We start from the raw sequence: 57,671 nt of genomic DNA, 5'->3' as shown, positions 1-57,671 counted from the left end.
CATGCCTTATTTGTTTTAATAAACTCAATATTTGTTTCTCCATAATAATAATTTCCGATGATAGAGCTATATGCAAATAATAAAATCGCAACCGCTAAAAAGACTTCAGCCCAATTCCCAAGATGCATGCCAAGGGCTGCTTGCGTAATTTGAATACCTTCTAGTTTTCCATCTGGCGTCACATCGTACAATAGAACAATAAACGCCGTTGCACTACAAATGACAATTGTATCAAAGAAGACTCCTAAGGTTTGAATAAATCCTTGTTTAGCGGGATGTGAGACATTTGCTGTAGCGGCTGCGTTAGGCGCACTACCCATACCCGCTTCATTGGAAAACAATCCACGTTTTATACCGTTTAATAAAGCAGCACCAAGTCCACCACCGACTACCTGTTCAATACCGAACGCACTTTTAATAATGATGGTAAAAACGGCTGGGATTTCCGTTATATTAACGATACAAATGTATAGCGCAATGAAAATATAAATAATTGCCATCACTGGAACGAGAATTTGTGTTACTTTAGCAATACGTCTTAACCCTCCAAAAATGATGACGGCTGTAAAAATAGCAAGAATGATTCCGATAACACTTTTGTCAATATTAAATGTACCCTCAAAAGCTGAGGAAATGGTATTCGCTTGAACAGCATTAAAAATAAGACCGAAACAAAGGGTTATTAAAACCGCAAATAATACACCCATCCAGCGTTGCCCTAGCGCTTTTTCCATATAATAAGCCGGTCCGCCACGGAATTGATCACCGTCTTGTACTTTATACACTTGTGCTAAAGTACTTTCCACAAAACTTGACGCCATACCAACGAGGGCAATAACCCACATCCAAAATATAGCACCTGGCCCCCCTACAGCAATCGCCAAAGCGACCCCTGCTAAGTTACCCGTACCAACACGTGACGCTGTACTTACAAAAAATGCCTGTAGGGATGAGATACCTTTTGCATCTTTTTTAGATCGTTTATTACGGTCACTAATTAACCGGAACATTTCACCAAAATAACGGAACTGAACAAATCTTGTCCGAATCGTAAAATAAAGCCCAAGTCCAATCAGCATATAAATTAACAGATACGACCATAACAAATGATTACCTATATCAATAAAATCTTTAAACAAATTCATATCCATTCCTCCTTACATTCGACCAGTCATGCATTTAGCGGTTATATCCACTCAGGCCATTTCATATCGTTTGTAAATTGCTATCATTTTTAATTAATATTAAAACTTTAACACTCTAATGTGTTTATTGTCAATTTCACCTTAAAAACAATAAAAACGCATTGTTTAAAAGGCACAAAGATTTTCCTTTACGAAATTTAAATAGCTCCCAAACCTTTAAGACAAGTTTTTTGCTTTATCATGATATATAATATGAATACTAGAATTTTATATGTGTTACGAGCCTATCCAACAATCCGTTTATCTGATTAATCATAGGCTAGTAACGGACGAGATTCATTAAACGTGTTAAAAATATATCATTAAGGTGGTGGACATAATGTTAGAAAAAGCAACATTTGCAGGAGGCTGTTTTTGGTGTATGGTTAAACCGTTTGATCAGTGGAATGGCGTACATAAAGTCCTGTCTGGTTACACAGGGGGAAAGCTTCCAAATCCGACATATCAAGATGTCAAAAGTGGGACAAGCGGTCATGTAGAGGCTGTCCAAATCACATTTAATCCTGAAATGATTAGCTATGATAAACTTTTACATGTTTTTTGGCGTCAAATCGATCCGACTGATGCTGGTGGACAATTCCATGACCGAGGTTCGTCATATCAGACAGCTATCTTTTATCATAATGAACGACAAAAACAATTAGCTGAACGATCAAAACAGCAATTAGCAAAGAGTGGTGTGTTTTCAAAACCTATCGTCACACCTATTCTTCCAGCTCAGATATTTTATCCAGCGGAAGAAGAGCATCAAAACTTCTATATAAAAAACAAAACAGTTTATGAAAAAGATCGTAAACAATCTGGGCGAGATGAATTTTTACAACAAATATGGGAAAATCATCGTATAGATGAATAAACAGAGAGGGAGAACAGATTGACAGAAAAACATTCACTAGCACCACTTAAAACATTATTATTTAGCTTTCATGCGGCTAACACCATTATCCTTAGCTTTCTCCCCCTTTATCTCCAATTTAAAGGATTAAATGGAACAGAAATTGGTTGGGTCCTTGCTACCGGACCACTTGTATCCATTTTTTCACAACCATTTTGGGGATATATGAGCGATAAATATAAAACCGTTCAGCGCATGTTATTACTATGTGTCATTGGCTTATTAATCACCAGTGTTATCTTCTTTCAAATGAATGGTCTCATCGCCTTACTCATTGTGGCGACTCTGTTTTACTTCTTTTCATATCCTATTAGTAGTTTTGGCGATAGTTTGGCCCAGCGTCGTGCTGATGAGTTAAGGATTTCTTTCGGAACAATTCGCACGTGGGGTTCCATCGGTTTTGCGACTTCTGCTCTATTAATTGGTGAATTATTAAATCGAATCGGCATTCAATATATGATGTGGCCGTTTTTATTTTTCGCTTTACTGACGTTGGTTATCGTTATTCGATTAGAGGATGTTACGGTTGATTCAGAACCGATTCAACTCCGTGATGTAACACGATTATTAAAAAATAAACCATTTATGTTTTTCTTACTGTTTATGATGTTGATTACGATTGGACATCGAGCAAATGACAGTTTCATTGGGCTTTATATACATCAACTAGGTGGGAGTGAAGGATTAGTTGGTTTAGCATGGTTTATCGGCGTCGCAAGTGAAGCTGTCGTATTCGCTTTAGCTGGTTACTGGTTTAGAAAATATCATCCACTTATCTTTGTAATCATAGGTTCATTTCTATATAGTATTCGGTGGTTTTTATACGCACTTATCGATACACCAATGATGGTCATTAGCCTTCAGTTTTTACACGGATTAACATTCGGTGTCTTCTACACTGCAGCTATGAGTTATGTAACACGACTCATCCCAAGTATTCTTCAATCTACTGGACACCTCATCTTTTATGCAGCATTTTTCGGTGTATCTGGTGTCATTGGTTCACTCCTTGGTGGAAGATGGATGGAGCTCTTTGGCGGAAGTTATTTATACACGGTCTTGGGGGTATTATCAATCACAGGAACGATACTCCTATTGATTTACTACACGATTATTAAAAGGAAAACAATAAATGCAAATTAAAATCAAACCTGCCACTCAATTCGAGTAGCAGGTTTTTCTAGTTTTTATGAAAGAAAAATAAAGTACAGAATAAATACAACAAACATACCGTACATGATTGGATGAACTTCTTTGGCACGGCCTTTTAAAATCATTGTGATCGGATAGAAAATAAAGCCAATTCCAATACCTGTAGCAATACTGTATGTGAGCGGCATTGAAATAATAACGAGAAACGCGGGAACAGCAATTTCAAATTGATTCCAATCGATTTTCTTCAATGATGCCGACATTAAGACACCAACAATAATTAAAGCAGGTGCTGTTACCTCAGCTGTAACAACGCCTAATAGAGGTGAGAAAAATAGAGCAAGTAAGAAAAAGCCTGCTGTCACAACAGAAGCAAAACCAGTACGTCCTCCTGCTCCTACCCCTGCAGTTGATTCAACATATGATGTTGTTGTTGATGTACCGAGTATAGAACCTGCCACAGTGGCTGTAGAGTCAGCAAGTAAAGCTCGTCCTGCACGTGGCAATTTATTACCTTTCATCAGACCAGCTTGTGTTGCAACTGCTACTAATGTACCAGCTGTATCAAAGAAATCAACAAATAAAAACGTTAAAATAACGACGAGCATTTTTAATGTAAAGATATCACCAAAATGGGCAAATGCTTGTCCAAAAGTTGGTGCAAGGCTTGGTGCAGAACTAACCACATCTCCTAATTTAGTAGGTGCATCAATAAGTCCAACAATCATCCCAGCAATTGAGGTCAATATCATGCCGTAGAAAATGCCACCTTTGACACCCAAAGCAAGTAAAATAACGGAAATGGTAAGGCCAAAAATTGCTAACAATGTTGTCGGTTGTGTTAAATCCCCCAATGTGACAAGGGTTGCCTCGTGGCCGACAATAATTCCAGCATTTTGGAAACCAATAAAAGCGATGAAGAAGCCAATCCCGGCACCAACAGCTAATTTCAAGTTAGCAGGGATCGCATTAATGATTTTTTCACGTAAACCCGATAATGATAAAACAATAAAAATAAGTCCTGAAACCATGACACCAGCCAGAGCGGTTTGCCAAGGAATACCAAATGTTAAAACAACTGTGTAAGCGAAGAAGGCATTCAAACCCATCCCTGGAGCTAAAGCGATTGGATAGCGCGCGACAACTCCCATTAATAATGTACCTATTGCGGCAGCAAGTGCAGTGGCTGTAAAGACCGCTCCCTTATCCATACCTGTCACACCGTCTGGTAAATCGAAACCTTCTAAAGCCAATGTCGATGGATTAACGAATAAAATATAAGCCATCGCTAAAAACGTCGTTAAACCTGCGATAAATTCTGTACGGTAGTTTGTACCTAATTCATCAAAACGAAAATATTTCTTCAACACCATTTCCTCCTTTTTATTGGAAAAACAAAAAGTACTTTTAGCCTTTTCAAAAGACCAAAAGTACCCAAAAAGTTTATGCAGAAAAAGTTATTGACATGTTTTCATGATGAACTAAGACCATCATAAAAATCACTGTTATGAAAACTTCTCTGCGTAGTCAGACTGTTTACGGCAGTCTGGTAGAAACTTTTGGGCCGTATTCCCTAAAATTATACGCACTCATTATATACACGATATCGTATGGTCCTATCTTACTACCGTATGAAAGAGATGTCAACAAAAAACGAACAATAAATATTTTTACACTGTTATTGTTCGCCTTAATTAAAATTCATTAAAATCATTACTTTGACTTAAGACATATATTTAAAGTGAATAACACTTATATCCACAACTATTCATTAGACTTGATCTTCGTGTACAACTTCAGTGTATCCGCTATTTGCGCTTTATCTGGATGACTAATATCTTCTAAAGGAGCCCCCATGACGATATTAATATATTCTCGGTCTTCTACCAATCCAAGTGTTGCCCAGCATTGCCCAGCATCATACGTTGTACCAGACTTTCCACCAATAATTTCAAAGCCATTTTGCTCGTCTTTATTAAGGGACGTAAGAACAGTTGATTTTAACAAAATTCCATCAGGATGATCTGCAGTTGAGGTTGTCTGAAATATCTCTTTTGTAAAGATTGCTTTAAAATGACCATTATCTAATGCATAATCTAAAAGTTTGGCCATGTCAGAAGCTGTCGTATATTGTTTTTTATCATGGAGACCTTCTGGATTAGTAAAGTGTGTGTCATTCAAACCAAGTTCAGTAGCCTTGTCATTCATCATTTGTACAAAAGCCTCAACACTTCCCGCCACATGAATAGCTAAAGAGTTAGCTGCTTCACCACCCGAACTTAAGATTGTTCCATATAAAAGATCACGATATGTTACTTCTTCCCTACCAAAAAAACCTGCCATCGAAGCATTGTTTACAACCATTTTCTGATACGTATCTATATCTATCGGGGCAATTGCAGATAAATCATTTATATTTTCAAGTGCTAAAATCGTTGTCATGATCTTTGTAAGAGAGGCGGGATACGCCTTAGACTTAGCATTTTTTTCATAAACTACACTTTCAGTTTCTCTATCAAACATATAAATGTATTGACTGGCATAATCGTCGGTACTAAAGAAAGGAAAGGACTCTTTCACACCTATGTATACTTTATCTCCTGCTTTAAATAATACAAACATAACGATAATCGTCATCACCAAAATCTTTACAAACGTCGAAATTTTTTTCATAATGCCTCTACCTTCCGCTAACATATTCGCCTGATTATCTAGTAACTCAACTTTCGCACCAATAAAATTGGTTAAAACAGTTATCTGGTTAATGCTAAAATGTTTACTTCTAACAATCTCCTGGCAACCTTGTAAGGCTGCTTTCTAAAGAATTGGGACTACGGTTACGCATGTCCCATTGAAAAGAATTGATGCTTTTTACACAAAAGATATAAACTGCGACACAACTTTAGCACCAATTTCCCCCATTATTGAAGGTGAGTGCTAATTTAGCGCTACGGAAAAACACTACGCTTTCCGTGGGTGGCTGATGAGCCTCCTCGTGCTTACGCACTGTGGGGTCTCATCTAGGCCTCAGCTCCCACAGGAGTCTCCGTGTTTTTCCTTCGCTGGTTGAGTGGTTATTTAGTTCTTATCATGCCTATACTCGATACAGTTGTTGTTTGGAGCGTAGGACCGTTGACTCCTGCGGGAACAGCACGTGTCTGAAGACCCCGCAGAGTGGGTTTCTCAAGGAGGCTGAAGCCGTGCCCACGGAAAGCAACGGTCCGCAGTGGAAAACAACCAGCACATACCTCGCAGCTTATATCAAGTGTGATGATGAAATACAACAAAATTAACAAAAAGAGCCTTGGATCCTAGATGTATCTGGTCTGCTTAGAGCTATTAAATCAAAAGTCAACTTGAGCGAGCAGGTTATATCTATCCTAACTTGTTCTCTACCAAGGATTATCTGTCTATTTCACTCTTCTAAAGTTGAGTAGTAATAAAGGAGCAGTTTTTTTATTGAAACGTTCTACAAAAATAAAAATCCCCACTTATTTATTGTTCAGTCCTCCTATTCTTCTTATCTTGGTTTAAAGTATAGGTGAAACTGTTTAAAAAATAAGTAGGGTAAACATTAAATTTTTCTTAAATCATTCATTGTTCTTTATCATATTTTTTATTCCTTCTTTGGTAAACGTACTTCAAAAGTAGTCTGTATTACGTTGCTTTCAGCAGTGATTGATCCATTATGTTGCTCCACAATATTCTTCGCAATGAACAAGCCTAGACCTGTGCTATTTTCTTTATGCGTTCGTGACTTATCTCCGATATAGAACATATCAAAGAGATGCGGAAGTTCATCTGAAGGAATGCTCCCTCCAAAATTTACTACTTGAACGACCACATCGCTTTCATCAATAAATCCGTTAATATCGATATACTGACCATCATACCCATAACGAATTGCATTAGTCATAAGATTTTCAAATACACGGGCTAGTAAATCTCCATCACCCATAATGAGTAATTGAGAATCACAATTCATCCGAGCAATCAAACGATTCTTTTCAAATAAAGGATACAATTCTTCTTTTAATTGATGAAGGAGGTCAGTTAAATTTATTCTCTTTTTTTCAACGGTAAGCATTCCATAATTCATTCTAGTAACCTCAAATAATTCATCAATTAGTCTTTCCAAACGTTCGGATTTAGTATAGGCAATCGTTAAGAAATGTCTGACTTGTTCTTTAGTTAAGTTCTCATCCTCGAGGATTAAATCCAAATACCCTAGAACAGAGGTAAGTGGAGTCCGCAAATCATGAGCTAAATTTACAACTAATTGATCCTTACTACTTTCTGAAAAATCCCCTCGTTGAATCGCTTCTTGCAATTTTTCACTTGCCAAATTAATGTCTAGCGCAATATCCTTAAACTCATCATTTGACTGGATATGTACTTTATGGTTAAAGTCACCACGAGCGAGGTAACGAATTCCGTTTGAAATTTCATTAAAATAGACAGAATAGGGTTTAGTAAGGAAAAAGAAGAAAAGGAAAGATAGTAAAATAAAAAAGATAAAGAAGATAGTAAAGTCCCCGATTTTTCCCATTAACATACGCAATTGAGCCGCTAGTTCCCCATATTGAACGTTCGTATGATAATAGAACTGAAACCCTTTAAAAATTAAATATGTAATGATACCTGATAAAAGCATACTTTTCCCAAATAAAAGCACCATTTTCGCACGAAAACGACGCATTATTTTTGAATGAAATTTACGAATTATTTTAACCATTGAATGCATACCCTACTCCCCAAACTGTCTTAATCCATTTGTCTTTCCGTTTATCTTCTTCAAGCTTTTTCCGTAGCGTACGTATATGAACCATAACGGTGTTACCACCTTCAAAGTATGCTTCCCCCCACACCTGCCTGAAAATATTTTCCACACTAAAAACTTTCTTTGGATGACTCGCTAATAAATATAAAATATCAAACTCTTTCGGTGTAAGCTTGATGTTTTCTCCATATAGAGTCACGATTCGTTGCTCTAGGGAAATAACTAATCCGCCATATTCTAAGCGGGTTTTATTATCTATAACTGTATGATACTGATTTAACTTCATGAAACGACGGAGCTGAGCATTAACACGAGCAATCAATTCTATCGGAGTGAAAGGTTTAGTCATATAATCATCTGCTCCAATTACAAGTCCGTGAACTTTGTCAAAATCGGATGTTCTAGCACTCAAAAAAATGATAGGCATATTATACTTTTCGCGAATACGTCGGGTTACCTCATACCCATCCATTTTCGGCATCATGATATCCAAAATTAGTAAATCAATCGATTGAGTCTCCACAACATGAATCGCTTCTTGTCCATCTGATGCTTTAATAACACGGTAGCCTTCTTTTTCTAAATGAATGGCAATCAGGTCGGCGATTTCCTTCTCATCATCAGCAATTAATATCGAAATTTTCCGCATGTTTCTACTCCCAAATAAAGTTATTTTTCACTTCACGATAAGGAATCCATATTTTTCTCTCCACAATTTTCCCACAGAGATGAAATATCTTTATCACGGTGATTACGTGAAAGTTTCTTGTTGTATGTCTTTCCTTCTATTTTTTCGTGATAAAGTTTGTACAGTTCCCATTTCAAATGTTAGAAAGGTTTGTTTGAAAAAGCATTCCATTTATTTTTATAGATTTTTTATATTCTTCTTCCTCTTACTTAAATATCTGCCAACTACACATACTTAGTTATAAAGGTTCTTAATTAACCTTTATTCTAACAAAATAAGCCTCCAAATTACATTTAGAGGCTTATCCTACAGCTTGTAGGCAGAAAGGGAAACTTCACCATTCAATTGAGAAACTGCTTTAATTAATTCTTGTTCGGTGTCGCTATCTACATTAGAAGTATATTCATCTAATAAGATAAATGAACTTTTCCTTAAAAAGGCTCTAGCAATTGCTATTCTTTGCTTCTGTCCACCTGATAAATAGTTACATAGTCTCCAATATCCGAATCATAGCCATCCTCTAAATTCATTATAAAATCATAAGCACTTGCTTGTTTAGCAGCAAAAATAACTTCTTTGTCAGTGGCAGATTTTACTTTTTCCCTTTAGTTAACATCTTTTTTTGTGTTGGGAGGAATACACATGAATGAAGTACCTTGGTATCAACAGTTAAAAGAAAGACGATTGGCATATGGCGTATCGCAATACAAATTAGCCGTACACGTAGAAATTTCGAGACAATATATTTTTACTTGATGGTAATAACATTTATGTTATAATTTCCTAAAGGTGATATTTCTTGCCGCGACACTTGTATACGTTGCCTAACATCACCGTCTTCATTAGTCAGATTGATAAATAGAAAGATTCACGGCAAATTATGTAAGCGCATTCAAAAGTAAATGCATAGAATATTAGAATTAATTATTGAAGAGAGTTCTGGTTCATTCAGAATCATATGGGAGATGAAAGCAAACTAATACAGAAACAAGAAAGGTTTTTTATTCCTCTGGATAATGTATAGACACATGGCTTCAGGCATGAAATTCTTAGAAAAGAAAAGGTGGGATTTATTTTGGAACCGAAAATCAGAAAATCATTAAAAAAGCGGTCTTTCAAGTGAAGGATTCCAGTTTGAAGAAAATTTACTAGAAATAAAAGACGAGAACATTGTTAAAAATGGTATAGCGAAATTAAAAAAACATAGTCGTGAAATTGTAAATAAGACTGGGGATCACATCTTCTTAACACAAATTTATCCCGTATAAGAAAACTTTGATCCTATGTTGGATAAATTTATTTCTATCATTGGATATGGGATGTTAAGGGATGGTAACCGTCCAGCACATACAGTTGTTCAATCGATTGATGAAAACTTGTACGCTTTCTATAGTCATCGTGGCCTCGAATCCGATTTACACCATTCGTATGACTACTTATACGGTAGATGGTTAATTGAAAATGGCTATGATTCATTAGGGTATGACCTAGAAGTGTGGGATGAGTGCTATCAACCGGATGAACCTACAAATGAAATCGACATGTATATAGCAATAAGAAAACGATGAAACGAGGGTGTAAAAAAGGTGAAGATTATACAATTGGATTTGCAGTGCATAGGGATTAAACATACAGCTAAATTTGATTTGTATCCCAGTATTATTCCGGAAAAGGTACTGCAAACAAAACAACGTATGAAAGAGCTTGGAATCGATAAAAAGCAACAATACATCATTTATGAACCGAAGAAACATGACAATCATGAAGTAGGTTACTTTTTTACAGGAATAGCCCTAGACACTAAAGATAAACAAGAAATACCTAAGGATATGGAGAAAGTACTTTTGAATGGAACATATGCAGTATTCGAAACCATATTTGATGCAGGTCGCATGGGGGAATTTTACACACAACTTGATCAATGGATTTACCAAAGTGAATATTGTCATTCTCAGGAACACCTAATTGTAGAATTATATAAAGAGCTTCCTGATGGCAATCAAGAACTCACCATTTTTATGCCTGTAGTTGCTGCAGAAGGAAAATAAGATGGATCCAAATAAGCGTAAGTGAGATTCCAAGGATATTTTCTTACCCTGGTATAAACAGAAAATAAAGATACTTCACCTAAGAATCAATTCACTGCTCGTTACCTACGTAAAGGTTTAAAAACAAATAACGCAATAACAATGCAATGAAAATAGAGTAAAGAGCCGAAACCCTTGTAAGCAAAGGTTTTCAGCTCTCCTTCTCCCTTACTCCCACTCAATCGTCGCAGGCGGCTTGCTCGTTACATCGTAGACGACACGATTTACGTGTTCCACTTCATGGACAATTCGAGATGAGATTTTATCTAATACATCCCATGGAATTCTCGCCCAGTCAGATGTCATCCCGTCAACTGAATTAACCGCACGGATTCCTATCGTATGATCGTATGTCCGTTGATCACCACTTACTCCGACACTGCGAATGTTCGGAAGTACCGTAAAGTATTGCCAAATTTCCCGTTCTAGACCTGCGTTTCTAATTTCCTCACGTAGAATAGCATCCGATTCACGAACGATTTCTAGTTTTTCCTCTGTGACTTCACCGAGAACACGGATTGCTAAACCAGGACCTGGGAACGGTTGGCGCCAAACGATATGATCTGGAATACCTAATTGAGTACCAAGCTCACGAACTTCATCTTTAAATAATGTATTTAGTGGTTCAATTAACTCAAACTCCATATCTTCTGGTAAGCCACCGACATTATGATGTGATTTAATTGTTTGAGCTGTTTCTGTTCCACTTTCAATAATGTCTGTGTAAAGTGTCCCTTGAGCGAGGAAATCCATATTTTCTAATTTAGCTGCTTCATCATCAAATACGTAAATGAATTCGTTTCCGATAATTTTGCGTTTCTTTTCTGGATCGCTTACCCCTGCTAATTTAGAGAGAAAACGTTCTTTTGCATCAATTTGAATCACATTCATATGGAATTCTTTAGTGAAGACTTCCATCACTTCTTTTGCTTCATTTTTTCTAAGTAATCCGTGGTCGACAAAAATACATGTCAGTTGATCGCCAATTGCCTTATGGATTAGAACAGCCACAACTGAAGAATCGACACCACCACTTAGTGCACATAGTACATTTCGGTCACCAACTTGTTCACGTATCTTTTTAACTTGAATGTCAATATAATTCTTCATTGTCCATTCTTTGCGGCAACCACAAATATGATATAAAAAGTTTTTCAAAATATCTGTTCCGTGTGTTGTATGTTTTACTTCTGGATGGAACTGAACACCGTATAATTTCTTATCAGGATGACTCATTGCCAGAACGACGTTTTCACTCGTCGCATGTACTTTAAACCCTTCTGGTACATCAGTAACTTGATCACCTTGATCTAACCAAACTGTTTGCGTCTCACTTGTGTTTTTTAAAAGCTCACCTGCATCTGTAACGGTCATTGTTCCTTTTTCGTAAGCTACTTTGTTAGCAGCTTCTATTTTACCACCAAAATGGTCAGCTATTAATTGCATGCCGTAGCCGATGCCAAAGATTGGAATACCTAGGTCAAAAATGCCTTCAGCTGAATGTGTCGCTTTTTCGTCAAGTACACTATGAGGACCACTTGATAAAATGATACCCGCTGGATTCAATTCCTTAATCTTATCAAGTGATAAACGGTAGGAATACATCTCACTATAAACCCCTAATTCCCTTACTCGTCTTGTAATAACTTGACTAAACTGGCTACCAAAATCTATGACTAAAATCATCTCACGGTTACTCATCGTTTCTCTCCAATCTGATAAATTTTAAAAACCCGAATGTTGTTCTTGCATTTGATTCCTGACGAATCAGCACAAAAGGCAAAATTCAGGTTACGACATAACCGACATGGATAACGAGTTAAGATTAATTCCTTTTTCCTTAACAAGTATATCCATGTCATGACATATTATTTATTATTATATTTTACTAACTGTAAAAAGCTTGGTCAACCCATTATCCGTTTGATTAAATCTTTCCATAATTGCGTGATTTCTTCAGCAGTATCAACCTTTTTAACTCCTCGATAAAGAACATGTTCATACAGTCCAGTTAATTTCCTCATTGCGTTTGTATCATACCTTAAATCCACTTGACTGGCATATTCACGTAATGTATAATATGAAACTTTTTCCTTGTCATATTGTTGTAAAATTTTCAGGAGGTGATGATAGAGATTTTGAAATGCTTGAGCATCTTGTTTTCTTTCCCACCTTTTTTCAACCCACAAGGTTTCAAGATACAATCGTTTGCGGTAAATCATAATGCCGCCAACGATAAGTATAATGATTAGAGACCCTATGAGGATTCGCATTGGCCATTTCGTATCTGTTTCTCCATCTACCTCAGATGGTGCAGAAGTATCTTCTGTTTGTTCTTCTGGCATGTCTTGCTCATCAGTCTCTTCATCTAATTCTGGAGTCTCCGGTTCAGCTTCCAAAATATCTTCATCGACTGCATCTGTTTCTGTATGAAAGTTAGCTAAGTTAGAAAAGCCTTGTGTCGGTTCAAATGGAACCCAACCTACATCAGGGAAAAAGACTTCGACCCAAGAGTGAGCATTCATATTCGTCACTTCATAAACATGGTATGTCGTATCAGCTTTCGTCACTGTGTCGACTTCTTCGCCCCCAGTGAATCCCTTTACCCAACGAGCTGGGATATCTAAAGTTCGTAGCATAACAACCATGGACGTTGAATAGTTATCACAATATCCCGCTTTCGTATCGAATAAAAACTGATCAACATAATCATCTTCTTCTCCAGGGACCGGTATATTACTGGTCTGGTAAACAAAACCATTTTGATTAAAGTATTGTTCAATCGCTTTTACTTGATCATAATACGTATCATAAGGTTCCGTGATTTCTAATGCTAACTCGCGAACTCTCATCGGTAACTCCTCAGGTAATTGAGTATACTCTTCTAAATCAAATATCGGTGAATTCGCGTTAGGCTTTTCGGATTGCTTTAAATCATCAAGCGGATACGAAGGCTGAATATAAGTTAACTCATATTGACTGATTTTACCTTTTTCAACACGAATCGCTTGCGAATCATCCACCAAGAAGGTTGTATCCCCATCGTCCGCTTTCACCTCAACGATATCGTATGGATAAACAAGCTTCGGAATCTCCATTCGCGGTTTAAATTCAATCATCGCTTCCATACGTTCAGATTCTATAATAGGGTTAAATGTTGAAAATGGGACAACATCTTCCATTACTGATGTTGCAGATGATGACTTTTTCCAACCCTTTCCGGTATACAGATCTTTCGTTTCCACTCGCCAATACTGTTTGCTCTGTACGGTTGCTTGAAAAACGGGGGTATCATCTTCAACAAAATCCCCACCTAAACGCGAGTCATCCTCACCATAGCCGACCTTTTTAATGGATTTTCCATTTATACCAGTTACACCTTTAAGATACGGAACCGGGTCATCCCACTTAGCATCCCATTTTGGTGCTGCATAGCCGATAAATGTAGAGAACATAACAATCACAACAATCGGGATCATCCATTTTAATTGTTTTTTTATAGAAAGGGATAACCGTAATCCCTCTCGTTCAATCTCTTTTATTAAATGCGCCATACCTAAAGCGATAAATGAGAAGATAAAGATACGAACAATCGCCCATTTTGCATCATATGCCGTAAATGTGTCCAAGACAGCAATATAACTAAAGGTTAGTAAAATAAACGCAGTCATTCTCTTTGAATAGACAAACCAATAATGGATCAAATAACTCATTAACCAGATTAACACAAGGAATAACAAACTCCTAAACATCGGCGAAAACATGGACCATTCCCGATGATAAATTAAACTCATGTGTTGAAATACATCCTCTATAACTTCCCAAATCCACACAAACTGAAAAATTGAATCATCAAAGAATAGATGATGAAGGACAAATAAAAATCCAACACTCTTTAATAAAAATTTAAGAAGCTTGTTGATCTGTATGAGTGTCATCACAAAGCAAAACGCAGCAAATCCTAAAAACACATGCATGTCCACGGTATCTGTTACCTGTTGTAAAGGATATAACCACTCGAGAAACAAAAAGAATCCAAGGAAATATAAAATCGACGAATACCACATCGATACGGTAGGTTGTTTCACTAGTTTTGTCATACCCTCACCTCCAACGGCTCCTTGACAAGTTGTGTTTCAGTGAGCACTGTCAAGCGAATTTGATGTCCGGTTAACATATCAATGGCATCTTGTAACTCGAAAGATTGTTGTTTAGAAAGTAAAAGAATAACATGGAGTCTTTTTTTATGCTTCATATATAATTTTTTCATCGATTCAATAAACCTGATGTCGACTGAACAAGAAAACACAAATACTAAGGATTGAGTTGGCAATGCTGTCGTTTGTCTTTGTAACTGCTCGGTAAACGTGTCTTTATGATCCGGTTTAATCATGGCTAAATGTTTCATCACTTTCTCACGGGAACCGACATCAAAATGGAATGGAAAATAGGACGTTTCCTTCCCGATAGAAAGAAGACCGACTTTCGAATCACTTGTCTTGTGGATCATATCCATCATGCCATACATGACTTCTATCAACCCTTCAAACGCAATCCACTGACTAGAAGACGAAGCATCTAATATGAAAAAAGCTTCCATACTTTTCTCTTGTTCAAATTCCTTCGTCATTATATCTTGCTTTTTAGCTGATTGCTTCCAATCAATCCAAGAAAATTTATCACCTGGTAAATATTCACGTACACCAACGACCACATTTGTTTGGCGAAAATCATTACTCTGAACAATCGCTTGCCCTTGTTCCAAACTGTATAATGTATTTGTAAAACGGATACGTCGTTTATTTGGAAAAACGAGTAATGTATCATTTGCAGGAAAATGGTGCTCTTTTTTTATAAAACCAAAGATATCTCCTGTTCGAATACGAATCTGGGTCAATTGATGCTCTCCTCGTGGTAGTTGGCTTATCGTATATGACGCTTTAATTTTGCGACGGAAAAACGGAAATAATAACTGCTTTGTTTGCCGTTTCACTTCATAGATATCTGGGTCATCAATGTGCACATATTTATCAAATCCAGTATCTACTCGTTGCAATGAATCAGGTAACACCTCTTCCACAATACAATAAAAAAGCGGGAATGGTATTTTACGCTTAATCGTGATATCAACCGTAATGCTTTGTCCAGCATAACCAATGGAATGGGACAATGTTCTTGTCACATCTAGTTGCCGAAATGGATAGAAAAGGAGTCCCATTTGATATATAACGAGCGGTAGAAAACTAAAGAACAAAAACCAACTAATAAATCCCCCTTGGAACATGGCAAATGAAAAAAGGACAATGAGTATTGTCAGGACAAAAAATGGTCCAAGGAAGCGCCATGATTTCATGATCAAAGTTCCTTTCGTATCGGAATATACGTATCTTCTATTAATGCCTCAATAACTTGTAATTGAGTTAAGCCCTCATAAGTTGCCTCCGAATGCAAAATAATCCGATGTGCCATCACAAATGGAGCCAAATATTTCACATCATCTGGTAAAACAAAATCACGCCCTTTAATATACGCATAAGCCTTAGCAGCCTTCATTAAAGCTATTGAACCACGCGGACTAACACCAAGGTATATACTCGGATGTTTTCGTGATTCTCTAATTAAATTCACGATATATTGTTGCACTGTTTCATCTATATAAACTGCCTTTACTTCTTCTTGCGTACGAAGCAATTCGTCTATTGTCATCACAGAATCTAGCGTGTCGATTGGATGATTTTGTGACGTGCGTGCTAACATTTCTAACTCTTCTTCCATTGTCGGATAGCCCATATTTATTTTTAATAAAAATCGGTCTAGTTGTGCCTCAGGAAGTGGATATGTTCCTTCATATTCTATCGGATTCTGAGTTGCCATAACGAAGAATGGGCGTTTAAGTGCGGTTGTTTTTCCATCTGTGGTAATACTTTTTTCTTCCATTCCTTCCAATAATGCGGATTGGGTTTTTGGGGACGTCCGATTAATTTCATCTGCTAAAACGACATTGCCAAAAATAGGTCCCTGTCGAAATTCAAATGCCATCTCTTTAGGATTATATATCGAAACACCTGTTACATCAGAAGGCAAAAGATCTGGTGTAAATTGAATGCGTGTAAAATCACAATCAAGCGATTTTGCTAATGAACGAACGAGCATCGTTTTTCCTACACCTGGTACATCTTCTATTAAAACATGTCCTTCTGCTAGTAATGCCGTTAAACTTAGTACAATGACATTTTCTTTACCAATCATAACCTTTTTAATATTATCGATAACTTGAGATATTCTATTATTCAATGATACAATCTCTTGCATATCCGAATCATCTCCTTCAAATAAATACTCCTTCTCTTAACTATACTAAAAGTTGACTGCTAGTTAAAGAGAGTTTTTATCTAGTATTTACTGGAAAGTAGATTACTATACTCAATTCCCTTAATCACTTACGATGGAACTTTCAATACGACCTCTCAAGACAAAAGTTCATTGCGAGACAACGTATTGAGACTTCAATGCAGCCTCTCGTGTGATGAATACATAACGAGACAGCGCATTGAAGCTTTAATACAGCCTCTCGTACGATTAATACATAACGAGACAACGCGTTGAAGCTCCAATGCAGCCTCTCGTGCGATGAATACATAACGAGGCAACGCGTTGGAGATTCAATACAGCCTCTCGTGCGATAAATACACAACGAGACAACGCGTTGAGACTTCAATACAGCCTCTCGTACGATAAAAACATAACGAGACAACGCGTTCAAGCTTCAATGCAGCCTCTCATACGATGAATACATAACGAGACATCGCGTTGGAGCTTCAATGCAGCCTCTCGTGCGATGGATACATAACGAGACAACGCATTGAGACTTCAATACAGCCTCTCGTGTGATGAATACATAACGAGACAGCGCGTTGGAGCTTCAATGCAGCCTCTCGTACGATGAAAACATAACGAGACAACCCATTAAAGCTTCAATACAGCCTCTCAAGTGGAATAAACACTATGAAGCCTAAGCACAAGCGAATCATATAAAAACAAGCGGGGATAAACTAAGTTATCCCTGCTTGTCTTATTGATAAAACTTATTTAAAATAAGGATTGCCTTTCATCCCTTGCCAAATACTAGATTGTTCAATTTGGTAAGCTAATTGTAATAGAACATGTTCTTGACCTTTACTTGCTATCACTTGGGCACCAATTGGTAGACCTTTATCTGTTAAATGTACTGGTAGACTCATAGCAGGTTGGCCTGTTAAGTTAGCTAGTTGCGTAAACGGCGTATATGTTAAACTTGGTAGAAACATATCCCAAATGACTGCTTGCTTTCCTTTAGCATCGGCTCGTTTAATCTTCTCACGCAACATCTCCTGTGACTCACTTGAATGAGTTAATTCACCTATTTTCGGTGCTGAATATGCAGTAGCAGGTGTGATATATAAGTCATATGTTTCATGCAGTTGAGCCATTTCTGCTGCTGCTACATCCCATGCTGCTAAGCTTCTCGAAAACGCTGAAGCAGATACGGTTTTTCCTGCTTCGTTTAATAACCATGTCTCAATTTCTACATCGTCTGCCGTGATCTCCCGGCCGACCATTTGTTCTAATTGATAAACAAGTGATGAAATCTCACCACTATTCATTAAATAATAATTTTTCATGAGTAAAATGCCATCGACTGGACTATCTACTTCTTCAATATGATGCCCTTGTTCCTCTAGCCATTTAACTGTTTTATGTACCGCTTGTTTAGCCACTTCTGACACTGGTGTATCAACAGGTGATTTCGTTGTAAAACCAATTCGTAGCGGACGTTTAATTGATTTTAAAATTTCATCGCGGTAGTTACCAGGAAATAATGGTGTTTGAAAAGCTGCTTCTGGCTGGACAGTCTGTAACACATCTAACATCGCCGCACTATCGCGGACTGTACGACTAAGAACAAAATCAATTGATGCTCCGTGCCATTGTCTGCCTGCACCTGGTCCTACTGGTGTACGCCCGCGTGTTGGCTTTAATCCAAATAAACCTGAAAAAGATGCCGGAATACGAATCGATCCTCCACCATCACTGGCACCTGCAACAGGAACAACACCAGAGGCAATTGCAGCCGCTGCACCCCCACTTGAGCCACCAGGTGAATAATCAGTGTTCCATGGATTCCTTGTCGGTCCAAATAATTCAGGCTCTGTAATATTTTTCAGACCAAATTCTGGTGTATTCGTATGTCCAGTAAATAAAAAGCCCGCCTGACGAATCCGCTTAACGAAATTTGAATCCACTTCAGCAATATAAGAATCAAATAATTTTGAACCTGATGTTAAACGTTCCCCTTCAACAGCTTGGGAAATATCCTTCATTAAAATCGGAACACCACTAAAAAGCTGCCCTTGATCTGGTTTATGTTTTTCTGCTTCTTTTAAAACGCTTTCTTTTCGATCGTGAACAACTGCATTTAACTCAGGATTTACTTTCTCAAGCTGTTTAAAACTTAATTCAACCATTTCTTTTGCTGATACTTCTTTATTACGAATGAGTGATGCAATTTCTGTTGCATCCCATGATAAATATCTTTTCTCCATTCTCATCTCCCCTTCATCCTGTTTACTCATATCCTAACACAAAAGTATAACTTTCAGCTATTTTCCATCGTATAATAACCTCACTAAATACAAATAACTATCACTTACGAACAGATTTAACATATCCCAAACTCTTTTATTGACAATTATTATGTATCGCCTTATGATACATATAGGGGTATAGAGAACGATGCATTACTAACATAAAAACATGCTTTCTAAATACCATGAAATTATTTAAGGAGGAACATGATAATGAACAACGTAACTGTTTACACAACAAATACTTGCCCATACTGTACAATGATTAAAAATTTCTTAGATGGAAAAAACATTCCTTATAAAGAAGTGAATGTCGAACAATCTCCTGAAATGATGATGGAATTGATGCAAAAAACAGGTCAAATGGGAGTACCACAAACAGAAATTAACGGTCAATGGGTTGTTGGTTACGATCCAAATAGTATTATGGCTGCGTTACGCTAAATCTTCCTACTACCATAAAAACGACCGCCATATACTAAAAGCAGTGTTCACATCATGTGGAACACTGCTTTTTTATTTTGCTTAGCCAAGTTTCTGACCACAATTTGGACAGAAGTTAGCTCCACTATTCTTTTCACCACAATTTGGACAGAAATTAGGTTTTTTATCTGAAGATGAAGCAGGTGCACTTGCTTGTTGCCCCGATTGACCGGCTTGATTCACATTTTTCATCATTTCATTCGCGATATTCATCCCCATCATCATGCCAGCCATATCTGATGCAGTGCCACCACCTTTCACCTTTCCAGAAGCCATGCCATCTGTCATTTCGACTTGTTGATAACGCCCAAGATCACCAATCATGCCGTGGGAAGCGGTTTTCGTTATTCTATCTTGAATTTCTTTAGGATAATTAAAACTCATAATTTGAAAACCAGTTATCGTCATTCCTAAGTCAATAATTTGCATATCGAGGTCTTCTTGGATTCCTTTAGCAATCTCGAAGCTATTTGCTTGTAGGTTAAACATATCTTTTCCTTCTCTAGTAATCCATTTCATCAAAAGCTGATCTAGGATAGACGTAATTCGTATCTTCACATCTTCAACCAGATACTGATCTTTCACGCCGGCTACTTTATCAATCAATGCTAAATAATCATTGACCTTAAACTGAAACGTTCCATTGGCGCGAATTGGCATCCCACCTGGTAGCTGTGGAGTCGGAATATTAATCGCATTACGCGTTCCCCATTTTACAGTAAATTCTTTCGTATTAACAAATAATACTTCGACACGCATCCCGGAATTAAAGCCAAATTTAAATCCTTTTAACGTTGAAAGAAATGGGATGATTTCCGAATCAATATTATATTCACCTTCATCTTCAAATACGCCTTCAATGCGACCATGATTATAAAATATCGCATCCTGTCCTGCGCGAATAATAAGCTTACTACCTTTTTTAATTTCTTTATTTCCCCACTTCCAAAATATCATATCATCACGAAACTCTTCCCACTCTACAACATCGGAAAATTGATTTCTAAAAAACACCATCATATCAGCCCTTTCATTTTATGCTATTAGAAGCTACGTGATCCGCCACTATGAGAATGACCGCCACTTGTCACGCCGCCTCCACCTCTAGTAGAGCCACCACCTCCACTATTGTTTTTCGGTTTGCGGCGTTTTGTGACTGTTTTTCTTAAGTAAACATCTCTTTTATTTAAAATACGGGAACGATGTCCGTCCATATATGTTCGTGCGGTCGTCGTTACTTTTCCACCAGAATTATAAAGCATCAAACCGACAATGGCCCCAGCTAGACCTAAGGCAATAACGACTTGAGCCTCAAGCTTAAAGAGGATAAAATCTGGGTCAATACCCGGTTTAATACCTAAATATTTATGTGCTGTGCTTAGAAATGAATCCATGGCACCATAATGGTCTCCGTCCGATAATTTAGGCTGAACTTTATCGAGAATCAAATCGATACGATCAAAATCTAAATAATCTTCCCCTTTATAAAATCCTGCAATATAAACCTCACGATCACCCATATCAATCGTTAAAATGGCTGCATTTGGACCATCGAGATGCTCATCATAGAAGTCCTGTGTATATTTCTTAAAGCCTTTACCATCTGAATCATTCGTCGTTAAAATAATTAAATTCGTATCACGTTTTTCACCGTATTCATTTGCTATTGACTCAAGTTCCGCAATTTCTTCTGCTGACAAAAGTTTAGCATCATCATAAATTTTCTGCTTTTCCTCAATAAAGCCTTTATTTTCAGCAAAAACGTTCGTAAGAGGTAGAATGAGAAAAAATAGTAGAATAAAAATACTAGTAGACTTTGGTGAATATTTTATCATAGGCCACCACCTACAATCCATTGAATAATTTTTAAGGATAGAAAGGTAGTTCCTGCTATACCACTAAACCAAGCAGCCACTTTTCCATAACTAATCGGCGGTTTTCCGACGACTTTTCCTGTTTGCCCATTCATCGCAAAAGTATGCTCTTGTTTATCATAATCATAATAAACCATCCATACTGGGAGAAGGACATAATAACTATTACTTTTTTTCGTATCAATTCGTTTATCCCGATAACTAACAGATGTATAGCCAACAATTGTTGAATCGATATAAGAATCAATAAATTTTCTTACCTTTTGTCTAACTCGTGGGAAAAGTTCCTTGTCATCATAATTATATTTTTCTGCAATATACCCCGCTAAATAAGGTGTTTTAAATGTCTTTAAATCTTTATAGTAAAAGGGTTCTAATTTATCCATTAATTCATCATTCATTTTTTTAGAGGCATCCACTGGAACTTTCTTATAATATAAATCAATATCGCGATAAACATCGTAGTATTTCGTTTCCGTATAGATGTAATCACCACGTGAATATGTTCGAACTTTTCTTCCCTCTGCATGTACCTCCGCTTCAGAGTTTAAATCGTATAACCAAAATGGGACATATAATCCAGTTATTTTCTTAATCCGATTTGCACTCATAAACCCTTTCGGTGTTAATAATCCGTTTTTACACCATTTTTTGAAAGCTTGCCGTGCTTGCTCTTTCGAAATGGTAAACGGAATCACCTTGACAGGAGCTAAAACACCAGATAGTCGATCTGCGATAACGACACCAGCACCACAAAAGCTACACGATGTTGCAGCTGTATCGGCATCCGTTATAATGACAGCACCACAATTCTCACAATGATACTCCTTTGCATCGTCATCTGATAGTGTTCTTGTTATGAATTCATCAGAAAATGTTTCAATATCATCCTGTCTGCCACAACTATGACAAGATAGCATACCCGAATTAGCGTCAAAAGCCATATCACTTCCGCAGCTAGGGCATTTATAATGGATAACCATACTCTCTCATCCCCCTCTCATTCTGCTTCTCTAAAAAAGCTGTAGCTTGAGCTACAGCTTTTTTAGAGATGAATCAATTATTCTTGATTACTATTTAACTGCGCTTTTAAAGCAGCTAACTCATCATCTACATTGACACTGCTAGAGTATTTAGCTGTTAAATCATCAATTTCATCTGTTGGCCCTTTGTTTAACTCTGCCATCGCTCTTGCTTCATCTAATTGTTTATTAATCTTATCTTCCATCCGATCAAATGCTGAAATTGATTTATTAGCACCTGAAACAGAAGCACCTAACTTATTCATCCGTTGTTGCGTTTTCGCTACAGCAGCTTTTCCTTTTAGCATGGAACGGCGTGACTCAAGTTCATTAATATCACTAACTAATTTATCATGCATTTGACGCATTTGTGTTGCATTTGAAGCAGCTAGTTCATGGGCTTGACGTAACTCATTCTCTTTCGCTGTGTATGTCGCTTTTCTCTCTAAAAACTTCCTTGCATCATCTTCATTACCAGCCTCTAATGCTTTTAGAGCGTACTTTTGCATTTTATCAACGTCTTGTAAACATTCATCTAAAGCACGTTTGGAACGTTGTTCTTCAGCCATGACAGAAGCTGTTTCTGCTTTTACTTTTCCTAGATCTTTATTCAAATTACGAAGATATTGATCAATCATCTTCTCCGGATCTTCAGCTTTGTCTAATAATGCATGAATATTACTTGCCATAATGTCTTTAAATCTTCTTAACATACTCATTTTAAACATCCTCTCCTTTTTTATTTGTAATCCCCCATAACAGCACAGATAAAATTCTGATATTTCATAAGTAACATATTTTGCAAATATCTGCAACTATTAAAATGGAGTTTTACCTACTTTTAATAAATCCTTTAATCTATATACGGTTAAAAGGGAAAGAAGGTTTCAAAAATTTCTAACTGACAGCAAAAAAATGTAGAGCAAACATTTTTTATGCTTGCTCTACGTCCCTTTCTATAGAGTAACGACGACGATAAAAGATTCAAATCCAGCTTTTTTTAATTGTGTCACACGTTCTTCAGCATATTGTCGCTCCATAAATGATCCACAAATCACGCGATAGTAAGTTGTACCAGCTTGTTTATATATATCTATAAAACTTGAAAATCCTTTTTGTGTTAATTCATTCACACGCTGTTCGGCATAGGTCCGCGATACAAATGAACCTGCCACAACACGATAATAAGTTGTTGTTCCAGAATCACTTTTCTTTTTTAAGTTAAATGCTTTTGCTATACCGACAGCATGCCCGCGTGCTATTTTATTTAAAAAGGCATCTTGTTTTAATAAATTGGCGTCTGCTACCGTGTCGATAAAACCATTTTCCGTGAGAACAGCTGGCATCCTTGATTCACGTACCATATGGAAGTTTGCTTCTTTTTTCCCACGATTATAAAAGCCCGTCTGTCTAATAATCTCGTCATGAACGATACCTCGTAAGCGATTCGTTTCAGCTTTTCCTGCATAACTACCATTATAAGTGTAAGATTCGAAACCAGTTCCGCCACCTGCATTAATATGAATCGATACTAAATAATTCGCTCCCCAGTTATTTGCCATATTTGTTCGTTCTGTCAATGAAACAGTCTTATCTGTCGTACGTGACATCATGATTGAGTGACCTGTATATTCTTGTTCAAGAATGTTTCGAAGCTTTAAGGCAATGTTTAATGTGAGATTTTTTTCTTGTAACCCGTTTCCTTGTGCTCCCGGATCTGTTCCTCCATGTCCAGGATCAATGAATAATTTCATCTGAATCATCTCCTTGTTTTTTAATCATATTTTTACTACCCGAGTGTAACCCTGTTGCTGAGAGTCCTAACACAATGCCAATCATGATGCCACTTTTCAAATCTGTCGGGCAAACATAAAATACACCACCCGCCATTCCCAATAACAGAGCTAATAAAGGAGAAAAGCGCTTCGGTAGTCCCATTTGCTTAAAGGCTTGCACAACCCCCGTTATAATTGGAATCAAAGCAACATCGTATATGATAAAAGTCATTTTTTTCACCCCCATTACTAACAATTTATGTTGCGCTTGTCCTCCCAGGAAAGGCGAACTTCCCTTCACAATTAAAATCGAATGAATGCACGAAATAGGGGCTACCTATTTCAATTATTCCTGTGCTTTTTTATATTGGGGTGATATGGCATATAAAAAACCTTTTAATAGAAGATTGGCTGTGCCCACTCCGCATTTAAGAGAACCTTATTTTATTTCGCACATAAAATAAATACAACTGGAGGAGTTCTCATGAAAAGGAATAATGATCATTTAAATAAAGTAAATATGTACTCCATTCATGACTTATTCAAAGATAAAAAATTGGAGATTGTAGCGGCAGCACTTTTACTAACTGGTAAACTGAAAGTAGATTCAGTAGAAATATTTCGCGATTCACCTGTCGTTAATGTCACTTTAATTGGTCAGTATAAAACAATGAATAATAATAATAAAATGGTTGATTTTATTGATGAAAACGGAGATATGACGCTAAATGAGATTGTTGAGGCATTTAATATCATTTCGCAAAGGAAAGGGTGATATAATTGAAACAAAATTCAAATCAAAGCAATCATATAAATGAGACTGAATCATTTGATGGCTCTAAACTAATCAACGCTCTTTTAATTGTCCTTTTGATTAGTTTACTCCTCTTCGGCAGTAAAGATTTAAAAGATCTTACAAATGCTCCTTAATAAAACCTCGAGGATACTGAATTGTGGATGCATGATTTAAGTTTAAGTTAGGTGCATGCATTTATATTCTCTTTGTTTTTGATTAAAGCAAAACAATTGTTTATATTGTTGTGGGCAGATATTATATATATATATATCTAAATATATCGATATATAGATTATTAGCTTCTACATTATACCTTTTACAGATAAAGTAAAAAATCTACTAAATGAGGAGATGTTGTTATGGAGTCCTTAGAAATGTTTGCCTATTCACGTACATGTGTTTTAATTGCCCTACAAAATATTCATGAAAATAAATGGGACAACCAACCGAATGATTTTCCAAATACGATTCGCTGGAATGCGGGGCATATGTATATGACAACAGAAGTATTTTTAAACAAAGCTGATCCTAACTATACAATCATGTATCCGCAATGGAAAAAATTATTTATTAATGGAACACGATCATCTGAATGGATAGACGAACCGCCATCTAAGGAAAAAATTATTAGTGCTTTAGATGAACAAAAAAAGCGCATATTGACGACATACTCGCCAGACGATTTAAAAAAAGAAGCAGCAGAAATTCAAGTATTCCATGCGCTATCATTACATACAGTCGAAGCAACCTTGCAGTTTATTACATGGCATGATGGATTACATCTTGGTATTTTTAAATTAATGGACAAGGTATGTTAAATATGTTGAAAAGCTAGCTCTATCAAACTGAGCTAGCTTAAATAAACCTCATTCATTCTTCACTTTTTGCCTTTGCTTTAACATCGTATCTTTTAATGAACGGCGTAATATCTTGCCTGTCGTATTTTTCGGTAACTCGTCTGTAAAGTTAATATCCGTTGGTACTTTATATTTTACGAGATGTTGTGAACAGAAATCGATAATACCTTGTATGTCTAGATCACTGTCCTTTTTCAAAACAATATGAGCACTGACTGCCTCTCCTAATTCAACATCCGGTATGCCTATAATAGCACACTCAATGATATCTGGATGTTTATACAACACTTCCTCTACTTCTCGAGGGTACACATTATATCCGCCCACTATAATCATATCTTTTTTCCGGTCAACAATGTAGAAATACCCGTTCTCATCTTCTCTTGCCATATCACCGGTATATAGCCAGCCATCTTTTAGGACAGCATTTGTTTCTTCAGGCATTTTATAGTAACCTTTCATCACATTCGGACCTCTAACAATCAGCTCACCAATATCACCTTTTGGTACTTCATTTCCTTCTGTATCAACAACTTTATTTTCGACGTTCACGATTGACATACCAATTGATCCTGGTACACGCTCACGATCAATCGGGTTAAAACAGGTGACAGGTGAAGCTTCAGATAGACCATACCCTTCAGAAATACGTGTATTAAATTTTTCTTCAAAATTGTGTAATAATGAAACTGGAAGTGATGACCCGCCTGAAATAGATAAGCGAATGGATTCATAATCTTCTCTTTTCCCTTCCTCAAACTGATAGAGAAAATTATACATTGTCGGTACCCCTGCAAAGACAGTTGCTTTTCGCTCGCGAATAACTTCAAATACTTCCTTCGGGCTGAATCGTGGTAAAAGTAATACAGTTGCACCTCTAAATAATGGTGCATTTACAACGACTGTCAAGGCAAAAACATGAAAGATTGGTAATGTTGCCACGACACGGTCATCCGAAGACATTTCCAAGTATGTCCCGACATCACGTGCATTTGAATAAACATTTTCATGGGTTAGCATAGCGCCCTTAGGCTGGCCCATTGTCCCTGATGTATATAGAATGATAGCGTTATCATTTTTGTCAAAATTTGTTAACTGAGTGACTGGTTCACCCAATTTCATAAAAGGCCGGAAAAAAAATAGTTCTTCAAGTTGCATACATTGCCCCATTGCTTCTTCATCTGTCTCACAAACAATCATTATTTCGATGTTTGGAAATAATATCTCGCGCTTATCAAACATAGGCCATAATCGATCTAGAGCGACTATTATCTTGGCATCGCTATTTTGAACGATATATGAAATTTCATTAGCCGTATAGATTGGGTTTATCGGTACGACAACTGCCCCTAAACGCCAACTTGCATACAATGTAACTAAAAAATGTGGTGTATTCCCTACCAATAATGCAATATGATCCCCTTTTTTGACCCCATGTTCCTTTAAAGCACCTGCAAATTGCGCAACAGATTGTTCAAATTGTGCATATGTATATTGTTCATTCATAAACTCATATGCTATCTGTTCAGGTTGCTTCATTGCCCTTTCATACACTGATTGTGGTAGATTCATAGTTTAACATCCTTCCCCCTTAAAATGAATGAACGTTCATTCTTTTTATTGTTATTATATATGAAACTGAGCTATTATACAATTATTTCAGACTTTAATATGGTTTTATTTTTAAATAAACGGAGATATACAAAATTATGCAAGTCAAAGGGGGATGGAAATGTTGTATTTATAAACAAAACAAGACATATGAAAGGAATAAGTAATTTTATTTGAATATCCCTTAAAATACTTTAATTTGCTTTTACTATAATTGGTTGGAAGAATGAGCTAACCATTAAATATGTTTGGTAGATTTTCATTCCAAAAAACCACTAAACTTTAATTTGATGACTGGCTGACTGGTGGTTGGTGTTGTAAGTACTATTACTTATAAACTTGACAAAATCATAGATGATCTTCACAAAACACAAGGGTTGAATTTTGTCGAAATTTCACAATTTGCAGGTAATTGTTATTGTGATAGTCTTAAATAAAGGCTGATAACATATTGAAAATGTGTTACAAGTTATGATGTCACTTAAAAATTGGGATGACCTAACAGGTTTAGTAAGTAGAAGAAATTCATGTTAGCAAACTGTTTGTTTTACTTTTACCTATTTTTATAAAGGAGGTCTAACATAGTTATGAGTGTGCATACATTAAAGACAATTCCGGTAACGATTGCCTTTATTGTGATTTGTGCGGTTATTGTCCTTTTGCATTACATCATCTTTCAACAAACGGATTATAGTCATGAAAGTGTGATCTTGTTTGGAGCTTTAGATCAACAACTAATCAGCAAGGGGCAAATATGGCGATTGCTTACATATGCGTTCGGTCATATGAGTATGATTCATTTTTTTATCAATTTACCAATTTTGTTTATTTTATCTCGTTCCCTTGAGAGATTTTTTGGTAGTTTTAAATTTTTCCTATTTCTGATTCTCACATCAATTAGTGGTGGTATTTTATTTTACTTTTTTTACGAAGGCCCGATGCCTATCTCAGGATCTTCAGGACCGGTTTTTGGCTTTATCGGGATCCTTACGTTTTTAACGGTTCGATATTTCGATCGAATCTCCGCTAATGATAAACGGTTTACGGTCATGATGTTGCTCATCGGATTTGTCAGTACCTTTTTGATTCCGAATGTAGCAATCTCTGTACATCTTGGTGGCTTTTTCGGTGGAATTTTAGTTGCCTTTATTGATTCATTATTTAAGCAAGAAAAGGTACAAACTACTGAATAAAGTAATCCTTCTATTCCAAACCCGTAGTTGACATACGCTCACCCTAGATTACGGGGCAGATCCTAGCTCAAAAGATGTTGCACGGGTACTTCGTGTCCCAAATTCATTACATACAGGGGTCAATAGACCTGTACAAGTGAATTATTTCAATTCAATTCCGAAGCAATCTACACTATGTCTATGTTCCAGAAATTTGTCGATCCTTTTGAGATTTATAGAAATAAAGATTACAAAAAGGCTAGGAACAAGCCCATAAGTAGGTCTAAACTGAGAAGGAATATAAAACATCTTTTTAATGTATATACACTGTTTAATGCACGTGCGAATAATTTAGAGCTCGGAAGATAATTGATAAATTTTATAGTGATATAGAAAGTTTTTAAGCGTTTACACACCACGTGTTAGAGCGTTTCACAAAAATGATTATGGCGTAATTGTGAATGAAAAAAGAACCGTTTTTATTTGTTTTTTATCATAAATAAAAGCAGATTTACCTTGTAAAGATAGATTTGCTTTTCTATACTCGATATAATTGTGAGGTGGAAATGATAAAACATGTACTTATTATTGGTGGTACGGGTATGCTACGGGAAATGTCATCATGGATGATTAAACAAGCGGATAAAACAATGTTAATCGGAAGAAATAAAGAAAAGTTGGAGCAAACTGTCCCTGGCGATAATGAACACAAAGTCCATTACCAATTCATTGATTACCGAGACACCTTGAAATTGCAAGAAGGAATACAGCATGCTCTTGAAGTTCATGGTGCATTTGATTATGTGATTGCATGGATACATAGCTCTGCACCAAAAGCACTTCCAGTGATCTTTAATGAACTGAATCATCTTGAAGAGAAGTGGCGACTCTTCCATATTAAAGGGAGTAGTACGAATGTCAATGCCATTAAACAAAAAATAGAGATTCCAAAAAATTGCTTGTACCGCGACGTTCAGCTTGGATTTAAAATAGAAGAAAATCGTTCAAGATGGCTAACACATCATGAAATAAGTCGTGGTGTCATTGAAGCTATTAATCTTGACCGGGAAAAAACGATTGTTGGTGTATTGGAACCATGGGAACGACGCCCTTAAGCAGCGTAAAACAAAAAATGTAACTATACTTACAGCTACATTTTTTTATATCAACTATTTTATTTATCCCACTTACTTCAGTGGGTTTCTCTTTGAGCAAATCTTTCATCTTAATCTACAATATACCGCGATTAGACAACCGGATATGGTTTAATGACTCGGCAAATTATTTTCCATTTGTTTTTGATGGAAAAATTGTATATGACCATGACCAAATGAAATCAATGATAAAAATCAAACCCCACAACATGCCGATAGAATAAATGGTCTCATTAGGGTAAGGAGAATCTTCAAAGCGACCTGTCTCAATCCATGATAAATCTCGTATATAACTGAACATTTCCTCTATATCTTTCGTTCCGTACATCCAAAAAATGCTCTGTACAACTAGAAATACGACTAAATGTACTGTCGATGACCAGCGGTATTTTTTCGCTATATATTTTGGATTTTTATTTCTGGCTATCACGTCATAGTCTTTTTCTGTTAAGAGTTCTACACCACGCCATGTACCTATCTTTCTTCTCATCCAACGATCTAGCTTTAAAAAATCAAAAATACCAAATGTACACGCGTACAGTACAAAGACCGCTATGACAATTTGAAAAGTCGAGATCTCCCCTGTCATACGATAAAGCACCAAAGCTAATAAAGCCTCTAACATTAATAGCACCAGAAAAGCAATAATAAATAACATACTTAGTCTTTTCTTACTAAGAAAATATCTAACAAAACCAAATAGTAGTAGAGATACCAATAATAGAATCTCTATCGTAATGAATATTTCCCATTGAAAATCGAGAATAAAAGCCATTAATGATCAACCTTCTTTCTCCCCATCAAATTGTTCATTTTGATACACTTCCCAAGCCTGCTCAAAGAAATCCAATAGTTCCTGTTCGATAGGATAGAGACCAATTTCTTTAGATTTTTCTGGTGATTTTCTTATCGCCCAAAACTTTTCAAAAAATGCATCGTTATAACCAAATGTTTCGATCGACTTTTCATCTATTCGTTTAACAACGCGTTGAACTTCAGGTGCCTTAATGCCTTGACCCATATGTTTCTTCAATTGTGCGATTAAAGAAATCCACTCTAATGAATCCGGGTCATCACGATTCATATTTGGCAGAAGATGAAGTAATTCCCTTTCTTGTGAATCAAAATAACGATGCCGATAGATTTCTCTTTTCTCAGCGTTTTGTTGGTATAACTGGATTAACTGATTGATATAAAGCAAGTCAATCGACCCGTCAATTGTTAAGCTATTCATTAAACCTTTTAATGTTTGTTCAATCTTTATCATTCTTTCCTTTTCTTGTTGAATGTACTTTAATTGATTTTCTAACCCCTTTGCCCAATTCCAATTACCATCATCTGATAAGATGTCCTTTATTTCTTTTAATTGAAAGCCTAACGTTTTCAAAAATAGGATTTGTTGGAGTTTTTTTAATTCTGTTTCACCATAAAGTCGATGTCCACCATCCGTTTTCCCAGCAGGAGATAATAAATCTATTTCGTCATAGTAACGTAGTGTCCTCACTGATACACCTGTTTGTTTCGAAACATCTTTTATAGATATCACGATTTACACCACCGTTTTATAATGATTAATTCAATTCAAGTATACAAAATAACGTTACGTCACTTTCAAGGTATTATTTATTCTTTTAGAAAAGTAACGCTCAATATTGAGTTAGAGCTTAAAGCGTAGTAATTTATTGGGTTAAAAAAACGCTATTCCTGACATAAACAGAAATAGCGATTATTTAACATATTAACGCTGGCGAGAGGATTTGAACCTCCGTCCCCTTTTATTACAAGTGAAGTACACTATGCCAGTTGTGCTGCGCCAGCTTGCTTGTGGAAGGTATTCATCTATTGAAATTAAATTTACTTGAATTTCTCTATATATGCTTCCGATACCATTTCATATATTGTCGCTGACTCTTATTCATGCGTATGTTCATAGTTTCATTTATATTAAAAAAACCTTTGTATCTTCCCCTAAACTATCTGAAATTATTATTATTTCATCATCATTAAAACTAAAACTAATAAAACCTTGTCAAACAAAGAATCTTGATTGGGATAAAGTAACAAGCAATTATTAACATCTAACCACATTGATTGACTCCACGACTTAATTTAATTCTGTCGGTACACCAAAATGAGGCTTTTTGCTAACTTCATAATAAATTGCATCATATCTATTGTAAAAACAATAATTTTGAATAGATTCCATATCGTTTAGCTCCTGTATGCTTAATAAACTTGGTTGTCGTATAATAGTCACAGGAAGTTTTCCTCCAAACTTTAGGTTAGTTTCGAACAACTACATTTTAATCAATTCCACTTTATTAAACCCTAAGTTTATTATCCTTGTATTTATGCACTAACAAGAAAGGGTGCTAATACTTCCTTCCTGATTGCACCCGTTAGCTTAAAATTATTTTTTGCATATCTAATAATATGTTTCCATCCAGATCTTTGAAATTAAAATAATGATTATGTTCAATAAAATTTGCGATTGCTTACTATTTCATTTTTCGTGACCTATATTAAAGTCAGATTGCGAAAACGGAATAATCAGATTATACCCTAACAATAATTTCGTTTTCCTCTATCGGTTAACATGTACTTTTCTTCTAATCTCAACTTCTCCATCGTATTTTAAAGGCACGAAATACCATATATTTAATATAGGTGTCTCCAGTGGTTTACACTCGTATTGGATGAACATGTCTTCCTACCTTCCTCTAACATTTATTATTATTTAAGCATTCGGTTAACAATCTTATTTTTTGATCCCATTAATAAAAACCGCCTGGTGATGTAACACCAAACGGTTAGTGCAAGAGCCTTAAAGGGGGTAACTCACAACTTAAAAGAGCAAAAATAATAATTAATTATCTTTAACCATTAATCGGAGCGTTTATTTATCCGATACTTAGAATTCTTCTGCTTCAGGACAATTCCTTCCAGGTCTCTCTCCTCCACCAAGTAGAAATAAGGTACCTCAACCTCTTCGATCCATTGAACGTTTACAATCCGCTCCGATTTGAAATCCAACTGATTCATTATTTCCTTACGTTCGATGAGTGGTAAGGACGCAATCTTTTCACCAGCACAATAAATAAATATCGTATACACACAATTGAATTTGACGTTGACTCTTTCTGCTTTTGAATCGTCCCTTAAACTACATGGTACACACAGATAACCGGCAAAATCACCTTCGAATTTTGCCGGTTATCTTGAAAGTATTATTACTTTACTTTTTTCTCTTTTCTTTATTGCTCCCTTCTGTTTTTGTTAAAGCCCGCTTAGACATACCAAATAGAACCGTTTTAGATGGGGAACTTATTGTACCTGGAGTAAACGGAGCGCCTGGCTTTGAAGCAATGATACTTACAATATATCTTCCTAAAGTAAATATCATTTCCTTGCCAAGGGAAAACTGATAACAACTTTAAACATATCCCCATCTATATCGACTTTAAATATACCTCCACTCACATGTGTAAAGCTTTCTGCGATAGATAACCCTAGACCACTTCCATCTGCCGTTCTTGCTTTATCTCCTCTGTTAAATCTCTGAAGTATCTCGTCTACTGTAAAATCTATTTCATACGAAGAAGTGTTTTTTATTACCACTATTCCCATTCCATTCTTTTCTTCTACTTCTATAAATATTCTCGTTCCTTTTAATGAATATTTAAATGCATTATCAAGCACGTTTTGAATTACTCTATAGAGTTTATTGCCATCTGACACTATTTCTATAGGAGTATCTGGAAACTTCATCTTTATTTGACCTAAATCTTCAATACTATCCGCCATATCTAGTAACGTTTGTTCAACCAACATTCTCATATCAATCGTTTCTAAATTTAAATTAATATCACCACTATTACTCTTTGCTAAATCAAATAAATCAGAAACAATATTCTTTAATCTTTCTGATTTTTCATCAAGAATTTTAACGTAATCCTTTGCAGCATCTGAAAGATCTGTTTCCTTGGACAATAAATCTACATAGCTTATGATTGAGGTTAAAGGAGTCTTCAAATCATGGGATACATTGGTTATTAATTCTATTTTCATTCTTTCTAATTTCATTTGTTCCTCTAAACTCTCATTAATGCCTTTATTGATCTCATCATATGTCTTATTATTATATTTCACATACCAATATATCAGTACAAGCTCAAGCAACGGTGGTAATATTACTAATGGAGTGTATATTAACATTACGGTTAATAATACGAAAATTCCGCTACCTACGATGAAAGCTAATTGCCTTTGATGAAGATTCTTAGTTAGTGGATACTTTGCATATCTTCTGCCATCAAATAAACTTTTTACAAAATCCTTTGTATTCCAACAAATTGTATATAATAAAAAATCTTTTATAAATTTTCCCTCTTTAATCTTTCTTATTAATGCTAATAATCCTATTTCTGACAATAAAGCACATATTGTGGTTACTATTCCAACAAGATACAAGTCAGATTTCTGAATCGAAGGTGTGCGAAGTATATGAGTATAATAGTAATAGTTATCTACAACATAAATAAATATAGCTATAATTGGCAAAATAAATAATGCTAATAAAATTTCACTATATAACTGATCTATCCAAGTTGTTTGTAATTCTTCTTTATTCGGCTTCTTTCCTGTAACAATGATTAAATAGATAGTAAGAATTATTGCTATAACCATATAAATGGAAAACTCTATCGCTTGATCACGTAATATATAGTTTGCATCATTCCAATCTTCCTGCTTTTCTTTCATATATCCATCTTTAAAGGCAATATATATGGTTGTATCCTTTCCAAACCAAAATGTGGATTTTTCATTAACACGACTGTTAGATTTAAATCTTCCCTGATCATATTCATAAAAATAATTACTATAATTTATAAAATCCTCTCGATTAAACCCCTCTCGATTAGTTATTATTTCCTTACCATCGGTTATATAATAGATTTGATTTTCATTCTCTATTAACGTCTCTTCATTATTTTTAAAGTTCGAATATATCTCACGAAAACTACGTTCTACCTCATACGTAAATGTGTTGCTTTCTTCGTATGTCTCTACAAATAGTGGTTCTATATTATTTCCTTCCCAATCTACTTGCACTAATTGAATAACAGCCATTGAAATCATAATAGCTACTATCAAATATGCTACAAATTTAGTTATTGTATTTCTACTAAAGTTTTTCAATTTTGTACCCAATACCCCACACCACCTTTAAATACTTAGGCTCCTTTGGATTTATTTCTATTTTTTCACGAATACGCCTTATGTGGACCATTACAGTATTTTCAACCCTATAAGCAGGCTCTTCCCATACTTTTTCATAGATATGTTCAGCCGAAAAAACCATCCCAGCATTTGTTAGTAAGAAATCTAATATCTTATACTCAGTAGGAGTTAGTCGAGTAGGAACACCATCTACTAATAATTGTTTGGATTCTTTATTCAGTTTCAACCCTCCGACTGTAATCTGAGCATTTTGTGTAATATTGCCAACATCCCCTAGAGTGATATACCTTCTCAAATGACTTTTCACCCTAGCAATTAATTCATCTGGATTAAATGGTTTCGTTACATAATCATCTGCTCCCATAGATAATCCTAATATTTTATCACTGTCTTCTGACTTTGCAGATAAAATAATAATTGGTATATTCTTTTGCTCTCTGATCTTTAAGGTGGTAGAAAGGCCGTCTAGTTTCGGCATCATAACGTCTAAAAGAATTAATTGAATATCATTCTGTACCAAAGCATCTAACGCTTCTAAACCATTATATGCTTTAACAACCTCATATCCTTCCATCGTTAACAACTTATCCAGCGCATTTGCTATCTCCCTATCATCATCTACTACCAATATTTTAGTGTCCACAATATTACGTACCTCCTGTAACCTATATATGTAAATTAACCATTAAATCTTTCAATCATCTGTATATAAACCTTACAAATTTCTTAATGTTTTCCATTTGATAACAAAACCATATTTCAGGAGCGTGTGCTAATCTACGATGTATCTAAGCGATTCTATAATTTTGCCTATTCAATTAACCTACCCCTATTGTATATGTTCAACAAAAAAAATGCTTCTCCTTCAAGCATTGCACCCGTTTGTTGAACATCCATTAATTTTATGATAAGGTTCACCGTGATGTTTTTATTAATTTATTATTACCTACGTACAACTAACATTGGTCGCGGTCTACAAAAATCTTACTCAACTAAATTATCTTTACTATGCTATACTTTCTTCTTTTCCACTTACGTTATAAAAGAGACGAGAGATTCTTCTTTATTTCACTTTAATCAACATACTAAACCTTGCTTTAATGTTAAGGAGGCTCCTGATGGATGTATCTGTGTTTCTTTAGTAACCTAAAAATTTCGATAGAAAAGTTCTTTCTAAAATGTTCATCTGCACCTATATATCCTGTAGCTACTGTATAGACGGTTGGATATTTTATCTCATACGAGCCAATATACATTTCCTCCATATCTAAGCTACACATGGGAAGTCTTGAAAACACACAATTAGATTTTAATAAAATTAAAAAAGATCAAAACCTACTCAAACTACGCTTATTCGTTCTAATCTTTTGCCGATGCCTTCTTAGATTAATACAAATACATCTAGCAATAGTTTTTAGAGGTAAATTAAAAAAGTGAGCATTTTTGCTACATTAAAATCCTCTTTACTAAGTCTATTAATTGTTTTTATCTCTAATGCGAAACAGTTTAATTTCATTAGCTAAAAAACGTTTTTATCCCTATCTCGCCGTAATGCTTCTTTTGTAGAGTGATAATAACCATCGTACTCTACTCCAACATTTAAAGATGGAATATAAATATCTATTTCCTTACATGTACAGCAGATACCCCAATATTTTGAGTCACTTCAAATATCATAAGTACAATTTTCACCATTTTCTCTCCAATTATTTAATAACCAAACCAATAGTGGTTACATGTTTATTTGTAACGTATAGTCATTGGGCGAATATACTTTGTGTAATGACCTGAGTACAATCAAGAAAAACCCCATTTAGATCGTGGAGGGCATTAGGAGAGAATTTAACACATGCATATTCAAATTTATCAAGGAAACACAGCGCCGCCAACTGCTGCAAACATTACGATTGTCATTGATGTTATCCGAGCTTTTACAGTAGCTCATTATGCTTTTTTAAAAGGTGTCAAACGGATTATCCTGGCTAAAAATCTGGAACAGGCGTTTCAGTTAAAAATGAAAAATCCTGATTTTCTTTTAGCTGGAGAGATTAATGGACTTCCGATTAAAGGATTTGACTTAGACAATTCTCCTTACAATATAAAGTCAATAACCTTGACTGGAAAAACACTTATTCAAAAAACAACAAACGGCGTTAAAGCTACATTACATTGCTTGTCATCAGATCATGTGTTTGTAACTGGATTCGCGAATGCAAAAACGACAGCAAAATTTATAAAAAATAAGTTTGCAAAAGATCGGGAGAAGAGTATCAATATTATAGCCTCTCATCCAAGTGGTGATGACGATTTGGCTTGTGCAGAGTATATAAAAAGCATCCTTGAAGATTCTAATACGATTTCAAGTAAGAAGGTAGCAGAACGGATTAAACATTCGCATGTAGCCGAAAAATTTTTTGACGAGAATAATTCATATTTTAACCGCGTAGATATAGAATATTGCATGATTGAGCTGGATACGGGTTTTGTCATGAAGGTTAGAAAGAATGCTAAAATACCGATGATTGAGAGGGTAAATGTATGCAAGAAAAAGAGTTAATTCTTCCGACGAGGGAAATAAAACCGCGAGAGAAAGGTTTAACGATTCTAATTGATAAGGGAGTACCTTTAAGTTTTTTTAAAGATACGATTAGCAGCTTCAGCGACTATATTGATTTAGTAAAGTTTGGCTGGGGAACATCCCTCGTAACGAACAGTTTGCATCAGAAGATAGAATGTTTACGAAATCATAGCATTGAATTCTTTTTCGGTGGTACGTTATTTGAAAAGTTTTTAAGCCAAGGTAAAGTCGAACATTATTATGATTACTGTAAACAATTTGAGTGTAACTATGTTGAACTATCTAATGGAACAGTGGCCATTGATAACAGTGAAAAAGCTAAATTCATATCGGAGTTTTCCCAGGAATTTATCGTATTTAGTGAAGTGGGTAAAAAAGATGTTACAGAGGCCAACGCACAAGATTCATTGACATGGCTCGAATATATACAACAAGATATACAAGCCGGAGCTACAAAAGTAATCTTGGAATCTAGAGAAAGTGGAACAAGTGGAATTTGTAGGGAAGATGGGAATATACGAATGGATATACTTGATTTAATCCTAGATGCTTCTATCCCTGTCGAAACACTAATTTTTGAGGCACCTACTAAAAAGATGCAAACATATTTTATAAAAAAGCTAGGAATGGATGTCAACCTTGCAAATATTTCCCTTCAGGATGTCATTTCACTTGAAACATTACGCTTAGGTTTACGATCCGACACCTTTAATATTTTTAAATTGGAGGGGATATTAAATGAGAGACAATAATAAAGTGTTTCATTTAGCTATTCCATGCAAAGAGTTGGATGAAACAGTAGATTTTTATGAAAAGATGGGGTGCAAGTTGGCTAGAAGGTATGATGATCGCGTAACATTTGATTTCTTTGGTGACCAACTCGTCTGCCATTTAAGCCCGAAAAATATTGATGCTGAACCTTCGATGTATCCACGTCATTTCGGTATTACATTTTTAGATAAAGAAGAGTATGAGAAAATATTAGCATTCGCAACTGAACAAGAACTCCCCTTCTTTAATAAACCAATGGTACGATTTGAAGGAAAAAGAGAGGAACATTTGACATTCTTTTTGATCGACCCGGCTAATAACTTAATCGAATTCAAGTATTATCATGATGCCGAAATGGCTTATTAAAAAGGAACGGATGTTTAAATATATGTATTTATTGATTCAAACGACATATTCTATAATTAGAAATCCATATCATAACAAAAGATCGCCCTTGCTGTAACATGAAACAGTCACCAACAGACCGAATCCTGACAAGAGAGATAGGCTCTATGAATAAAAAATCCCTCACTGACCTGAAGGATTTTTTATTTTTATCAGACATAATGAATGCTATTAACATACCGAATGAAATTATCAGCGTTAGCACAGCTTCCATACTCAGCGCCCAAAAGCGCTTGAACGGAGATTATTCGATTTATCCATATTTTCTTTCTGGCATCTCTTTTTTCGTTAGATGTCCTGCGCGTAGTTCATACATCGTATCTCCATATGCTCCAAGTTCCGGATCATGTGTCACAAGAATGATTGTCACCCCCTGAGCGTGTATTTCTTGCAATGCTTGAATGATTTGGTCTCTATTTTCGATGTCTAAACTACCTGTCGGTTCATCGCACAATAACATTTGTGGATTGTTCATAAGGGCTCGCGCAATGGCGACACGTTGCTTTTCCCCACCTGATAATTGAGTAGGCATATGGTGAAGCCGTTCGGTCAAGCCAACGAGATTAAGTAATTCTTTTGCACGCTTCTCGATTTCAGACCGGTTGTGATCGGGAAGTTGAGGAATAATCACATTCGTTAACACATCAAATTGATCAAACAATTGAAAGTCCTGAAAAATATAGCCGATATTTTCCCTTCGAAAGCGACGTCGTTCATCGTCTGACGCACTTTCATACGACATGCCACCAACTGTAACAGTTCCTTCATCCACTAATTCAATCGCGGATAAACACCGTAAAAACGTCGTTTTTCCTGAGCCAGAGGGACCTGTAATTGTCAGCCACTCCCCATTTTCAACCGTACAGGAAATATCCCTTAAAACATGAATCGAATCCACATTCGTTTCATAGGTTTTATGAATATTACGAAGCTCCATGTGCATCTATCGTTCCTCCCTTTACGTTCATTTTACTTAACGTATATAATGAAAATGTGATTGCTATACTGATGATGAGCACCAATCCGGCACTTTGTAATAGGACGATTGTCAGTGTCAGATCAAACAATAATAGCATTGTCCCCATACTCACAAGCATGCCTAGTACCGCCGAACCTCCTGCCCAAATTAATATTTCCTTTAAGAAATAATGGCGCACAAACTGCTTATCCCAACCGTTCGTTTGAAATAACTTGATTTCAGCACCCCGCTGCTCCCACAACCTACGAAACGTTTGATAGATCGTCGTTAAACTCAGAGCATACAATAAAACAATAACGATGATAAAAATCCCCTCGATTTCTCCGTGTACATATACTCCTAATCGAGTTTGTTTTGTCATTTGCACGTGTTCGATTAAAAAGAATGGGAGAAAGCACGTGACAATCGTTGTTAAGAACAGTTGGAAACTAGCCGCAAGCAACTGGTTTCGGTAATAGCGAATATTTTGGAATGTAACGGATTTCCTCTGCTTGTAAAGGGTGCGCTTTGGTCTTTTCGTTAAGGAAATAGACACAAAATAAAGGATTACGAGTAAGAGACTTAAGCAAATGGATAGTATGAGAGGGACCCATTTCCCTTGCCACAATCCAAGTCCAACAAATACGAGAGAAACGACAATCATTGGAATACCTAACAGCATCATCCACTCTCGATTTCTAAGTTTCCGAATCCATTTTTCCGACCAGCCAAGACGCGCGAGTAATTGCTCATCTTCTTTCCGATCAATGAGTAAGTTGAAGAACATAAAGCTTACGAATATGAGTGCAACGAGCGCATATAAAATCGTCAGTCCAATCTGCATTGCGTTCCAACTCGATACAACCGTATCAGCTGCACCTAACGTCGTGAACGACTGGATCACTTCACCAATCCCTTCCACTTCAACGGTTAAATCTTGAAGGGAAGAACCTGCTACAATATCAACGGTAAAACCTTTTTCTTCAAATTCATTCGCCAATGACTCAATCAAATCGGCAGCTTTTTTATCGTACCCGGTAATTCCAGCTACTTTGACACGGATCGCATCTATCGGTGCATCACCTTTAATCTTTTCGGCATAATCAATGGAAATCAAGCCATGAGCAGGCGTATTAATGAAACTACCTGGCACGGCTGACGGGTGTAATGTTTTATTTGGAGCATCTGCTAAGTAAGGCGCTTCTCGACCGTAAATACCGAGGGGAGATGAGGCTAGGGAAGTCGTGTTTTCTTCGATAGAAAACGTTCCATTTTCAGTGAAATTGAAGTAACCTTCATCATCGACTAGCCGACCAGACTCATCAAATTCGGGCTTATCAAAGAACTCAATCTCCTCTAAATCCCGATATGTAGGTGCCGCATATATTTCATCCACACCTGTTTGTTGCACTACTAATTTCTTATCATCTACTATTTCGTATGTGACAGGAGACAGTTGGTATCCAACTCTTTGGGTGTGAGGATTATATACATGACCAAGTTCAATAAGCGCTTCATCTTCTAACCTCAATTTCATTTCTTCATCTAAATACAAAATTTCTTGACGAAAAGGAGAATGGTCTTCTTCAGGGATAAGAGTGTATACATTTTCCTGATATAAACGCTTAGCCATGACATGTTTTCGTACGATTTCTTCATACTTTTTTTGGTTTTCAAACAACATTCTTCCCCATGGATCAGGATGGTCATCATCGCTATCGTTAAAAATCTCTCTCCATTCTTCTATTTCATCTTTAGTTACATTATCTAGCTTATCTACTATGTATGTTAATTCAACAGGAATAGTCGTATCGGCTAAACTCATAATTGGAATAGAATACTTCCCTCCGCCGTATGCATCTCGATCATAAACATTTTCTTCAGCAAGCTGATGTAAATCAAACTGAGTTAATTTTTTTTCCTCAGATGGATCAACAGCAACAACTTGATGATATGACGTCGGAAACTGAAACGTAATCGTATCGTAACTAAAATAATTTTTCATAACCTCAATAGACGAAGGAAATTGCAACGTCTCCTCAACGGAAATACCAAAATCCAATAACCAGTCTGTTTCTTCTCTTGAATACGTTTGTACGCCATCATTCGTAGAATATTCCACTTCGAAATACAGTCGGTCCATTGGATCTTTTGCATACATGAATGTTCGCTCGCGGGCGGTAAATAAGCCAATGGAAGCAACTGGTGCTGCAACTTCTACATGAGGGTGACTCTTTATAGCCTGCCACTCCTCAATCGTTATTCCACCATCTCCCACTCCAAGATAGTTTTCTTCAATCAAATTGAGCTTTTTTTCTAAATCTGTACGCGCGTCACCCGGTCGGATTAATATGTCATATGTACCCCGAGAAAAGTTGGTAATATTTTGTTCTACCTGTTCATTTGCATCTGCAAAGAGAGAAAATGTGTAAGAAACAGTGCTGATGATGAGCGTCAACACTGTGATTCCTATCCAAAGTGTTTTATTTGAATGTAACCGGATTGTCTTCATTTATACTTGCACCTCACTCTGTCAATAACTAATCTTGTCACCTGTCCCATATACGTATAATTAGTAATCGTATTCGACCACCAGCGCTGTGAGAATTTTCTAGAACAATTTGCGTATCCCCCTCTCCAACAAGCCTCGGGAGTTTCTGAAAACCTAATATAATTCGTTCCTCCTACATTGGTGCTGACAGTAATAGTGTGCCATGACCCAGACTTAGCTGAAATCCTTTTTGGAGTCATATTAATCTCAACTCCACTTGCTTTAACACTCAACACTTGGGTGCTTAACAATAAAGTTACGGCCAGAATTAAAAACCCCTCTAAAAAATAGTTTTCAAATAAAAAACCACTCCAAACATTTAGAAATATATGCTATCTCTAGATGCCGAAGTGGTTTGTCTATTTGTATTATAACAAATATACTATTTTTAATAGTTTTGTCAATATAGTGTAAAGATTAAATTTTATAACATAGCTTGTGTGGACTGGTAATTGTACGAAATGCTGATAGATAAATCTCAAACTATCTATCAACTTTTCTCGGCAGGCGTGCAAGGGGCTATAAAACATTCCGTGAAACAATTAAAGGAACCTATTGACGCAACAAATTATTTTGACCAAAACAGATAAAGTCGATTACTTATTTATACTCATTACTTTCTTTAATTAATTGTTAAGAAAGGAAAGAGAGATTCGATGTCTCCCCATAATTTTACATCCTCGGCTGCATACAGGTAAATCATATATAGTATAAGCAGGCCACTGATTATGCAGGTGGAAACTGTTACTTTAAGTCTCTTTTTGTCGCTGAAAAAGTAAGAAAAAACAGCACCTAGAAAGGAAATAATACCCACAATCAATAACACGCCTGATATCCCATCCATTGAGAATGGCTGCCAATTGAAATAGAAGGTTAAAGAAAGGTAATAAAGCCATGCTAATAAAGCGATTATTAACAATACCATTTAAAAACTCCCTTCATTTATAAATTGTTCACTACTACTTCTAGAGTAAATCCATAAACGCGATTTACCTTATACTAGATAAATATCTTTTACCACCTTCAACACTTGTATAGTACTCTCTAGGGACATTCTTACGGTTATTCGAATGATAACTCACCAAAATTTTCTTGTTCTGGAGACTGGTTACAATAGCAGTATGTTCCATCCATCCGTCTGGTATTGGTAAAAAGATACTATTTCTCGTATCGTAATGATAAACATCACCTAATTTCACATTGGCATAAGTATCTTTAACTGTTTTCATCTTTAATCCGCCAGATTCTCTGATGTAATTCCTAAAGCTTCCCGCATTTATCCACGCGTTGGTATAGGGTTTCCACTTTGTGAAATGTGGTATACCACCATAATGTAACGCTTGAGAAACAAAGTTCGTACAATCTGCACGATAGAGTTTGTATTTCTTATTTGGATTTAAAGCATATTTCAAAGCATAATAAGCGGCAACTGACCCTTTATACGTGTATGCCAACTGAGCATGTTCTTCATTTTCTATTTCACTCTCAAAGTCAGTATCTTCACCTTGTTGATTATCATTGTCAACCTCTTCTTGGTATCTCTTTAAAAACTCATCTTTACTTATCAACTGTTTATTTTCAGCAGTATTTTGAGTCAAGCTAACTTTACTCATTTCGTTAATGATTCCATTTTGAAGAAATTTATCTTTTTCTCCATCGATCCTCACCGCAATGTTATCACCAAGTGACGTTTCAAATTGATCATTGCCTTTCCCAAATATAAAATTCCTAATAATGTACCCTTCCACTATCATTTGGTCTTTATCATCTAAATAAACATCCACATGATCAATTGAATAGGTAAAATCTGTTAAAGGGAGTTTGTCAACATCAACCATTGCATAATAAAGCAGTACTGCTTCATCTGTTTCGGTTAGTTTCGAAATTTGACTATTTAAAAGCGGATTTCCACTTTTAAATCCTTCTTTTTGTTGGTCTAACATTTCTTTTAGTACGCTAATTCCAATTTCCGTTGGTAACTGCTCATGCTTCTCAACAGTTTCTTTCATGTTATTTGCGTAAGTCGACGTTCCAAATCCAAAAAAGGCTAGAGTTATGATAATCAAAACGATTCTCTTTCTGTTGATTTTTAACATTTTAAATTCCCCTTTCATATCAATTATAAAATACGATTAATACATGTTTCTAAGTTATTTTGCTGAATTAAATTTAAGTTTTTCTATTATAATTATAACCAATAATCAGTCATATGCATACTAATATTTTACCCTTTTGGGAATTTTCATAAAAAGTAATCGCTTAAACTTTTAAAGGAAACATAAGGCAATTTATCACGTTCACAGTCAACCCCACTTTTCTCATACCTTTCTAATGAAAAGAGTTAGTGTGCCTCCATGAGAAGCCAATCTGTTCTATAGTTAAGAAACATAAGAACAATTGCTGGTTAAGATTGTTATATTCTTTGTTAACCACAAAAAAGCCCACCTCTCATTATTCATTAGAATAACGAGAAGTGGACTTCTCAATAAGTGATATAAATGTGATATCTCCATCATAAAACGAGGTCTGTCATTAGACAAACCCCGTTATATCAATCCTTTTCAGTTGTATATTACATCATGCCTGGCATTCCGCCGCCCATATCAGGCATTGCTGGTTCTTCTTCTGGAATGTCAGCAACAACAGCTTCTGTTGTTAAGAACATAGCTGCTACAGATGCTGCGTGTTGAAGCGCTGAACGTGTTACTTTTGTAGGGTCTACAACACCGTCATCAATCATGTTGACCCATTCACCAGTTGCAGCGTTAAAGCCGACGCCTGTTTTTTCATTTTTCAAGCGATCAACAACGATTGAACCTTCTAGTCCAGCGTTGAATGCGATTTGACGAACCGGTTCTTCTAAAGCACGTAGAACGATGTTTGCTCCTGTTTGTTCGTCACCTTCAAGCTCAAGTTCAGCTACTTTACCGTAAACATTGATAAGAGCTGTACCTCCACCTGAAACGATTCCTTCTTCAACTGCCGCACGTGTTGCGTTTAATGCATCTTCAATGCGAAGTTTACGTTCTTTTAATTCTGTTTCTGTTGCTGCACCTACTTTAATAACAGCAACTCCACCAGCTAATTTAGCTAAACGTTCTTGTAGTTTTTCTTTATCGAATTCAGAAGTTGTTTCTTCTGCTTGTGCACGAATTTGAGATACACGTGAAGCAATTGCTTCAGGGTCACCTGAACCTTCAACGATTGTTGTATTTTCTTTAGATACAACAACTTTTGAAGCGCGACCTAATTGTTCAACTGTAGCACTCTTTAGATCTAAGCCAAGATCTTCTGTAATGACTTGACCACCAGTTAAAATCGCGATATCTTCTAACATTGCTTTACGACGGTCACCAAATCCAGGTGCTTTAACTGCAACCGCGTTAAATGTACCACGTAGTTTGTTAACAACAAGTGTAGCTAATGCTTCACCTTCTACATCTTCTGCAATAAGAAGAAGTGGTTTACCTTGTTGGACAACTTGCTCAAGTACTGGTAATACTTCTTGGATATTGCTAATTTTCTTATCCGTGATTAAGATATATGGATCTTCTAAAACAGCTTCCATTTTATCTTGATCTGTTACCATGTATGGAGAAGCATATCCACGGTCAAACTGCATTCCTTCAACAACTTCTAATTCAGTTGTGAATCCTTTTGATTCTTCGATTGTAATAACACCGTCATTACCGACACGTTCCATAGCTTCTGCAATTAAGTTTCCAACTTCTTTATCGTCAGAAGAAACCGTTGCAACTTGTGCAATTGAGTCTTTACCTTCGATTGGTTTAGAAATTGTTTTTAACTCTTCTACTGCAGCCGCGACAGCTTTTTCAATTCCGCGACGTACACCAACAGGATTTGCACCTGCAGTTACGTTTTTCAAACCTTCACGAATTAAAGCTTGTGCAAGCACTGTAGCTGTTGTTGTACCGTCACCAGCAACATCGTTCGTTTTTGCTGCTACTTCTGATACAAGCTGTGCGCCCATATTTTCAAAACGGTCTTCAAATTCCATTTCTTTAGCAATTGTTACACCATCATTTGTAATTAATGGTGAGCCAAATTTCTTATCTAAAACAACGTTACGTCCTTTTGGTCCAAGTGTCACTTTCACAGCATCTGCTAATTTATCGACACCACGCATTAAAGAATGACGTGCATCTTCTGAGAATTTAATTTCCTTTGCCATTTAAATGCCCTCCTTAAAATCTAATGCCTTGTTTTTATCATTAAGTATAGTTAACCTAATACAGCTAATATATCGTTTTCACGAAGAATTAAGTATTCTTTGCCTTCATATTTCACTTCTGTACCAGCAAATTTGGAGAAAATGATATGATCTCCTTCTTTCACTTCTTCTGCCTTGTTCTTACCTGTTCCAACTGCAACAACTTTTCCTTCTTGTGGCTTTTCTTGAGCAGAATCAGGTAAAACAATTCCGCTTGCTGTTTTCTCCTCTTGTTCTACGAGTTCAATAACAACTCGATCTCCTAGTGGTTTAATCATGTAGACAACCTCCTTAATTCCTTTTCCTATATTTTTTAGCACTCACCATCTTCGAGTGCTAACACCAATTAATATCATAAATAATAACAAAAAAAAATGCAAGTGAAATAAACTAAATGACGATAATCTTAAGTAGGAAAGCTCATTTATCATTGTTTTTTTAAAAAAGAGGTTATGACACATACTATTATTCAGCCCACTTGAAATATGATAAAATACAAAAGAATCGTAATGATATCTTTTGATGAAGGGGACGTTTTTTCATTGGCAAAACATTATTGGTGGATTATTGCAACATATATATTAACATTATTTTCTGGAATTATTGGTATACCAGCGATATATTTACTTTTCCAATTTGATGTTCAAACAATAGCCATTTATTACCAAATTATCAGTTTTATAATTGGGGCAATTGTTGTCCTTATTTTACTCAAACCAGATATGAAAATGGATCCACATCCAGAAGCTGCTTCATGGAATACGGTTATCCTTTGGTCCATTCTTGGGGTGTTTATGGCTTACTTTGCACAAATGATCGCTGTCTATATTGAAACGATGATCATAGGTGTAGAAATAGGGTCAGAAAATACAGGTATGATTATGAATATTTCGCGGAGTTTTCCTCTTTTTATGATTGTTCCGGCTCTAGTTGCACCTTTCTTAGAAGAAATTGTTTTCAGGAAAATCATTTTTGGTACATTGTATAAGAAAAGCAATTTCATCATTGCTGCATTAGCAAGTTCATTTATCTTTGGGATCATTCATGGTGAACCAGAACATGTTTTAATTTATTCCTCGATGGGACTTGTATTTGCCTACTTATATGTAAAGACAAAACGTATCATCGTGCCCATTATCGTTCATATGTCAATGAACACAATCACGATTATAGCCCAGTATAATCTGACACCTGAAGACATTGAACGTATGCAACAACAACTTGAACAACTTAAAACAATTATATTCATTGGGGGCTAACATCAATGCGTTCTTTAAAATTTCAAGCTGTCATGTCCTTTATTTTAGGAGCCATGTTTTTATGGTTAGCGATTCAAACAGCTGGTGACACGATTTGGACGTTTAAAACTATGTTTTTAGCTGGTATCGCAGCATTTGATTTTGGACTGGCCATTAAATTGATACGTATGGACGTACAAAGAAAAGACAGAAACAAAAAGGAGTAGCATAACATGCTACTTCTTTTTATTTTCTCTTTCTAATGGATAATGTTTTAAAAAGTAAACCAGTGCTTGTAGCTCGACAGCTAAATCAATATGGTGAACACGAACATGGTTCGGGACAGTAATTCGTGCTGGTGTAAAGTTTAGGATTCCTTCAACACCATTTCCCACTAAGCGTTCTGTCATAGCTTCTGCTTCACTTGCAGGAATCGTTAAAATAGCGACATGGATGTCACTTAGCCTTTCCTCGAGTTCGTTAACATGATAAACCGGTACTCCACCAATTTTAGTCCCCGCTTTATTCGGATCACGGTCAAAGGCCATAACAATTTTAGTATTATTATTTTTTAAGAAGTTATACTTTAGAAATGCGGTTCCTAGATTCCCAACACCGATTAAAGCGACTTCAGTTAATTCATCTTGGTCTAATGTTTCTCTAAAAAAGTGAAGTAAGTATTCTACATTATATCCGTAACCTTTTTTACCAAGTGCGCCAAAGTAAGAAAAATCTCTTCGGATTGTAGCAGAATCAACTTTAACAGCGTCACTTAGTTCTTGTGATGACACGCGGGTCTTACCTTGGTGTTGTAAGTTATTTAAATAACGATAATATAACGGTAATCGTTTTGCCGTTGCTTGTGGTATCTTATGTTGTTCCATGTCATTTCCCCCTTGTAAAAAGAGTTAACATTTATTTCTCTTTCCGTCGATAATCCCCAGATTTACCACCTGTTTTCTCTAATAAATAAGTTTCCCCTATTACAATTCCTTTATCTATTGCTTTTACCATATCATAAACAGTTAATGCTGCTGCTGAAGCCGCAGTCAACGCTTCCATTTCTACGCCTGTACTTCCAACCGTTTTAACCATGGCATGAATTTCGAGTTCATATGTCGTTTCTGAGACATGCCATTCAAATGAAATATCTACAGCTTTTAAGCTAAGTGGATGACACATCGGAATCCACTCAGATGTTTTTTTGGCTGCCATAATTCCTGCTACTTGGGCAACTGATAACACATCACCTTTTTTAATGGTATGTGAAGTCATTTTTTCATATATTTCCTCTGTTACAAACACACTTGATTTAGCTATTGCAGTCCGTTCTGTCGTTTGTTTATGACTAATATCAACCATATGTGCTCGTCCATCCACATTGAAATGTGTAAATTCGGACATGATGTCTACCTCCTCAGATAATAAGATATTATCTGTCATTGATTTGACACAATTACTTATACTATATCTATTTATATAGGCAAATAGCAAGTTTTTAGTGAGGACATTCACAAAAGGATTGCCTGTCTAGTGATTTATAAGCTACACTAACAATAGCTAGGTCATTCTTATCTAGCTTATGAAATGAGGAGAATTGAAATGATTATTATGCAATTAAGTCATATATCTAAATACTATGGGGCAGATAAAGTATTTGACAATATAAAACTGGAAATAAAAGATCGTGATCGAATCGCTATTGTCGGACGCAATGGGGCTGGCAAGTCGACTTTATTAAAAATCATTGCTGGGCTATCAGCTTATGAACATGGGGAACGCTATATAAGAAAAGATATTACAATTGGCTATTTATCACAACATACAGGCCTCGTATCAAATCAAACGATCTGGCAAGAAATGCTAGCTGTCTTCGAACCCTTATTACAAAAAGAAACCGAGTTACGTCAATTAGAACAGCGAATGACTGAAATCGACTCTATGTCACCAACAGATTATCAAAGTTTATTAAAAACATATGATGAAAAACAACAGCAATTTGAAGCGTCAGGCGGCTATACGTATGAGGCTGAAATACGCTCTGTTTTAACGGGGTTAAACTTTGCTGAATATGATGATAATACACCAATCAATGAATTAAGTGGTGGACAAAAAACACGATTAGCACTTGGAAAGTTACTATTAAAAAAACCGAATCTATTAATTTTGGATGAACCAACAAACCATCTCGATATTGAAACGTTATCATGGTTAGAAAGTTATTTAATAGGGTACCCAGGTGCGCTTGTTATTGTATCACATGACCGTTATTTCTTAGACAAAACAGTCAATACCGTATATGAAATCGCCCATCAAAGAATGAAAAAATACCACGGTAGTTATTCAAAGTATCTTGAATTTCGAGCAAAAGAATATGAAATAGCACTCAAGGAATATGAGAAGCAACAAACAGAGATTAAGCGTATGGAAGATTTTATCCAACGAAATATTGCTCGTGCTTCAACAACAAAACGAGCACAAAGTCGTAGAAAACAATTAGAAAAAATGGATATCATGGAACGACCACTTGGTGACGAAGCTTCAGCAAACTTTTCTTTTAAAATTGATAAAAAAAGTGGAAATGATGTCCTGAAAGTCGATAACTTATCTTTTCGATATACCGACACTGAGACACCATTATTTAGGGATGTAAGTTTCCATGTTAACCGTGGAGAACGGATTGCGGTTGTCGGGCCAAACGGTGTTGGTAAAACAACACTATTAAAAACCATTGTAGGGAGTTTTCAACCGATAAAGGGAAGCATTCATTATGGTACAAATGTCGATATCGGTTATTATGATCAAGAATTAAATCAATTATCCTCAAATAAAACAGTTCTTCTTGAATTATGGGATGATTATCCAACCGTCGATGAAAAGGAGATTCGTCAAATTCTAGGGCATTTTCTTTTTAGCGGTGACGATGTATTGAAACTTGTTTCATCTTTAAGTGGTGGTGAAAAAGCACGTCTTGCACTTGCTAAATTGCATATGAAAAAGGCGAATTTACTCGTATTAGATGAACCGACAAACCATTTAGACATCGATAGTAAAGAAGTGCTTGAATCAGCATTAATCAACTTTCCAGGAACAATCATCTTCGTATCGCATGACCGTTATTTTATTAATAAAATTGCTGATCAAGTAATAGAATTAGCTCAGGATAAAGCAACAGTCTATTTAGGTGACTATGATTATTATATTGAGAAAAAAATAGAAGAACGTGAACTTCAAGCTCTCAATCAACAAGAAAAAGAAGAGATTTCAACTGTTCAAACAAAACAAGACTTCCAAGAGGAGAAGAAAAGGCAAAGTGAAAGACGCAAACTAAAGCGAAAGATTAAACAAATTGAAGAACAGATTGAAGCACTTGAATCAAAACATTCAGCATTAGAAGAAAAAATGACAAATCCCGATGTCTATCAAAATCATGAAAAATCATATGAACTCATGCAAGAGACTGAATCTATCATGAACAAGATCCATAAACTTATGGAAGAATGGGAAATGCTAGAAGAAGAATTAATTCATTACGAATAAAAAAGTTGCCTCTAAAAGGCAACTTTTTATTTGAATAAATAATCGTTTTGAATCGAGAGTTCGACTGCTACACGGTAAACTAAACCATAGCCAATCATTGTCGCCATAATAGAGCTTCCGCCATAACTAAGAAGTAATAATGGAATTCCTGTAATCGGCATCACGCCAACAATCATACCGATATTTTGAAAAGCATGGATAAAGATTAAGCTTAAATAACCAAAACAAATATAAGCACCGAACTTAGAGTAATCATACACTTTCATACCTAAGATTAATAAGCGATACAATAAAATAAAATACAGAAGAACGACTAATGAACTACCAACAAACCCAAATGTTTCTCCAATAATTGAAAAAATCATATCAGAGTGTGCTTCTGGAAAATACACTTCCAAATTACCGATTCCCTTACCAAATAATTGCCCAGAACCAAGTGCCATGATCGACAAGTCAAACTGATACGTATTACTATCTTCATGGGTCGGGTCAAACCAACTTACAACACGGTCAATTTGGTATTGTTCAAGACCTAAAAGGCTTTGTGATAAATCTGGAAACGTAATAATGACCCATAATGCTGCCGCAATAAAAGCAGTACCCCCAACAATTAATGAAAGAATGATTTTCCAATTAATACCTGAGAGTAAAATCATAACTCCAGCAATAAACACATAGACCATCGATGATCCAAAATCCGTTTCTTGGCTAATAAAAGCAATCGGTAACAATGTAATACCAATTATCTTCACTAATAACATGATATCTGATTTTAATGTCGCTACTTCAAATTTATTTTTATGCTTACTAATCGTCGCTGATAAAAATAGAATAAAGCCAATCTTCGCAAACTCAGATGGCTGTATCGAAAGTGGTAATGGCTTATCGCCCATTCGGTTAAACCAACTTTTCGCACCATTAATAGGCTTTGCAATTGTTTCAGGACTTAAAAACAATGCCACCAACATAATAATACTGAATATATAAATATAAACGCTAGCCTTTTTTATTTGATCTAAATCAAACATTTGAATCATTATAGCTAAACCAATTCCTAAAGCATACCAAATCACTTGCCTAATGACAAAGTTATCATTTGCATATTGATCCATATGATCAGCACTGTAGATAGCTAATAAACTAACACTCATAAAAAAGATTAGAATAATAATTAAATCGTATTGCATATAATGTGAATGTTTTTTTGACACGGTTCTTCACCAGTACTCTCTAAATATATGTTCACTTCTAAAATATTATAACATACCTCTTTATTTAAGTCGTTAATAACAAATGATATCTTTGTCTGTAGAGGAGTAAAGTTATCCACATGATTTCATGAGTTAAAAGATTGTTTTATTCACCTATCAACATAGTTATACACATTGTCCACAAGGTTTATTTAGGTTATCAACAGTTTGTATCCACAATCAATTGTGCTAGAAGCCCATAATACAAAAGGGATATCCACAGCCTTGTGGATATCCCTTTAATTGTTGTGGAAAACAGCTTCTATTGTAGTGGTAAAGATGGGTTGGCATTTAACGTTAAATCTGATCTTTTTCCGTGTTCAAATTTTATCGTGCCTGCTGATGCAATCATCGCAGCATTATCTGTACATAAATGTAACGGTGGTATAAGTAATTCTGTCGTTTTAAATTTCTTCTTGAGGCTTGTTCTTAAGCCTTTATTTGCTGCAACACCGCCTGCAACAATGATTTGCTTAACTTTATATTCTTGTACTGCTTGATACGTTTTTTCAGTTAAGACTTCAACTACACTTTCTTGAAAGCTAGCTGCAATATCAGCTTTAACGATTTCTTCATTTCGCTGTTTAGCATTATGGATATAATTGATAACAGCCGATTTTAAGCCACTAAAGCTAAAATCATAGCTCCCTTTTTCTAGCCATGCACGAGGAAAATCGATATTAGCTTCACCTTGTTTTGCTAAACGATCGATATGTGGACCGCCTGGATATGGTAAACCGAGCATCCGAGCGACCTTATCATAGGCCTCCCCTGCTGCATCATCTCTCGTTTCACCAATCTTTTCATACTGTCCATGTTCTTGCATTAACACTAATTCCGTATGCCCACCTGAAACAATTAAAGCTAGTAATGGAAATTCAAATTCCTTAATTAATCGATTAGCATAAATATGACCCGCAATATGATGGACACCAATGAGTGGCTTTCCCTTGGCAAAAGCTATGGCTTTTGCCGCATTAACACCAACAAGCAGAGCACCAACTAACCCCGGACCTTCCGTTACAGCTATCGCATCAATATCATCCCAATCAAGTTGTGATTGAGTGAATGCTTCCTCTAATACAAGCGTAATTTGTTCCACGTGATGTCTTGATGCAATCTCTGGAACAACACCGCCAAATCGCTTATGACTGTCAATTTGTGATGCGACAATATTCGTTATGATCTCACGTCCATTTTTCACAATGGCAACCGCCGTTTCATCACAACTCGTTTCAATTCCTAATACATATATGTCTTTGTTTTTATTCATCATAAATTCACCCACATGACAATCGCATCTTCTTGTTTATATTTATAGTAATTTTTTCGAATCCCACCTGGTATGAGGCCGAATTTATTATACATTCGTTGTGCGATTATATTTGATTCTCTAACCTCTAATGATAATCGTTTCGCCCTACTCTGAATTGCCCTTTGCATAGCAAATCCAAATAGCTTTTCTCCTAACTTACGTCCGCGAAAATCAGGTGAAATAGCGATATTCGTTATTTGTGCATCATCTATGACAATCCACATTCCGACAAATCCGACATAAACTTCACCTAAAAGCATCACATAATAATGCGCAAAATGATTTTCGATAATTTCACAACGGTATATCTCTCGGGTCCATGCATCCCCTGGAAAGGACTCTCTTTCAATTTCTAACACAGCTTCAATATCTGCCTCAACCATTTCTCTAATAATTAAATCATCCATGATTGTTCTCTCTCTTTTGTGCTTGTTTCCATTTTGCTTCTGCTTCCGCTAAACGTAAATAATTAGGTGTTAAGAAATGCGTCGAATCTTCTGGATGGTGTGTAGCGGCTAATGCTAAATGGGCTGGATTTGCTATATGATAAGGTGCTTCGGGAATGACTGCCAATGTCCCTAACTTTTCTTTAATTTGCTCTTGAAATATTTTAATGTCCGGACTTAGAAAGACAACTTCTTTTTCTTCTTTTAATAAAATATCGAGCCAGTCTGCCATTAGTATATTTGATTCTTCTATATGACAAGTCATTTTCTCATCTTGCCACATATATCCTCCTGTATAAACGGTACCACGGCGCGCATCAAAAAATGGACAAATAAGTGCCTCATGAAAACGTCCTTGATAGGCAAGACTTTCAAGACTAGATACACCAACCACAGGAATATTCAATGCCCAGGCCAATGATTTTGCTGTCGTTAAACCAATGCGAACCCCCGTGTATGAGCCTGGTCCCTTAGCAACGACTATTTTCTCTAATTGTGAGGGTTTTATGTCAACTTGTTTCATTAATAAATCAATCGTTGGCATTAAACGTACAGAGTGATTCTTTTTTAAATTCGTTGCTATTTGCCCAACGACAGTTTCTTGCGTCGTAATAGCAACTCCAAGTACATAATTTGATGTATCAATAGCTAGTGTATACATGTTTCATAACCCTTTCACATTTATAAATAAACTCTCAACGATTGAATGATAATATGGTCCATATGGGGCGAATTCAATGATGCGTGATCCTTCTTCCCCATAATGAATTGTAATAGATAGTACCTCATTTGGTAAATAATCTTCAATGAATTGTGCCCATTCCACTATGCTAATGCCGTTACCGTAGAAATATTCTTCAAATCCGATATCTTCATCCGAACCTTCTAGTCGATAAACATCCATATGATATAGAGGTAGTTTACCATCTGTATACTCTTTTATAATCGTAAAAGTAGGACTGCTTACATTTTCCTCTATGTTAAGCCCTTTAGCAAGACCTTTAGTAAATGTCGTTTTTCCAGCCCCTAAATCTCCCTCGAGCGTTAACACATCACCACGGTCTAAAAGAGACGCTAATTGCTTGGCTATTTCCATCGTATCATCTTCACTATATGTCGTTAACTTAAATACATCCATGTTGTCACCTACTTTAAATGAATATATCCTTTCTTCTCTAGTGGTATTTCTTTTCTTTCTTTATGTAGCATAACAGGGCTTTGATTTGTTTTGCTTTTTAAAGTGACATATCCTACCTTTTTTATCGGTGTGTCTGTTTGCTTTGCTGCTTTCATTACCGTTTCCCATTCCGATTCAGCTACTGTCCCTATTAGTTCAAAGTCTTCTCCACCAAAATATTTCCATTGGTGTTGTAACGTTTTTGGGAACTGTTGAAATGATGGAACGGTTGGTATGTGTTCATCAAATAGATGGATGGATACATCTGACGCATCAGCTATTTCCGTAGCCTCATTAGCAATACCATCACTAATATCATTTAATGTCAAACGTTTTAAATCTTGTAACTCCTGAACAAACTCTATTCTTGGTGTAGGCATGCGGTGACGTCTAATGAAATATTCTTCTTGTTTATAGCGGCTAGGATGGGTTAAAATATGAAGCCCTGCTTGTGAATCACCCAATGTTCCCGTTACAAATACAACATCTCCTGGAACAGATGTATGCCGGTAACGGGCCTTTTCTTTTGATACATAACCAATAACAGTGATTGATATCATAAGTTGATCACCCTGAACTGTATCGCCACCAATTAAATCAACTTTAAAAGGCTCTGCAAGTTGTTTCATTCCTTTTATGATGTCCAATAACTCTGAATCGGACCATGCTGCTGGAATGACGATAGCTACGAGATAAAATGCGGGTTTTGCTCCCATTGCTGCTAAGTCACTTACATTCGCAGCTAGGACTCGGTATCCTATATGAATCGGGTCCATCGTTTTCCTTGAAAAATGAACACCATCTACAAACGTATCAACCGCTGTCACAATATCGTTTATTCCATGTCGAATGACTGCGGCGTCATCACCAATTCCTTTAATAAGTGATGACTGTTTATAATAATCAGGTTGAATAGCTTTAATAAATGAAAATTCATCCATTTGTCTCACTTCTTCCATCAGACATATCATCTTCTCATTGTACTAGAGAATCTATAAGAAGCCAATTAGCTAGCTGTTTACATTTTAACATATATCAGAATAAAATCTCATATCCCCAAGGAATGTTAAGGGCATTCCGAGTAGTACCACTTTAAATACCCCATACGTTTATATAAGAAGGAAAGACTGTAAAAATGTTAAAGTAACTATTCACTGATTTAATAGTTAACTCTTGTGATAAATTTACAGAGTTGAGTCATTTATATATACTAACTCACCTAATTAAATCGGTTTAGTTTATTAACAAAAAAAACATGATTCCACGTGAAATGAAATCATGTTAATATGTATCAATTTATATGGCGGTCCGGACGGGACTCGAACCCGCGACCTCCTGCGTGACAGGCAGGCATTCTAACCAACTGAACTACCGGACCAATTTTGGTTGCGGGGGCAGGATTTGAACCTGCGGCCTCCGGGTTATGAGCCCGACGAGCTGCCAGACTGCTCCACCCCGCGATATTAGAAAAATTATAAACGGTACATGCATATTATGCTAGTTTACCTACTAAATGACCCCTGCTTCTGATAGCTTATTCAGGGATGTTTGGTGCATCGGGGTTACTCGTTGCAATTTCAACGATGTTTCGCTCGTTTCTCTACCCCGCGGTATTAAAAAATCTAAGATTTAATGAATTATTTATGGATAAAGACTGCCTGGCAACGTCCTACTCTTGCAGGGGCTATGCCCCAACTACCATCGGCGCTGAAGAGCTTAACTTCTGTGTTCGATATGGGAACAGGTGTGACCTCTTCGCCATCGTCACCAGACAGAATGATTTGAAAGACAAAAT

At 36.0% G+C, this 57,671-nt stretch carries 51 protein-coding genes, 3 tRNA genes, 1 rRNA gene, 1 pseudogene and 1 riboswitch (1 of these 57 running past the window's edge); of the genes and pseudogenes, 15 read left to right on the top strand and 41 right to left on the bottom strand.

Features of this window, described 5'->3' with window-relative positions; translation table 11 throughout:
- Positions 1-1,145, bottom strand: the 5' portion of a protein-coding gene (locus VIG73_RS09640; RefSeq protein ID WP_414648395.1) for an alanine/glycine:cation symporter family protein. 280 nt of this gene lie to the left of the window's left edge; the window shows 1,145 of its 1,425 coding nt (coding positions 1-1,145); it begins with the start codon at positions 1,143-1,145; its stop codon lies off the left edge, out of view.
- A 379-nt stretch (positions 1,146-1,524) separates the two neighbouring features.
- On the opposite strand from VIG73_RS09640, the gene msrA reads away from it, so the two are divergent.
- Positions 1,525-2,061 carry a peptide-methionine (S)-S-oxide reductase MsrA gene (gene msrA / locus VIG73_RS09635; protein ID WP_331641368.1) on the top strand — a complete coding sequence of 179 codons (537 nt, stop codon included), beginning with the start codon at positions 1,525-1,527 and terminating at the stop codon, positions 2,059-2,061.
- A gap of 18 nt (positions 2,062-2,079) precedes the next feature.
- The gene (locus VIG73_RS09630; protein ID WP_331641366.1) at positions 2,080-3,243 is read left to right on the top strand and encodes an MFS transporter; all 1,164 of its coding nucleotides are present in this window, start codon (positions 2,080-2,082) and stop codon (positions 3,241-3,243) included.
- A 44-nt stretch (positions 3,244-3,287) separates the two neighbouring features.
- Here the strand turns inward: VIG73_RS09630 and VIG73_RS09625 are convergent, their stop codons facing one another.
- The 5 genes and pseudogenes from VIG73_RS09625 to VIG73_RS15745 form a co-directional block, all read right to left on the bottom strand.
- Complete coding sequence (locus VIG73_RS09625) at positions 3,288-4,619, bottom strand: NCS2 family permease (RefSeq protein WP_331641364.1); 1,332 nt, start codon at positions 4,617-4,619, stop codon at positions 3,288-3,290.
- 137 nt (positions 4,620-4,756) lie between these two features.
- A riboswitch (purine riboswitch) is annotated at positions 4,757-4,859 on the bottom strand.
- A 157-nt stretch (positions 4,860-5,016) separates the two neighbouring features.
- Positions 5,017-5,925, bottom strand: a complete 909-nt coding sequence (locus VIG73_RS09620) for a D-alanyl-D-alanine carboxypeptidase family protein (protein WP_331641362.1) — start codon at positions 5,923-5,925, stop codon at positions 5,017-5,019.
- A gap of 943 nt (positions 5,926-6,868) precedes the next feature.
- Positions 6,869-7,987, bottom strand: a complete 1,119-nt coding sequence (locus VIG73_RS09615; RefSeq protein WP_331641360.1) for a HAMP domain-containing sensor histidine kinase — start codon at positions 7,985-7,987, stop codon at positions 6,869-6,871.
- On the bottom strand, positions 7,980-8,681 hold the full coding sequence (gene vanR / locus VIG73_RS09610) for a vancomycin resistance response regulator transcription factor, VanR-F/VanR-M family (RefSeq protein WP_331641359.1): 702 nt from the start codon (positions 8,679-8,681) through the stop codon (positions 7,980-7,982). The genes VIG73_RS09615 and vanR overlap by 8 nt, the downstream gene beginning before the upstream one ends.
- Positions 8,682-9,026: 345 nt before the next feature.
- A pseudogene (locus VIG73_RS15745) lies at positions 9,027-9,194 on the bottom strand (ATP-binding cassette domain-containing protein); the annotation flags it as partial.
- Between the two features lie 809 nt (positions 9,195-10,003).
- On the opposite strand from VIG73_RS15745, the gene VIG73_RS09605 reads away from it, so the two are divergent.
- Positions 10,004-10,288, top strand: coding sequence for a GyrI-like domain-containing protein (locus tag VIG73_RS09605; protein ID WP_331641358.1), 285 nt, complete (start codon positions 10,004-10,006; stop codon positions 10,286-10,288).
- 18 nt (positions 10,289-10,306) lie between these two features.
- Complete coding sequence (locus VIG73_RS09600) at positions 10,307-10,768, top strand: effector binding domain-containing protein (protein ID WP_331641356.1); 462 nt, start codon at positions 10,307-10,309, stop codon at positions 10,766-10,768.
- A 207-nt stretch (positions 10,769-10,975) separates the two neighbouring features.
- Here VIG73_RS09600 and guaA read toward each other — a convergent pair whose 3' ends face one another.
- The 5 genes from guaA to VIG73_RS09575 form a co-directional block, all read right to left on the bottom strand.
- A complete protein-coding gene (gene guaA / locus VIG73_RS09595; protein ID WP_331641355.1) occupies positions 10,976-12,508 on the bottom strand; it encodes a glutamine-hydrolyzing GMP synthase in 1,533 nt (510 codons plus the stop codon).
- Positions 12,509-12,714: 206 nt separating this feature from the next.
- Positions 12,715-14,907, bottom strand: a complete 2,193-nt coding sequence (locus tag VIG73_RS09590) for a transglutaminaseTgpA domain-containing protein (RefSeq protein WP_331641353.1) — start codon at positions 14,905-14,907, stop codon at positions 12,715-12,717.
- Entirely contained in the window at positions 14,904-16,160 is a 1,257-nt protein-coding gene (locus tag VIG73_RS09585) for a DUF58 domain-containing protein (RefSeq protein WP_331641351.1), read from the bottom strand. Before VIG73_RS09585 ends, VIG73_RS09590 begins: the two co-directional genes overlap by 4 nt.
- Before the next feature lie 2 nt (positions 16,161-16,162).
- Positions 16,163-17,119, bottom strand: a complete 957-nt coding sequence (locus VIG73_RS09580) for a MoxR family ATPase (RefSeq protein WP_331641349.1) — start codon at positions 17,117-17,119, stop codon at positions 16,163-16,165.
- Positions 17,120-17,892: 773 nt separating this feature from the next.
- Complete coding sequence (locus VIG73_RS09575) at positions 17,893-19,389, bottom strand: amidase (protein WP_414648394.1); 1,497 nt, start codon at positions 19,387-19,389, stop codon at positions 17,893-17,895.
- A gap of 255 nt (positions 19,390-19,644) precedes the next feature.
- On the opposite strand from VIG73_RS09575, the gene VIG73_RS09570 reads away from it, so the two are divergent.
- On the top strand, positions 19,645-19,875 hold the full coding sequence (locus VIG73_RS09570) for a glutaredoxin family protein (RefSeq protein WP_331641347.1): 231 nt from the start codon (positions 19,645-19,647) through the stop codon (positions 19,873-19,875).
- A gap of 81 nt (positions 19,876-19,956) precedes the next feature.
- On the opposite strand, the gene VIG73_RS09565 is transcribed toward VIG73_RS09570, so the two are convergent.
- From VIG73_RS09565 to VIG73_RS09540, 6 genes are all read right to left on the bottom strand, one after another.
- Positions 19,957-20,931: an SPFH domain-containing protein gene (locus VIG73_RS09565; RefSeq protein ID WP_331641346.1), complete on the bottom strand. Its 975-nt coding sequence runs from the start codon at positions 20,929-20,931 to the stop codon at positions 19,957-19,959.
- Between the two features lie 26 nt (positions 20,932-20,957).
- Positions 20,958-21,749 carry a TPM domain-containing protein gene (locus tag VIG73_RS09560; RefSeq protein ID WP_331641345.1) on the bottom strand — a complete coding sequence of 264 codons (792 nt, stop codon included), beginning with the start codon at positions 21,747-21,749 and terminating at the stop codon, positions 20,958-20,960.
- Positions 21,746-22,771, bottom strand: a complete 1,026-nt coding sequence (locus VIG73_RS09555) for a TFIIB-type zinc ribbon-containing protein (protein ID WP_331641344.1) — start codon at positions 22,769-22,771, stop codon at positions 21,746-21,748. Before VIG73_RS09555 ends, VIG73_RS09560 begins: the two co-directional genes overlap by 4 nt.
- A 77-nt stretch (positions 22,772-22,848) precedes the next feature.
- Positions 22,849-23,529 carry a PspA/IM30 family protein gene (locus VIG73_RS09550; RefSeq protein ID WP_331641342.1) on the bottom strand — a complete coding sequence of 227 codons (681 nt, stop codon included), beginning with the start codon at positions 23,527-23,529 and terminating at the stop codon, positions 22,849-22,851.
- Positions 23,530-23,766: 237 nt separating this feature from the next.
- Positions 23,767-24,564, bottom strand: a complete 798-nt coding sequence (locus tag VIG73_RS09545; protein WP_331641340.1) for an N-acetylmuramoyl-L-alanine amidase — start codon at positions 24,562-24,564, stop codon at positions 23,767-23,769.
- On the bottom strand, positions 24,548-24,817 hold the full coding sequence (locus VIG73_RS09540) for a hypothetical protein (protein WP_331641337.1): 270 nt from the start codon (positions 24,815-24,817) through the stop codon (positions 24,548-24,550). Before VIG73_RS09540 ends, VIG73_RS09545 begins: the two co-directional genes overlap by 17 nt.
- 252 nt (positions 24,818-25,069) lie before the next feature.
- On the opposite strand from VIG73_RS09540, the gene VIG73_RS09535 reads away from it, so the two are divergent.
- The gene (locus VIG73_RS09535) at positions 25,070-25,360 is read left to right on the top strand and encodes a hypothetical protein (RefSeq protein WP_331641335.1); all 291 of its coding nucleotides are present in this window, start codon (positions 25,070-25,072) and stop codon (positions 25,358-25,360) included.
- Positions 25,361-25,740: 380 nt separating this feature from the next.
- Positions 25,741-26,199 (top strand): DinB family protein, encoded by a 459-nt coding sequence (locus VIG73_RS09530; RefSeq protein WP_331641334.1) that lies wholly within the window; start codon positions 25,741-25,743, stop codon positions 26,197-26,199.
- A 48-nt stretch (positions 26,200-26,247) separates the two neighbouring features.
- Here VIG73_RS09530 and VIG73_RS09525 read toward each other — a convergent pair whose 3' ends face one another.
- Positions 26,248-27,810, bottom strand: a complete 1,563-nt coding sequence (locus VIG73_RS09525; RefSeq protein WP_331641332.1) for a fatty acid--CoA ligase family protein — start codon at positions 27,808-27,810, stop codon at positions 26,248-26,250.
- A 626-nt stretch (positions 27,811-28,436) separates the two neighbouring features.
- Here VIG73_RS09525 and VIG73_RS09520 point away from each other — a divergent pair.
- Together VIG73_RS09520 and VIG73_RS09515 are read left to right on the top strand one after the other, a co-directional pair.
- The gene (locus tag VIG73_RS09520) at positions 28,437-29,042 is read left to right on the top strand and encodes a rhomboid family intramembrane serine protease (protein ID WP_331641330.1); all 606 of its coding nucleotides are present in this window, start codon (positions 28,437-28,439) and stop codon (positions 29,040-29,042) included.
- Between the two features lie 545 nt (positions 29,043-29,587).
- On the top strand, positions 29,588-30,136 hold the full coding sequence (locus VIG73_RS09515) for a short-chain dehydrogenase (protein WP_331641328.1): 549 nt from the start codon (positions 29,588-29,590) through the stop codon (positions 30,134-30,136).
- A 166-nt stretch (positions 30,137-30,302) separates the two neighbouring features.
- On the opposite strand, the gene VIG73_RS09510 is transcribed toward VIG73_RS09515, so the two are convergent.
- The 6 genes from VIG73_RS09510 to VIG73_RS09490 form a co-directional block, all read right to left on the bottom strand.
- The gene (locus VIG73_RS09510) at positions 30,303-30,950 is read right to left on the bottom strand and encodes a hypothetical protein (protein WP_331641326.1); all 648 of its coding nucleotides are present in this window, start codon (positions 30,948-30,950) and stop codon (positions 30,303-30,305) included.
- A gap of 6 nt (positions 30,951-30,956) precedes the next feature.
- Entirely contained in the window at positions 30,957-31,721 is a 765-nt protein-coding gene (locus VIG73_RS09505; RefSeq protein ID WP_331641324.1) for a MerR family transcriptional regulator, read from the bottom strand.
- A gap of 196 nt (positions 31,722-31,917) precedes the next feature.
- Positions 31,918-31,993: transfer RNA gene (locus VIG73_RS09500), tRNA-Thr, on the bottom strand.
- A gap of 1,065 nt (positions 31,994-33,058) precedes the next feature.
- Positions 33,059-33,355 (bottom strand): hypothetical protein, encoded by a 297-nt coding sequence (locus VIG73_RS15740; protein WP_414648398.1) that lies wholly within the window; start codon positions 33,353-33,355, stop codon positions 33,059-33,061.
- A 219-nt stretch (positions 33,356-33,574) separates the two neighbouring features.
- Positions 33,575-35,386: a HAMP domain-containing sensor histidine kinase gene (locus VIG73_RS09495; RefSeq protein WP_331641323.1), complete on the bottom strand. Its 1,812-nt coding sequence runs from the start codon at positions 35,384-35,386 to the stop codon at positions 33,575-33,577.
- On the bottom strand, positions 35,361-36,062 hold the full coding sequence (locus tag VIG73_RS09490) for a response regulator transcription factor (RefSeq protein WP_331641444.1): 702 nt from the start codon (positions 36,060-36,062) through the stop codon (positions 35,361-35,363). The genes VIG73_RS09495 and VIG73_RS09490 overlap by 26 nt, the downstream gene beginning before the upstream one ends.
- A gap of 1,203 nt (positions 36,063-37,265) precedes the next feature.
- On the opposite strand from VIG73_RS09490, the gene VIG73_RS09485 reads away from it, so the two are divergent.
- From VIG73_RS09485 to VIG73_RS09475, 3 genes are read left to right on the top strand one after another with little or no spacing between them, the layout of a single operon-like run.
- A complete protein-coding gene (locus tag VIG73_RS09485; RefSeq protein WP_331641322.1) occupies positions 37,266-37,973 on the top strand; it encodes a 2-phosphosulfolactate phosphatase in 708 nt (235 codons plus the stop codon).
- Entirely contained in the window at positions 37,955-38,746 is a 792-nt protein-coding gene (locus tag VIG73_RS09480) for a phosphosulfolactate synthase (protein WP_331641320.1), read from the top strand. The genes VIG73_RS09485 and VIG73_RS09480 overlap by 19 nt, the downstream gene beginning before the upstream one ends.
- A complete protein-coding gene (locus VIG73_RS09475) occupies positions 38,733-39,131 on the top strand; it encodes a VOC family protein (RefSeq protein WP_331641319.1) in 399 nt (132 codons plus the stop codon). Before VIG73_RS09480 ends, VIG73_RS09475 begins: the two co-directional genes overlap by 14 nt.
- Positions 39,132-39,423: 292 nt before the next feature.
- Here the strand turns inward: VIG73_RS09475 and VIG73_RS09470 are convergent, their stop codons facing one another.
- From VIG73_RS09470 to groES, 6 genes are all read right to left on the bottom strand, one after another.
- The gene (locus tag VIG73_RS09470) at positions 39,424-40,113 is read right to left on the bottom strand and encodes an ABC transporter ATP-binding protein (protein ID WP_331641317.1); all 690 of its coding nucleotides are present in this window, start codon (positions 40,111-40,113) and stop codon (positions 39,424-39,426) included.
- Entirely contained in the window at positions 40,094-42,640 is a 2,547-nt protein-coding gene (locus tag VIG73_RS09465; protein ID WP_331641315.1) for a hypothetical protein, read from the bottom strand. Before VIG73_RS09465 ends, VIG73_RS09470 begins: the two co-directional genes overlap by 20 nt.
- Before the next feature lie 661 nt (positions 42,641-43,301).
- The gene (locus VIG73_RS09460; RefSeq protein WP_331641313.1) at positions 43,302-43,604 is read right to left on the bottom strand and encodes a hypothetical protein; all 303 of its coding nucleotides are present in this window, start codon (positions 43,602-43,604) and stop codon (positions 43,302-43,304) included.
- 64 nt (positions 43,605-43,668) lie between these two features.
- Entirely contained in the window at positions 43,669-44,775 is a 1,107-nt protein-coding gene (locus tag VIG73_RS09455) for an amidase domain-containing protein (RefSeq protein ID WP_331641311.1), read from the bottom strand.
- 476 nt (positions 44,776-45,251) lie between these two features.
- The gene (gene groL, locus VIG73_RS09450) at positions 45,252-46,871 is read right to left on the bottom strand and encodes a chaperonin GroEL (protein ID WP_331641309.1); all 1,620 of its coding nucleotides are present in this window, start codon (positions 46,869-46,871) and stop codon (positions 45,252-45,254) included.
- A gap of 50 nt (positions 46,872-46,921) precedes the next feature.
- A complete protein-coding gene (groES, locus tag VIG73_RS09445) occupies positions 46,922-47,188 on the bottom strand; it encodes a co-chaperone GroES (RefSeq protein WP_331641307.1) in 267 nt (88 codons plus the stop codon).
- Between the two features lie 264 nt (positions 47,189-47,452).
- On the opposite strand from groES, the gene VIG73_RS09440 reads away from it, so the two are divergent.
- On the top strand, positions 47,453-48,169 hold the full coding sequence (locus tag VIG73_RS09440; RefSeq protein ID WP_331641306.1) for a type II CAAX endopeptidase family protein: 717 nt from the start codon (positions 47,453-47,455) through the stop codon (positions 48,167-48,169).
- Between the two features lie 5 nt (positions 48,170-48,174).
- Complete coding sequence (locus tag VIG73_RS09435) at positions 48,175-48,375, top strand: YdiK family protein (RefSeq protein ID WP_331641305.1); 201 nt, start codon at positions 48,175-48,177, stop codon at positions 48,373-48,375.
- Between the two features lie 9 nt (positions 48,376-48,384).
- On the opposite strand, the gene VIG73_RS09430 is transcribed toward VIG73_RS09435, so the two are convergent.
- Together VIG73_RS09430 and moaC are read right to left on the bottom strand one after the other, a co-directional pair.
- Entirely contained in the window at positions 48,385-49,032 is a 648-nt protein-coding gene (locus VIG73_RS09430) for a redox-sensing transcriptional repressor Rex (RefSeq protein ID WP_331641303.1), read from the bottom strand.
- A gap of 31 nt (positions 49,033-49,063) precedes the next feature.
- The gene (gene moaC / locus VIG73_RS09425; protein ID WP_331641300.1) at positions 49,064-49,552 is read right to left on the bottom strand and encodes a cyclic pyranopterin monophosphate synthase MoaC; all 489 of its coding nucleotides are present in this window, start codon (positions 49,550-49,552) and stop codon (positions 49,064-49,066) included.
- A gap of 198 nt (positions 49,553-49,750) precedes the next feature.
- Here moaC and VIG73_RS09420 point away from each other — a divergent pair, with 198 nt between their 5' ends.
- Positions 49,751-51,688, top strand: coding sequence for an ATP-binding cassette domain-containing protein (locus VIG73_RS09420; protein ID WP_331641298.1), 1,938 nt, complete (start codon positions 49,751-49,753; stop codon positions 51,686-51,688).
- A 26-nt stretch (positions 51,689-51,714) separates the two neighbouring features.
- Here VIG73_RS09420 and VIG73_RS09415 read toward each other — a convergent pair whose 3' ends face one another.
- From VIG73_RS09415 to rrf, 9 genes are all read right to left on the bottom strand, one after another.
- Entirely contained in the window at positions 51,715-52,899 is a 1,185-nt protein-coding gene (locus tag VIG73_RS09415) for an FtsW/RodA/SpoVE family cell cycle protein (RefSeq protein ID WP_331641296.1), read from the bottom strand.
- A gap of 301 nt (positions 52,900-53,200) precedes the next feature.
- A complete protein-coding gene (gene tsaD, locus VIG73_RS09410; RefSeq protein WP_331641294.1) occupies positions 53,201-54,211 on the bottom strand; it encodes a tRNA (adenosine(37)-N6)-threonylcarbamoyltransferase complex transferase subunit TsaD in 1,011 nt (336 codons plus the stop codon).
- The gene (rimI, locus tag VIG73_RS09405) at positions 54,211-54,660 is read right to left on the bottom strand and encodes a ribosomal protein S18-alanine N-acetyltransferase (protein ID WP_331641292.1); all 450 of its coding nucleotides are present in this window, start codon (positions 54,658-54,660) and stop codon (positions 54,211-54,213) included. Before rimI ends, tsaD begins: the two co-directional genes overlap by 1 nt.
- Positions 54,653-55,360: a tRNA (adenosine(37)-N6)-threonylcarbamoyltransferase complex dimerization subunit type 1 TsaB gene (gene tsaB / locus VIG73_RS09400; protein ID WP_331641289.1), complete on the bottom strand. Its 708-nt coding sequence runs from the start codon at positions 55,358-55,360 to the stop codon at positions 54,653-54,655. The genes rimI and tsaB overlap by 8 nt, the downstream gene beginning before the upstream one ends.
- A gap of 3 nt (positions 55,361-55,363) precedes the next feature.
- Positions 55,364-55,837 (bottom strand): tRNA (adenosine(37)-N6)-threonylcarbamoyltransferase complex ATPase subunit type 1 TsaE, encoded by a 474-nt coding sequence (gene tsaE / locus VIG73_RS09395; protein ID WP_331641287.1) that lies wholly within the window; start codon positions 55,835-55,837, stop codon positions 55,364-55,366.
- A gap of 8 nt (positions 55,838-55,845) precedes the next feature.
- Positions 55,846-56,835, bottom strand: a complete 990-nt coding sequence (thiL, locus tag VIG73_RS09390) for a thiamine-phosphate kinase (protein WP_331641284.1) — start codon at positions 56,833-56,835, stop codon at positions 55,846-55,848.
- Between the two features lie 342 nt (positions 56,836-57,177).
- Positions 57,178-57,254: transfer RNA gene (locus tag VIG73_RS09385), tRNA-Asp, on the bottom strand.
- 5 nt (positions 57,255-57,259) lie between these two features.
- Positions 57,260-57,336: transfer RNA gene (locus VIG73_RS09380), tRNA-Met, on the bottom strand.
- A gap of 196 nt (positions 57,337-57,532) precedes the next feature.
- Positions 57,533-57,648, bottom strand: a 5S ribosomal RNA gene (gene rrf, locus VIG73_RS09375).
- Between the last annotated feature and the right edge of the window lie 23 nt (positions 57,649-57,671).

This window comes from Cerasibacillus sp. (assembly GCF_036516575.1).
Taxonomy (GTDB): domain Bacteria; phylum Bacillota; class Bacilli; order Bacillales; family Amphibacillaceae; genus Cerasibacillus.
This window is presented reverse-complemented; position numbering and strand designations above follow the sequence as displayed.

Excerpts from the sequence above, each read along its gene's own strand:
- VIG73_RS09480 (WP_331641320.1), top strand. The coding sequence starts at position 37,955 with ATGCAAGAAAAAGAGTTAATTCTTCCGACGAGGGAAATAAAACCGCGA.
- VIG73_RS09485 (WP_331641322.1), top strand. The coding sequence starts at position 37,266 with ATGCATATTCAAATTTATCAAGGAAACACAGCGCCGCCAACTGCTGCA.
- VIG73_RS09515 (WP_331641328.1), top strand. The coding sequence starts at position 29,588 with ATGATAAAACATGTACTTATTATTGGTGGTACGGGTATGCTACGGGAA.
- VIG73_RS09435 (WP_331641305.1), top strand. The coding sequence starts at position 48,175 with ATGCGTTCTTTAAAATTTCAAGCTGTCATGTCCTTTATTTTAGGAGCC.
- VIG73_RS09520 (WP_331641330.1), top strand. The coding sequence starts at position 28,437 with ATGAGTGTGCATACATTAAAGACAATTCCGGTAACGATTGCCTTTATT.
- VIG73_RS09535 (WP_331641335.1), top strand. The coding sequence starts at position 25,070 with ATGAAAAGGAATAATGATCATTTAAATAAAGTAAATATGTACTCCATT.
- VIG73_RS09430 (WP_331641303.1), bottom strand. The coding sequence starts at position 49,032 with ATGGAACAACATAAGATACCACAAGCAACGGCAAAACGATTACCGTTA.
- VIG73_RS09510 (WP_331641326.1), bottom strand. The coding sequence starts at position 30,950 with ATGGCTTTTATTCTCGATTTTCAATGGGAAATATTCATTACGATAGAG.
- VIG73_RS09460 (WP_331641313.1), bottom strand. The coding sequence starts at position 43,604 with ATGGTATTGTTAATAATCGCTTTATTAGCATGGCTTTATTACCTTTCT.
- VIG73_RS09475 (WP_331641319.1), top strand. The coding sequence starts at position 38,733 with ATGAGAGACAATAATAAAGTGTTTCATTTAGCTATTCCATGCAAAGAG.
- VIG73_RS09580 (WP_331641349.1), bottom strand. The coding sequence starts at position 17,119 with ATGCAAGAGATTGTATCATTGAATAATAGAATATCTCAAGTTATCGAT.
- VIG73_RS09575 (WP_414648394.1), bottom strand. The coding sequence starts at position 19,389 with ATGGAGAAAAGATATTTATCATGGGATGCAACAGAAATTGCATCACTC.
- moaC (WP_331641300.1), bottom strand. The coding sequence starts at position 49,552 with ATGTCCGAATTTACACATTTCAATGTGGATGGACGAGCACATATGGTT.
- rimI (WP_331641292.1), bottom strand. The coding sequence starts at position 54,660 with ATGGATGATTTAATTATTAGAGAAATGGTTGAGGCAGATATTGAAGCT.
- VIG73_RS09530 (WP_331641334.1), top strand. The coding sequence starts at position 25,741 with ATGGAGTCCTTAGAAATGTTTGCCTATTCACGTACATGTGTTTTAATT.
- VIG73_RS09565 (WP_331641346.1), bottom strand. The coding sequence starts at position 20,931 with ATGGTGTTTTTTAGAAATCAATTTTCCGATGTTGTAGAGTGGGAAGAG.
- VIG73_RS09570 (WP_331641347.1), top strand. The coding sequence starts at position 19,645 with ATGAACAACGTAACTGTTTACACAACAAATACTTGCCCATACTGTACA.
- VIG73_RS09525 (WP_331641332.1), bottom strand. The coding sequence starts at position 27,810 with ATGAATCTACCACAATCAGTGTATGAAAGGGCAATGAAGCAACCTGAA.
- VIG73_RS09585 (WP_331641351.1), bottom strand. The coding sequence starts at position 16,160 with ATGAAATCATGGCGCTTCCTTGGACCATTTTTTGTCCTGACAATACTC.
- groL (WP_331641309.1), bottom strand. The coding sequence starts at position 46,871 with ATGGCAAAGGAAATTAAATTCTCAGAAGATGCACGTCATTCTTTAATG.
- groES (WP_331641307.1), bottom strand. The coding sequence starts at position 47,188 with ATGATTAAACCACTAGGAGATCGAGTTGTTATTGAACTCGTAGAACAA.
- VIG73_RS09615 (WP_331641360.1), bottom strand. The coding sequence starts at position 7,987 with ATGGTTAAAATAATTCGTAAATTTCATTCAAAAATAATGCGTCGTTTT.
- tsaB (WP_331641289.1), bottom strand. The coding sequence starts at position 55,360 with ATGTATACACTAGCTATTGATACATCAAATTATGTACTTGGAGTTGCT.
- VIG73_RS09620 (WP_331641362.1), bottom strand. The coding sequence starts at position 5,925 with ATGAAAAAAATTTCGACGTTTGTAAAGATTTTGGTGATGACGATTATC.
- VIG73_RS09555 (WP_331641344.1), bottom strand. The coding sequence starts at position 22,771 with ATGGTTATCCATTATAAATGCCCTAGCTGCGGAAGTGATATGGCTTTT.
- VIG73_RS09455 (WP_331641311.1), bottom strand. The coding sequence starts at position 44,775 with ATGTTAAAAATCAACAGAAAGAGAATCGTTTTGATTATCATAACTCTA.
- tsaD (WP_331641294.1), bottom strand. The coding sequence starts at position 54,211 with ATGAATAAAAACAAAGACATATATGTATTAGGAATTGAAACGAGTTGT.
- VIG73_RS09605 (WP_331641358.1), top strand. The coding sequence starts at position 10,004 with ATGTTGGATAAATTTATTTCTATCATTGGATATGGGATGTTAAGGGAT.
- vanR (WP_331641359.1), bottom strand. The coding sequence starts at position 8,681 with ATGCGGAAAATTTCGATATTAATTGCTGATGATGAGAAGGAAATCGCC.
- tsaE (WP_331641287.1), bottom strand. The coding sequence starts at position 55,837 with ATGGATGTATTTAAGTTAACGACATATAGTGAAGATGATACGATGGAA.
- VIG73_RS09550 (WP_331641342.1), bottom strand. The coding sequence starts at position 23,529 with ATGAGTATGTTAAGAAGATTTAAAGACATTATGGCAAGTAATATTCAT.
- VIG73_RS09590 (WP_331641353.1), bottom strand. The coding sequence starts at position 14,907 with ATGACAAAACTAGTGAAACAACCTACCGTATCGATGTGGTATTCGTCG.
- VIG73_RS09540 (WP_331641337.1), bottom strand. The coding sequence starts at position 24,817 with ATGACTTTTATCATATACGATGTTGCTTTGATTCCAATTATAACGGGG.
- VIG73_RS09470 (WP_331641317.1), bottom strand. The coding sequence starts at position 40,113 with ATGCACATGGAGCTTCGTAATATTCATAAAACCTATGAAACGAATGTG.
- thiL (WP_331641284.1), bottom strand. The coding sequence starts at position 56,835 with ATGGAAGAAGTGAGACAAATGGATGAATTTTCATTTATTAAAGCTATT.
- guaA (WP_331641355.1), bottom strand. The coding sequence starts at position 12,508 with ATGAGTAACCGTGAGATGATTTTAGTCATAGATTTTGGTAGCCAGTTT.
- VIG73_RS09465 (WP_331641315.1), bottom strand. The coding sequence starts at position 42,640 with ATGAAGACAATCCGGTTACATTCAAATAAAACACTTTGGATAGGAATC.
- VIG73_RS09560 (WP_331641345.1), bottom strand. The coding sequence starts at position 21,749 with ATGATAAAATATTCACCAAAGTCTACTAGTATTTTTATTCTACTATTT.
- VIG73_RS09545 (WP_331641340.1), bottom strand. The coding sequence starts at position 24,564 with ATGAAATTATTCATTGATCCTGGACATGGAGGAACAGATCCGGGAGCA.
- msrA (WP_331641368.1), top strand. The coding sequence starts at position 1,525 with ATGTTAGAAAAAGCAACATTTGCAGGAGGCTGTTTTTGGTGTATGGTT.
- VIG73_RS09420 (WP_331641298.1), top strand. The coding sequence starts at position 49,751 with ATGATTATTATGCAATTAAGTCATATATCTAAATACTATGGGGCAGAT.